Annotated in this window: 37 protein-coding genes (2 of these 37 cut by a window edge); 21 read left to right on the forward strand and 16 right to left on the reverse strand. The window is 71.4% G+C overall.

Features of this window, described 5'->3' with window-relative positions; translation table 11 throughout:
* Together AMYBE_RS43360 and AMYBE_RS0113760 are read left to right on the forward strand one after the other, a co-directional pair.
* Window positions 1-2,913: the final stretch of a non-ribosomal peptide synthetase gene (locus tag AMYBE_RS43360; protein WP_020659967.1), read on the forward strand. Its footprint begins 10,539 nt before the window's first position; the window shows 2,913 of its 13,452 coding nt (coding positions 10,540-13,452); its start codon lies off the left edge, out of view; the stop codon is at window positions 2,911-2,913.
* A complete protein-coding gene (locus tag AMYBE_RS0113760) occupies window positions 2,910-4,115 on the forward strand; it encodes a macrolide family glycosyltransferase (protein WP_020659968.1) in 1,206 nt (401 codons plus the stop codon). The genes AMYBE_RS43360 and AMYBE_RS0113760 overlap by 4 nt, the downstream gene beginning before the upstream one ends.
* On the opposite strand, the gene AMYBE_RS0113765 is transcribed toward AMYBE_RS0113760, so the two are convergent.
* From AMYBE_RS0113765 to AMYBE_RS41660, 6 genes are read right to left on the reverse strand one after another with little or no spacing between them, the layout of a single operon-like run.
* The gene (locus tag AMYBE_RS0113765) at window positions 4,101-5,834 is read right to left on the reverse strand and encodes an ABC transporter ATP-binding protein (protein ID WP_020659969.1); all 1,734 of its coding nucleotides are present in this window, start codon (window positions 5,832-5,834) and stop codon (window positions 4,101-4,103) included. The two genes, AMYBE_RS0113760 and AMYBE_RS0113765, sit on opposite strands and share 15 nt — an antisense overlap.
* Complete coding sequence (locus AMYBE_RS0113770) at window positions 5,831-7,507, reverse strand: ABC transporter transmembrane domain-containing protein (protein ID WP_020659970.1); 1,677 nt, start codon at window positions 7,505-7,507, stop codon at window positions 5,831-5,833. The genes AMYBE_RS0113765 and AMYBE_RS0113770 overlap by 4 nt, the downstream gene beginning before the upstream one ends.
* A complete protein-coding gene (locus AMYBE_RS0113775; protein ID WP_020659971.1) occupies window positions 7,500-9,467 on the reverse strand; it encodes a B12-binding domain-containing radical SAM protein in 1,968 nt (655 codons plus the stop codon). The genes AMYBE_RS0113770 and AMYBE_RS0113775 overlap by 8 nt, the downstream gene beginning before the upstream one ends.
* A complete protein-coding gene (locus tag AMYBE_RS41655; protein ID WP_034286978.1) occupies window positions 9,452-12,784 on the reverse strand; it encodes a non-ribosomal peptide synthetase in 3,333 nt (1,110 codons plus the stop codon). The genes AMYBE_RS0113775 and AMYBE_RS41655 overlap by 16 nt, the downstream gene beginning before the upstream one ends.
* Entirely contained in the window at window positions 12,781-15,084 is a 2,304-nt protein-coding gene (locus AMYBE_RS0113785; RefSeq protein ID WP_020659972.1) for a lantibiotic dehydratase, read from the reverse strand. The genes AMYBE_RS41655 and AMYBE_RS0113785 overlap by 4 nt, the downstream gene beginning before the upstream one ends.
* Entirely contained in the window at window positions 15,071-20,338 is a 5,268-nt protein-coding gene (locus tag AMYBE_RS41660; protein ID WP_020659973.1) for a type I polyketide synthase, read from the reverse strand. The genes AMYBE_RS0113785 and AMYBE_RS41660 overlap by 14 nt, the downstream gene beginning before the upstream one ends.
* A 312-nt stretch (window positions 20,339-20,650) precedes the next feature.
* On the opposite strand from AMYBE_RS41660, the gene AMYBE_RS41665 reads away from it, so the two are divergent.
* Genes AMYBE_RS41665 through AMYBE_RS0113810 form a run of 4 tightly spaced genes read left to right on the forward strand, consistent with a single transcriptional unit; the run spans window position 20,651 to window position 27,436 of the window.
* Window positions 20,651-21,655, forward strand: a complete 1,005-nt coding sequence (locus tag AMYBE_RS41665; protein WP_020659974.1) for a magnesium and cobalt transport protein CorA — start codon at window positions 20,651-20,653, stop codon at window positions 21,653-21,655.
* Complete coding sequence (locus tag AMYBE_RS0113800) at window positions 21,625-22,983, forward strand: DUF6002 family protein (RefSeq protein ID WP_020659975.1); 1,359 nt, start codon at window positions 21,625-21,627, stop codon at window positions 22,981-22,983. The genes AMYBE_RS41665 and AMYBE_RS0113800 overlap by 31 nt, the downstream gene beginning before the upstream one ends.
* Complete coding sequence (locus AMYBE_RS0113805; RefSeq protein ID WP_020659976.1) at window positions 22,980-25,811, forward strand: non-ribosomal peptide synthetase; 2,832 nt, start codon at window positions 22,980-22,982, stop codon at window positions 25,809-25,811. The genes AMYBE_RS0113800 and AMYBE_RS0113805 overlap by 4 nt, the downstream gene beginning before the upstream one ends.
* Complete coding sequence (locus AMYBE_RS0113810) at window positions 25,808-27,436, forward strand: beta-ketoacyl synthase N-terminal-like domain-containing protein (protein WP_020659977.1); 1,629 nt, start codon at window positions 25,808-25,810, stop codon at window positions 27,434-27,436. The genes AMYBE_RS0113805 and AMYBE_RS0113810 overlap by 4 nt, the downstream gene beginning before the upstream one ends.
* Before the next feature lie 2 nt (window positions 27,437-27,438).
* Here the strand turns inward: AMYBE_RS0113810 and AMYBE_RS41670 are convergent, their stop codons facing one another.
* The 3 genes from AMYBE_RS41670 to AMYBE_RS0113825 form a co-directional block, all read right to left on the reverse strand.
* Window positions 27,439-28,272, reverse strand: a complete 834-nt coding sequence (locus AMYBE_RS41670; RefSeq protein ID WP_154676197.1) for a helix-turn-helix domain-containing protein — start codon at window positions 28,270-28,272, stop codon at window positions 27,439-27,441.
* A gap of 325 nt (window positions 28,273-28,597) precedes the next feature.
* Complete coding sequence (locus AMYBE_RS0113820; protein ID WP_020659979.1) at window positions 28,598-28,828, reverse strand: MbtH family protein; 231 nt, start codon at window positions 28,826-28,828, stop codon at window positions 28,598-28,600.
* Between the two features lie 164 nt (window positions 28,829-28,992).
* On the reverse strand, window positions 28,993-29,907 hold the full coding sequence (locus AMYBE_RS0113825) for a LysR family transcriptional regulator (RefSeq protein WP_027927636.1): 915 nt from the start codon (window positions 29,905-29,907) through the stop codon (window positions 28,993-28,995).
* 117 nt (window positions 29,908-30,024) lie between these two features.
* Between AMYBE_RS0113825 and AMYBE_RS0113830 the strand changes: the two genes are divergently transcribed.
* The 3 genes from AMYBE_RS0113830 (at window position 30,025) to tcuA (ending at window position 34,170) form a co-directional block, all read left to right on the forward strand.
* On the forward strand, window positions 30,025-31,191 hold the full coding sequence (locus AMYBE_RS0113830) for a PrpF domain-containing protein (RefSeq protein ID WP_020659981.1): 1,167 nt from the start codon (window positions 30,025-30,027) through the stop codon (window positions 31,189-31,191).
* 61 nt (window positions 31,192-31,252) lie between these two features.
* The gene (locus AMYBE_RS0113835; protein WP_020659982.1) at window positions 31,253-32,680 is read left to right on the forward strand and encodes an MFS transporter; all 1,428 of its coding nucleotides are present in this window, start codon (window positions 31,253-31,255) and stop codon (window positions 32,678-32,680) included.
* Complete coding sequence (gene tcuA / locus AMYBE_RS0113840; protein WP_020659983.1) at window positions 32,677-34,170, forward strand: FAD-dependent tricarballylate dehydrogenase TcuA; 1,494 nt, start codon at window positions 32,677-32,679, stop codon at window positions 34,168-34,170. Before AMYBE_RS0113835 ends, tcuA begins: the two co-directional genes overlap by 4 nt.
* Before the next feature lie 87 nt (window positions 34,171-34,257).
* Here tcuA and AMYBE_RS0113845 read toward each other — a convergent pair whose 3' ends face one another.
* Both AMYBE_RS0113845 and AMYBE_RS0113850 read right to left on the reverse strand, forming a co-directional pair.
* Window positions 34,258-34,950 (reverse strand): glycoside hydrolase family 12 protein, encoded by a 693-nt coding sequence (locus tag AMYBE_RS0113845; protein ID WP_020659984.1) that lies wholly within the window; start codon window positions 34,948-34,950, stop codon window positions 34,258-34,260.
* Window positions 34,951-35,020: 70 nt separating this feature from the next.
* The gene (locus tag AMYBE_RS0113850; protein ID WP_020659985.1) at window positions 35,021-37,981 is read right to left on the reverse strand and encodes a glycoside hydrolase family 3 protein; all 2,961 of its coding nucleotides are present in this window, start codon (window positions 37,979-37,981) and stop codon (window positions 35,021-35,023) included.
* Between the two features lie 316 nt (window positions 37,982-38,297).
* Here AMYBE_RS0113850 and AMYBE_RS0113855 point away from each other — a divergent pair, with 316 nt between their 5' ends.
* Genes AMYBE_RS0113855 through AMYBE_RS0113875 form a run of 5 tightly spaced genes read left to right on the forward strand, consistent with a single transcriptional unit; the run spans window position 38,298 to window position 44,340 of the window.
* On the forward strand, window positions 38,298-39,305 hold the full coding sequence (locus tag AMYBE_RS0113855; RefSeq protein WP_020659986.1) for a LacI family DNA-binding transcriptional regulator: 1,008 nt from the start codon (window positions 38,298-38,300) through the stop codon (window positions 39,303-39,305).
* A gap of 37 nt (window positions 39,306-39,342) precedes the next feature.
* Entirely contained in the window at window positions 39,343-40,578 is a 1,236-nt protein-coding gene (locus tag AMYBE_RS0113860) for a sugar ABC transporter substrate-binding protein (protein ID WP_020659987.1), read from the forward strand.
* Window positions 40,575-41,513, forward strand: coding sequence for a carbohydrate ABC transporter permease (locus AMYBE_RS0113865; RefSeq protein WP_020659988.1), 939 nt, complete (start codon window positions 40,575-40,577; stop codon window positions 41,511-41,513). The genes AMYBE_RS0113860 and AMYBE_RS0113865 overlap by 4 nt, the downstream gene beginning before the upstream one ends.
* On the forward strand, window positions 41,510-42,319 hold the full coding sequence (locus tag AMYBE_RS0113870) for a carbohydrate ABC transporter permease (RefSeq protein ID WP_020659989.1): 810 nt from the start codon (window positions 41,510-41,512) through the stop codon (window positions 42,317-42,319). Before AMYBE_RS0113865 ends, AMYBE_RS0113870 begins: the two co-directional genes overlap by 4 nt.
* A gap of 20 nt (window positions 42,320-42,339) precedes the next feature.
* Window positions 42,340-44,340 (forward strand): glycoside hydrolase family 31 protein, encoded by a 2,001-nt coding sequence (locus AMYBE_RS0113875; protein ID WP_020659990.1) that lies wholly within the window; start codon window positions 42,340-42,342, stop codon window positions 44,338-44,340.
* 230 nt (window positions 44,341-44,570) lie between these two features.
* Here AMYBE_RS0113875 and AMYBE_RS0113880 read toward each other — a convergent pair whose 3' ends face one another.
* The gene (locus tag AMYBE_RS0113880) at window positions 44,571-45,059 is read right to left on the reverse strand and encodes an SCP2 sterol-binding domain-containing protein (RefSeq protein ID WP_020659991.1); all 489 of its coding nucleotides are present in this window, start codon (window positions 45,057-45,059) and stop codon (window positions 44,571-44,573) included.
* 247 nt (window positions 45,060-45,306) lie between these two features.
* Between AMYBE_RS0113880 and AMYBE_RS0113885 the strand changes: the two genes are divergently transcribed.
* The 4 genes from AMYBE_RS0113885 to AMYBE_RS0113900 all read left to right on the forward strand — a co-directional run bounded on the left by AMYBE_RS0113885 (window position 45,307) and on the right by AMYBE_RS0113900 (window position 49,616).
* Window positions 45,307-46,569, forward strand: a complete 1,263-nt coding sequence (locus AMYBE_RS0113885; RefSeq protein ID WP_020659992.1) for a cation:proton antiporter domain-containing protein — start codon at window positions 45,307-45,309, stop codon at window positions 46,567-46,569.
* Window positions 46,570-46,929: 360 nt separating this feature from the next.
* On the forward strand, window positions 46,930-48,054 hold the full coding sequence (locus tag AMYBE_RS0113890; protein ID WP_020659993.1) for a S1 family peptidase: 1,125 nt from the start codon (window positions 46,930-46,932) through the stop codon (window positions 48,052-48,054).
* Between the two features lie 251 nt (window positions 48,055-48,305).
* Window positions 48,306-48,845: a papain-like cysteine protease family protein gene (locus tag AMYBE_RS0113895; protein ID WP_020659994.1), complete on the forward strand. Its 540-nt coding sequence runs from the start codon at window positions 48,306-48,308 to the stop codon at window positions 48,843-48,845.
* A gap of 3 nt (window positions 48,846-48,848) precedes the next feature.
* A complete protein-coding gene (locus AMYBE_RS0113900) occupies window positions 48,849-49,616 on the forward strand; it encodes a hypothetical protein (RefSeq protein WP_020659995.1) in 768 nt (255 codons plus the stop codon).
* A 46-nt stretch (window positions 49,617-49,662) separates the two neighbouring features.
* Here AMYBE_RS0113900 and AMYBE_RS0113905 read toward each other — a convergent pair whose 3' ends face one another.
* The 3 genes from AMYBE_RS0113905 to AMYBE_RS0113915 form a co-directional block, all read right to left on the reverse strand.
* Window positions 49,663-51,234 carry a sensor histidine kinase gene (locus AMYBE_RS0113905; protein WP_020659996.1) on the reverse strand — a complete coding sequence of 524 codons (1,572 nt, stop codon included), beginning with the start codon at window positions 51,232-51,234 and terminating at the stop codon, window positions 49,663-49,665.
* Window positions 51,231-51,917, reverse strand: a complete 687-nt coding sequence (locus AMYBE_RS0113910) for a response regulator (RefSeq protein ID WP_020659997.1) — start codon at window positions 51,915-51,917, stop codon at window positions 51,231-51,233. Before AMYBE_RS0113910 ends, AMYBE_RS0113905 begins: the two co-directional genes overlap by 4 nt.
* A 257-nt stretch (window positions 51,918-52,174) precedes the next feature.
* Entirely contained in the window at window positions 52,175-53,161 is a 987-nt protein-coding gene (locus AMYBE_RS0113915) for an LLM class flavin-dependent oxidoreductase (protein ID WP_020659998.1), read from the reverse strand.
* Window positions 53,162-53,292: 131 nt separating this feature from the next.
* On the opposite strand from AMYBE_RS0113915, the gene AMYBE_RS0113920 reads away from it, so the two are divergent.
* The 3 genes from AMYBE_RS0113920 to AMYBE_RS43990 all read left to right on the forward strand — a co-directional run bounded on the left by AMYBE_RS0113920 (window position 53,293) and on the right by AMYBE_RS43990 (window position 57,395).
* A complete protein-coding gene (locus tag AMYBE_RS0113920) occupies window positions 53,293-55,242 on the forward strand; it encodes an acetoacetate--CoA ligase (RefSeq protein WP_154676199.1) in 1,950 nt (649 codons plus the stop codon).
* 23 nt (window positions 55,243-55,265) lie between these two features.
* Window positions 55,266-56,009 carry an LLM class flavin-dependent oxidoreductase gene (locus AMYBE_RS0113925; RefSeq protein WP_020660000.1) on the forward strand — a complete coding sequence of 248 codons (744 nt, stop codon included), beginning with the start codon at window positions 55,266-55,268 and terminating at the stop codon, window positions 56,007-56,009.
* A 141-nt stretch (window positions 56,010-56,150) separates the two neighbouring features.
* Window positions 56,151-57,395 carry an LppP/LprE family lipoprotein gene (locus AMYBE_RS43990; protein ID WP_154676200.1) on the forward strand — a complete coding sequence of 415 codons (1,245 nt, stop codon included), beginning with the start codon at window positions 56,151-56,153 and terminating at the stop codon, window positions 57,393-57,395.
* 19 nt (window positions 57,396-57,414) lie between these two features.
* On the opposite strand, the gene AMYBE_RS0113935 is transcribed toward AMYBE_RS43990, so the two are convergent.
* Window positions 57,415-57,671, reverse strand: partial view of an ABC transporter ATP-binding protein gene (locus AMYBE_RS0113935; protein WP_020660001.1) — the 3' portion only. Its footprint extends 718 nt past the window's final position; only the last 257 of its 975 coding nucleotides appear in the window; its start codon lies off the right edge, out of view — the gene reads right to left on this strand; it ends in the stop codon at window positions 57,415-57,417.

A 57,671-nucleotide genomic window follows, 5' to 3' on the forward strand; every position in this document is an offset into this window, starting at 1 on the left:
GCGGCGGCCAACCGGCTCGCACACTTGCTGATCGCCCGCGGCGCGGGCCCGGAGCGCACCGTCGCCGTCGCGGTGCCGCGCGGAGCCGACCACCCGCTGGCGATTCTGGCAGTGCTCAAGGCCGGAGCGGCGGTGCTGCCGGTGGACACCGGATACCCGGCCGAGCGGATCCGGTTCATGCTCGCCGACTCCCAGCCGGTACTGACCCTCGCGCACCAGGAACTGGACACTCCGCACCTCAACCTTGCCGAGCCTCCGACCGCCCAGGCCCTTGCCGCGCAGCCGGACACGCCGCCGAGCGTCGAGCCGCGGCCGCTGAACTCGGCGTTCGTGCTCTACACCTCGGGTTCGACCGGCACGCCGAAGGCCGTGTCCGTCCCGCACGCCGCGGTCGCGAGCATGGCTGCCGCGCAGATCGACGGGTTCGCCGTCGATGCCAGCTCCACCGTCTCCCAGTTGTCGTCGCCGAGCTTCGACGCGGCGATCTCCGAACTGTGCACCGCGTTGCTGTCCGGCGCGCATCTGCTGCTGCCGGCTCCGGACGTCATCCTGGAAGGCCCTTCGCTGGCCGAGTGGATCACCGAGCACGAGGTCACGCACGTGCAGCTCGCTCCCGCGGTGCTGGCGACCGTCCCGGCGGGGAGCCTGCCGCGAGTGCGCACCCTGGTGGTCGGGGGCGAAGCCTGCCCGGGCACGCTGATCGAGACGTGGGCGCGCGGCCGCGCGATGGTGAACACCTACGGCCCGGCCGAAGCCGCCGACACCGTCACACTGTGGCCCTGCTCCCCCGGTTCGGGCCACGCCGTCGCACCGATCGGCCGCCCCATTCCGGACACCGAAGTGTTCCTGCTGGACTCGCGACTGTCCCCGGTCGGCTCCGGAGAAGTCGGCGAGGTCTACGTCGCCGGGCCGGGTCTCACCCGGGGTTATCCGGGCCGGCCCGGGCTGACCGCGCAGCGGTTCACCGCCTGCCCGTTCGGCCCGCCCGGCGCGCGGATGTACCGCACCGGCGACCTGGGCCGCTGGGATTCCGGCGGCCTCCTGCACTACGAGGGACGCGTTGACGACCAGGTCAAGGTCAACGGGATCCGGATCGAACCGGGCGAGGTCGAGGCAGCCTTGACCGACCACCCGGACGTCGCGCAAGCGGTGGTCGCGCCGGCCAATGGGCGACTGATCGGCTACCTCGTGCCCGCGCTCGGCGCCGCGGTGGATCCGGCGGCCGTGCGGGCCGGGCTCGCGGCGCGGCTGCCGGTCCACCTCGTGCCGTCCGCGCTGCTGGTGATGGCGCAGATCCCCCGCACCGCCAACGGCAAAATCGACCGTGCGGCACTGCCAAGACCGACCGTCCCCCAGCAATCCGCTGCCTTGGCCGGCCGGGCTTCGCGCACGCCGCACGAGCGGATGCTCTGCGAGGTCTTCGCCGACACCCTCGACCGGCCGACCGTGGGCGTCGACGACGATTTTCTCGCCCTGGGCGGTCATTCGCTGCTCGCGATGAGGGCGGTCTCGCGGATCCGCGACCTGCTCGGGGTCGAGCTCACGGTGCGCGAGCTGTTCGATCATCCGACAGCGGCCGGGCTCGCCGCACGGGTGGAACAGGCCCGGCCCGCCGTGGCCGCACCGCTGGAGCGCCGGTCGCTTCCGGAACGGGTACCGTTGTCGCACAGTCAGTTCCGGTTCTGGGCTCGGGACCAGCTGCACGGCCCGGCGGCTGCCACGGTGCTACCGCTCGCCCTGCGGCTGCCGGAGCTGGACGAGCCCGCGATGACCGCCGCACTGGCCGACCTGGTGGCGCGGCACGAATCGTTGCGGACGGTCTACGAGGTGCACGAAGGCCAGCCGTATCAACGCATCTTGGCCCCTTCGCCGCCTTGCCTGCGGCGGCTGACCGCGACCGCGGCGGACCTGGATCGGGTGCTTTCGGACGCGGCGGCCGAACCGTTCGACCTCACGCGGGAGCCGCCGCTGCACGTCTCCTTGGTCACCGGCGCGGCACCGGTCCTGCTGCTGGTGCTTCCGCACGTCGCCGCGGACGGCTGGTCGCTGGACGTGCTGTCCCGCGACTTCCGGCAGGCGTATGCCGCTCGACGGGCCGGGGGGCCGCCGACATGGCCAGTGCTTCCGGTCCGTTATGCCGATTACGCGGTGTGGCAGGACGAACTGCCAGCCGACGATCAGCTCGCGCACTGGCGGTCGGTGCTCGCCGGACTGCCTCCGGAAATCCCGCTGCCCGCGGACCGGCCGCGACCGCCAGTCCGGACCGGTCGGGGCGGCACGGTGCTCGGCCGATTCGACGCCGGACTGCGCGAGGGCCTGACCGCCGTGGCCCGGGAGTGCGGGGCGAGCCTGTTCATGGTGTTGCACGCCGGTCTGGCGGCCCTCCTCACCGGCCTCAGCGGTGCCACCGACCTGCCGCTGGGCACCCCGATCGCCGGCCGGCCGCGCCCCGAGCTGGACGATCTCGTCGGGTGTTTCGCCGACTGCCTGGTGCTGCGCACGGACACCTCCGGCGACCCGTCGTTCCGGGACTTGGTGGCACGGGTGCGCGAGGTGGACCTGACCGCGTACGCCAACCAGGACGTGCCGTTCGACCGGCTCGTGGCGGAGCTGGCGGCGCGGACCCCGGACCGGCATCCGTTGTTCCAGGTCCAGCTGGCCCTCCAGGACCTGCCGGTCGGCGCGAACCGGGGTGACGAACTTCCGGTCGCGATCGGCACCGACTCCCACGACCACGACCTGTACCTGGAGTTCCAGCAGGCCCGGGCGAACGAACTGGACGCTTACCTGCACTACTCCAGCGACCTGTTCGACCGCGCCACCGCCGCCGGACTGCTCGACCAGCTTCGGGCGCTGCTCGCCGCCGCTGTCGACGCTCCCGACGCGCCGCTGTCCCGGCTGGGGTTGTCGTGACGCACCTCTGCATGGTGAATCTGCCGTCGCACGGCCATGTGCTGCCGAGCCTGGAGGTGATCCGGGAACTCGTCGGCCGCGGACACCGGGTGAGCTATGCCAATGATCCCGCGTTCGCCGACGTGATCACGGCGGCCGGCGCGGACTTCGTGCCGTACCGGTCCACGCTGCTGTCCTATCTGGACGGCCGGACGGACTGGCCGTCCGACGAGATCGCGCACCGGGACCTGTTCCTCGACGACGCGATCGCGATGATCCCGCAGCTGCGGACGGCATTCGGCCGGGACCGGCCGGACCTGGTCCTCTACGACCAGGGCGTGGGCGCGGTGCGGGTGCTGGCCGAGCACTGGCGGGTGCCGCACGTGATGTTCTCGCCGAACTCCGTCCCGGACCGCGGCGACGACGAACTCCTGCGCGAATTCGAACAACGACGGCGTTCTCCGCGCTTCTCCGTCCACTACGAACGGTGGGCGGAATGGCTGCGCGACAACGGAATCCCGTCCGGATACCTGGGCCGCCCGGCCCGAGAGCTGGCCCTGATCCCCCGGGTGCTGCAGCCGAACCCCGACCGGGTGGACGCCCGGCGGACCACCTTCGTCGGCCCCTGCTTCGGTTCCCGTTCGACGGCACCCGCGTGGCAGGCGCCTGCCGGGGCTGAGCGAGTGCTGCTCGTGTCGCTGGGATCCACGTTCACCAGTCAGCCGGGGTTCTACCGCGAATGCGTCACGGCGTTCGGCGATCTGCCGGGCTGGCACGTGGTGCTCCAGGTCGGCAAACACGTCGATCCGGCCGCGCTCGGCGAACTGCCCGGCACCGTCGAGGTACGGGACTGGGTGCCGCAGATGGCGGTGCTGGAGAAGGCCGCCGCGTTCGTCACCCACGGCGGGATGGGCGGCTGCGTGGAGGCGCTGTTCCACGGGGTGCCGATGATCGCCGTCCCGCAGGACCCGCACACCGACCAGCCGGACAACGCCGACGCGCTGGTCCGGCTCGGCGTCGGCCGCAGGATCGACCCGGGCGACGCGACTGCGGCCGTGCTGCGGCAGAACTTGCTGGAGCTGGTGGGAGCGCCGGAAGTGCCCGCTCGGCTGGCGCAGGTCCGCCGGGAGCTGATGGCGGAAGGCGGGACCGGGCGGGCTGCCGACCTGATCGAGGCGGAGCTGTCGGGGGTCCGCGGAGGTTCGGCTTCAGCTGCGCCATGACTGCCACAACGCGGCGTAAGTTCCCCGCGCGGCAAGGAGGTCGTAGTGGCTGCCGAGTTCGGTGAGCCTGCCGTGCTCCAGCACCGCGACGCGGTCGGCGTCGTAGGCGGTGTGCAGCCGGTGCGCGATAGCGATGACCGTCCGGCCGTGCAGGACCGCGGCGAGGGCGCGTTCGACCCGCCGTGCCGCGTTCGGGTCGAGCATCGCGGTGGTCTCGTCGAGGACCACCGTGTGCGGGTCGGCCAGCAGGACCCGGGCGAGCGCGATCTGCTGTGCCTGAGCGGGATCGAGCGAGCTGTCGCCGCGTGCCGGATCGCCCAGTTCGGTGTCGAGGCCGTCCGGCAAGGCCGGCGCCCAGGTGGCGCCGACCGCATCCAGCGCCCAGGCGAGCCGCTCGTCGGGGGCTGCGGGCGCCGCCATCGCCAGGTTGTCCCGGAGGGTGCCGACGAATATGTGGTGTTCCTGGGTGACCAGCAGCGCCCGGCCGGGGGCGAGCCGGTGCGCCTCGGCGCCTCCCACGGTGACGCTGCCCGCCCTCGGAGCGTCCATCCCGGCCAGCAAGCGGCCCAGAGTGGACTTGCCCGCGCCGGACGGGCCGACGATGGCCAGCCGTTCGCCGGGGTGCACCGTCAGGTCCAGGTCGTGGAGGACGTCGGCGGTGCCGTGGTAGGCGTAGCACAGGCCCTTGACCTCGATCCGGTTGTCGACCGGGACGGCGGCGGCCGGTTCGTCGCCGGCCGCGGCTTCGGCGACGCCCTTGATCCTGGCGAGGGACGCTCCGCTGCTTTGCAGTTGCTCCAACCAGAACAGCACGTGGTCCAGCGGGTCCACGAGCTGCCACAGGTACAGTCCGGCCGCGATCACCGCGCCGAGGCTGAGCAGCCCGGCCCGGTGCGCGCCGCCGCCCGCGACGAGGATCACCGCAACCGGGATCGAGTGGGCGAACACTGTTCCCGGGATGAAGACCGTTCGCAGCGACAGCGTCCGCATCCTCGCGGCGTACGAGGAATCGATCGCGCGTTCGGTAGCGTCGATCCGCTGCTGCTGCAGGCCGAACACCTCGACGGCGCGGGCGCCCTCGGCGGTCGCGGCCACGGCGTCCGCGAGCGCCGAGTTCGCCTCTCCCTCGGCGAGGTAGGCCGTGCGGGACCGGTTGAGGTACCAGCGCGTCACGCACCACATCAGCGGAAGACCCGCCAGCGCGCACAGGCCGAGCAGCGGATGCAACGCGAAAACGGCGCCGAGGATGAACACAGCCTGCACCACCGAGACGAACAAGTCCGGGATCGCGTCGCGCAGCGTGCCGCCGACTTGCGCGACGTCGCTGGAGCCTCGGGTGACCAGGTCGCCGACCCCGGCGCGTTCCACCACCGGCACCGGCAGGGCGAGCGTGTCGTCCACGAACCGCTCGCGCAGACTGGCCAGCGACCGCTCCCCGAACCGGAACGCCGCGTACCGCGCGAACCGGGTGACCAGCAGCTGTGCCACCGCGAAGGCCACCATCGCCACCGCCAAGAGGTCCACCGCGGACCCGGTGGCGCCCGCGCTCACCCGGTCGACGATCTCGCCGACCAGCCACGGGGCAGCCAGCCCGAGCACTGCCGCCGCGCAGTTCAGGACGACGATCACGGTCACGGCGCCCGGGTCGGCGCGCAGAAGCCGCAGGCTCTCGCGACGCACCGCGCGGCTGTCCGCCACCGGCAGCGACCCGCCGCTCATCCCATGCCTCCGCGGGCGACCAGCGCGCGGTACGCCGGCACGCGACCAACCAAGTCCGAATGCGAACCCGCCGCGACCACACGCCCGTCCGCCAGGAAGGCGACCCGATCCGCCTTCGTCAGCAAGAGCGGCGAAGTGCTCACCACCACCGTGCTCCGCCCCCTCCTCGCGGCCCGCAGCCGCTCGGCGATCAGCGACTCGGTATGCGCATCCACCGCCGCCGCGGGGTCGACCAGCAGCAAGACGTCCGCGTCCGCGAGAACTGCCCGGGCCAGCCGCAGCCGTTGCCGCTGGCCGCCGGACAGGCTCCAGCCCTTGGCGTCCACTGTGGAGGAAAGACCGTCCGGCAGCGCGGCCGCCACGTCTTCCGCCGCCGCGATCCGCAGCGCCGCGGTGATCGCGTCGTCGTCGCGGCTCGTGGCCAGGGTTTCGCGCAGCGGGCCAGCGAACAGATACCCGTCGACATCGCTCAGCACGACCCGGCGGCGGACCTCGGCCAGTGCGACCGCACCGAGGGGGACATCGCCCCACCGAACGTCCGCGTCGGTGAGCCGGGCGAGTCGTTCGAGGACCGTGACAGCTTCGGCCGTCGCCGAGGTCGCGAGCACCAGCAACTCCCCCGCGCGCACCTCGAGCCCGGAGGCGCGGTCGGCCATCGACGCCGGTCCCGGCGGTCCCGAACGCGCGTCGGGACGGTCGGTGACCTGGGGGCGCAGCAGCAGAATCCGCACCACTCGCCGCGCCGCCACCAGACCCAGGCTGAGGTCGCCCGCGCCCTCGATGAAGGAGGACACCGGCACCACGAGCACGGCGACGTAGCCGTAGACGGCGACCAGCTCGCCGACCGTGATCTCCCCGGCGGCCGCCATCCGGGCCGCGATCCAGGTCACCGCGCCGAGGAACAGCGCGGGCAGGCCGACGCCGAGCGCCTGGATCCAGCTGATCACCGCGCCGATCCGGTTGCCCTCGGTGCGCAGCGCTTGCGAAGCACGGCGGTAGCCGCCCGCGAACCGGTCCTTTCCGCCGATCCCGCACAGGACCCGCAGTCCTCCGGCGATGTCGGCGGCCCGGGTCGTCAGCGCGGCTTCCTGCCGCCGGTACTCGGTCTCCACGTGCTGGAGCCGTCTCAGCAGCGGTCCGGTGAGCACCACGAGCAGCGGCACCCCGAGCAAGACCACGAGCGCCAGCGTCGGCGACACCGAAAACAGCAGCACCGCGACCACCGCGAAGGCCACGACGCCGCCCAGACCGGGACCGGTCACCGTCAACGCCCAGCTGATCCGCATGACATCGGTCGCCGAGATGCTGACGACCTCGCCCGCCGAGACCTTCCGCGGCAGGGTCGCGCCGACGTCGACGGCCTGGCGAGTCAAGGCCCGCACGGTGCGGAAGGAGGCGTCCATCCGGACCTGCGTCATGGTGCGGTGCCGCACCGTCTCCAGCGCGGCGTTGATCGCGCCGACGCCCAGGATCGCCGCCGCCCAGCCCAGCAGCGCCGCCATGCTCCCGCCGCGCAGTCCTTCGTCGACGGCGCGCGACAGGAAGTACGGCGGCAGCATCAGACAGCCCATCCACGCCGCGCTGACCAGCCCGCCGCACAGCACCCGGGCCGGTTGGCGGCGCACCAGCCACCACAGGTAGCCGCCCGGCCCCCGGGTGTCCGGTTCAGGCACCGGCGTCGTCCCGAACTGTCACCAGCCCCTTCGCCACCAACGTGTCCACAGCGGAATGCAGTTCGCCGGCCCGCGCGTCGCCCTCGGCCAGCCTGCGCAGGACCGTCTCCTCGTTGTCCCCCAACGGGTGCACGCGGGCACGGTTGCGGTCGAGCGCGATCGTGATCGCCAGGTGAGACCGTTCGAAGCCCGCGTGCGCGGAGCCGGTGTCGTCGTCGAAGTGCACCGCGCCGGAGTTCGCCACCAGGACGCGGTGCAGGACGACGCCTTCAGCCAGCGACAGTTTCGCCTCGGCGGCGAGCGGCTCGGCGGGTTCCGCGCCGCCGTCGAAGAACTTCCGGAACACGTTGGGGCCGAACCGGGCGGTGTAGAGGATGTCCTCCGGCACGTCGATCAGCGCGACCTCCGGGTAGAGCCGCTGGATCCGCTCGGCCAGCCCGGTGGAGGCGCCGCTGTTCTCCTCGTAGTCGAGGTGGTACCAGCGCCGCGCCCGGTCGTCCTTGACGGTGATCCCGTACAGCTCGGGCTCGTCGGCGATCGGCGCGCCCTTGAGCAGCCGGAACGTGCCCGCGTCGGCGCGGCCGATCACGTGCCGGTGGTCGCGGACGAACCGGTAGGTGTCCTCCGCCTCGGCCGCGGTCTCCGACGGGAAGTCGCTGAACACCCCGGCCTCGACGGAGATTCCGGCGGTGTGGCACATCGCGAGGATGTCGGTCATCCGCTGCGGGGTGGTGCCCTTGTCCATCGCCTTGAGCACGCGTTCGTTCGCGCTTTCCAGTCCCATGTAGAGCCGCACGCACCCGGCTTCGCGCATGGTCGCGAACACTTCCGGGGTGAAGCCCTTCTCGAACCGCGCGACCCCGTGCCAGCTGATGTTCGCCTGCCGTTCCAGCAACGCCTCCGACAGCGACCGCAGGTGGGCGGGCAGCATCACGTCCGCCTCGAAGGAGAACACGTCCTCGCCGGTCGAGGCGACCACGGACGCCACGTCCTCGGCGATCAGCTTCGGCGAGCGCATCCGGTAAGGCGCGATCTTGATGAAGGCGTAGTTGCAGAACGCGCACCGGTTGAAGTAGCAGCCGCGCGTGGGCATCATGCAGATGACCCGCTTGGGCGCGAAGTAGTCGTTCAGCGGCAGCATGGTGAAGTCCGGGGCGGGCAGCCAGTCCAGGTTGAGCTGGTAGCCGGGGTCGAGCTGCTCGCGGACCGCGCCGCCGGCGTAGCGCACGATGTTGCGCACTGAGTCCGGATCACGTTCTCCGGCAAGGGCTTCCGCGAAGTGCAGCAGGGTCTCGTCCGCCTCGCCGACGAGGAACGAGTCGAGCCAGCGGCGGAACCGGGCGTCGGCGGTGAGCACTTCCCGCCCCCAGGTGATCACCGGCCCGCCCGCCGTGACGTGCACGCCCGGGTCCTGCCTGCGGATCTCCTCCGCGAGCAGGAACGCCGGGATCAGCTGCGAGAAGTACGGCACCGAAAGCCCGATCAGCCGCGGTTTCCGCGCCAGCAGCGACGGAACGGCGACGTCGCGGAAGTAGCCCGCGAGCGGCCCGGTCTCGGTGTCGACCGCATGCGCGACCTCCTCGTAGCTGTCGTAGGCCGCCTGCGAGTAGGAGTACTTGCCGAACCGCGAATCCGGTGCACCCGCGGTGATCAGGTCGCCGGCGAGGTGGAAGATCCGCTTGGCGTACAGCAGTTTCGCCGGATCGTAGAAGTCGGCCGGATCACGCAGGATCCGCCGGGACTCGGTGATGTTCGCGACGACTTCGGCGGCGCCGCCGTCCGCGGCCTTCGCGAGCGGTTCCGGCCTCAGCAGGTGGTCGAATGCCTCCAGGTTGAGATCTCGGAGTTCGACCTCGTCGTACCCGCCGCGCCGGAGCACGGCGCCGAGCAGCGGCAGCGCGCCGTGCGGCAGCGAAGGATCCGCCGCGGGCGGGAAGACGAGCGTTATCGGGAGGCCCATGACCGCCCTCCTCTGGTCTGGGCTCGGGTCCGGCGGGCGCGGGCTCGCCGGTCGGCCGCTTCGAGTGCGGTGTCCGCGGCCTGGCCGTCCAGGAACGCGGCGAACGCGCGCACGGTGGGATAGCGGAACAGGTCCACGAGCCGAGCACGGCTGCCCCATCGCCGTTCGATCCGTCCGTGCAGGACGATCAGGGCGAACGAAGTCCCGCCGAGGTCGAAGAAATTGTCGGAGATCCCGGCTGTGCGCCCGTCCAGGACTTCGGCCCACATCCGGACCAGTTCTCGTTCGGTGTCCGACCACGCGCCGTGATCCGCCTCCGGCAGCTGAGTCGCCGGGATCTCGCGGATTCCCCGGCTGAGCATCGGATCCAGCGGGGGCTTCTCGCCGGTGGCCGTCAACGCGGCGATCCATTCGAGGTACGCGGCGAGCAGCCGGTCGATCCGGTCGGATTCGTACAGCGCAGGGTCGTAGAGGAGTTCGACGCCGAACCCGTCCGCGTGGCGTTCCACGTAGACGGTCAGGTCGAACGCGGAGCCGGGCTGTCCGGCGGGCAGGGTCTCTGTGGCGACCCCCGGCAGGACGAGTTCTCCGGGCGCGAAGCCGTAAACATTGAACAGCACTTGCACGAGCGGTCCGCGAGTGGATTCCCGGGGCACCCGCAGTTCGGCGATGATGCGCTCCAGCGGTGCGGCCGGGTGCGCGAGGGCGGCCACGAACTCGGCGGCCGCGCCGCGAACCGTGTCCGCGAAGCTCCGCGCGTCGTCGGCGCGGCACCGCAGCGGAGCGATCTCGACGAAGAAGCCGACCAGATCGTGAAACGCCACGTGTCCCCGGTCGGCGACCGGGGTTCCCAGCACGAGGTCGTCGCGTCCGGTGACGCCGTGCAGCAGTTCGGCGAACGCCGCGAACAACACCACCGAGGACGTCGTGTCCAGGTTGGCCGCCAGCTCTTCGACCGCGGCGGAAACCTCCGGGTCGAGCCGACCCCGGACCAGCGCTCCCCGGTGTGCCTGCGCTGACGGACGGGAGTGGTCTCGGGGGAGGTCGAGGACGGTCGGCGCGTCCGAGAGATGTTCGCGCCACCAGGCCAGGTCCTCGGCCGAGCGACGCCGGTCGCGTTCGCTCCGCCAGGCCGGGTAGTCGGCGTAGCCGACCGGCAGCGGCGCCAGTTCGCCCGTGTAGGCCGCGGAAAGGTCGCGGCAGAACGGCTGGAGCGACCATCCGTCGAACACCGCGTGATGAAAGGTGATCGCGAGGACGTGGTCATCGGGTGCGAGGCGCAGCAGCTTCGCCCGCACCAGCGGCCCGCTCGCCAGGTCGAACGGCGCGGTCGCTTCCGCGTCCAGCTCCGGCTGGAGCTGATCGGCGGACAAGTCCACGACCGGCAGCGGCAGTGCGGACGGCGGGTCGGCCACCGCCCGGGGCAGGCCGCCGTCGGCCGGGAACCGCCACCGCAGCACCTCGTGCCGGGCGAGGACGGCGTTCAGCGCGGCCTGCAACCTCACCGGATCGACCGGTCCGCGCAGCCGGCGGGCCAGCGGCGTGTTGTACGCGGCTGAGCCGGGCGCCAGCCGGTCGAGGAACCACAGCCGGCGCTGTCCTGGCGAGAGTTCCGGCGGATGTCCCGTGGTCAGCTCGATCTCGTCGGTGCGCGCGGCTCGTTCGACGCGTTCGATCAGCCCGGCGAGGGTCCGGCCTCGGTAGATGTCGCCGACCCCGACGTCGCGGCCAACTTCGGCGCGCAGGGCCGCGGTCATCGTCATCGCGGTCAGGGAATGTCCGCCGGCGTCGAAGAAATCCTCTCCTACGCCGAGCATCCGCTGCCACACGCGGGCCACCGCCGCGGGCAGCGGCTCATCCGGGGCACCGACCGGCCCGGGGCCGGCGGCGGCCAGCTCGCGAAGCCGGCTCAGATCGACTTTGTGCGAGGCCAGCAGCGGAAATTCGGGCAGGCAGAACACCCGCGTCGGGACCATCGCGGCGGGCAGCCGGCCCGCACAGTACTCCCGCAGTGCCGACGGCTCCACCGTCTCCGGGACGCAGAACGCGACCACCGCGCCGCGAACCGTGTCCACGACGGCGTGCCGGACCCCCGGGTGCGCTCGCAGCGCGGTCTCGATCTCGCCGAGTTCCACCCGCTGGCCGCGGATCTTGACCTGGCGGTCCAGCCTGCCGAGGAACTCCAGGTCCCCGCTGCCGGTGCGGCGCACGAGATCGCCGGTGCGGTACGCCCGCCCGCCGCTGCCGAACGGATCGGCGATGAACCGTTGCGCGGTCAGCCCGGGCCGCCCGAGGTAGCCGCGAGCGAGCCCCGCGCCGCTGATGAGCAGCTCGCCGGGGGTGCCGGCGGGCACCAGGCGCAGCCTCTCGTCGACCACGTGCAACCCGTGCTCCCCCAGCGCGCCGCCGATCGGGATCGGCCGCGTCCACTCTCCACGGGCGTCGAAGGAAGACACCATGACCGTGGCCTCGGTCGGTCCGTAGCTGTTGAGGAACCGGCGGCCCGGCCCGGTCCACCGCGCGACCTGCTCCGGCCCCGGCGCCTCCGATCCCGTCCCGAGCACCGTCAACGCGGGCAGTCCGTGCGGTTCGACCAGTGGCAGCAGCGAAACCGGCAGATTGGCGTAGGAGACCTCGTGGGCACGCAGGAATTCGTGCAGCCGGACCGGGTCCAGGCGGTCGGCCTCGGAAATGAGCGCCACCTCCGCACCAAAGGCAAGAGCGACTCCGATCTCGTGCAGCGAGAGGTCGAAGCCGCACGAGGCAAAGGCGGAGACCCGGGCGTCGGGGTCCAGCCCGACCCATTCGGCGGCGGCGTCCAGGTGCGCGGCGAGACCGCCGTGTCCGAGCGCGACGCCTTTCGGTTCGCCCGTGGAGCCCGAGGTGTACATCAGACAAGCGAGATTGCCCGGGGCGATCTCGACCGGGCTCGCCTTCCCCGCACCTTCCTGGCGGAGGCGCGGAATACTGTGGTGCGCCAGGGCTTCCTCGCCGTGCGCGTCGACGAGGACCAGCTTCGGCCGGGCATCGGCGAGGATGGCGTCGCGGCGGTGGCGCGGGTGGGACAGTTCCAGCGGCAGGTACACCCCGCCCGCCAGCATGATCCCGAGGAGACCGACGATCAGGTCCGGCGTGCGGCGCTGGCACAGCCCGACCGGCGTCTCGAGCCCGACGCCGCGAGCGCGCAGGACCGCGGCGAGACCGGTGGCCGCCGTGGCGAGCTCGCCGTAGGTCAGCCGCCGGTCCCACTGGCGCACCGCCACCGCGTCCGGCCGCTGCCGGGCGTGGGCGAGCACCCGCTGTGGCAGGAGAGTCATTCTCCCGCTCCCGGGTCCCGCAGCTGAACGCGCAGCTCCGACAGATAGGTCCGCCCTTCGGCGTCCGGCAGCCAGGCGTGCTCCGGTCCGGGCAGCAACTCGGTGATCGTCAGTGTCGTGTCCTTTCCGGCGCGAGCGGCGGCCCGCAGAGCGGAGCAGAATCCCGCCGCGTAGACCGGGCTGGTGAAGTCCACGTAGAGCGGTTTGCCCTCGGTGGCGAACTTCGCGAAAACCCGTTCCGGCAAGCCGAGTTCCCGCCGCCAGCGCCGGGCGGCCAGGTACTGCTCGCGGTGGCCCGCGACCCCGGACAGCCCGGTCTCGCCGACGGTCGTCCGCCAGCTCTCCCGGCACACCACCAGGCGGTCCACGGTGATCCGGGGCGTGTGCGGCCGCGCGGTGGCCGAGCGGAACGCGTCGACCGCCCGCATCATCAGGAGTTCGGAGAACAAGTCGAGCACCGGACGGCGGAACCCGCCGGGGCCGTGCACGAGGAGTTCGCCGTCGTGCTCGGTGACGGTCAGCCCCGCGATCCGGACCAGCCGCTCGGGATCCGCGCCGGGCGCGGCGACGAAGCCGAGCTGGCGGTCGTCGGCGTTCTCCAGGCAGCGGGCGACCCGCGCGGTCACCCGCGGCCAGGTGGGCGGGAACAACGGCAGCATCCGGCCGGAACCGATGTCGGTGCGCAGGTCGGCGCGCAGCTGCTCGGGATCGGGGTGGACGCGGACGGTGACCCCGGAGTCGAACGTCGGCCACGAGACGTGCAGCTCGCCGAGGACGGCGAAGAAGTCCCCCCGGCGCAGCGCGGCCAGGTTTTCCGCGCACAGCTGGAGATCCGGGCTGTGCAACCGGGCTCCGGCCCAGCCGGGCCGGTCGGCCGGGAACAGCGTTTCAACGTCGAGGCGGGCGCTGTCGCAGTGCACCTCACGGACGTCCTCGGGCAGCGTGTCGAGCGCGAACAACGCCGCCCACTGCCGGGAAAACTCGGCCAGCACGGCCGCGACCGGCCCGTGGTCCGGACCGAAGAGCACGCCGCGCGCGAGATACCACAACTGTCCGAAGGGGACCTCGTGTCCGCCGCTGTCCTCGGCCAGATCGGCGTGCAGCCGCGTCAGTCCGCTTCGGACGGCGGCGGCGAGTTCCGCGGTAAGCCAGCGCGCGAGGTGGGCCATCCGGGTCAGGGCGGGCCCGAAGCCGTCCAGCAGCCCCGCGCCGAAACTGAGGTCCAGGTCCCGGATCGTGTCCTCATAGCACGGAGTCCGGCCCGCGTACATCTCGCCGGGCCGCTGCCTCGGCGCGCTGCCGGTCACCGCGGTGACGTCGTCGTCCAGTTCCGCGAGCGCGGTCAGCAACGCGCCCGCGTCGCCCGCCGCCTCGGCCACGCGCGCCCGCGCCCGGTCGAGCCGGTCGAGCCCGGCTAGGGCTTCCTGCCTGGTCCGTTCGTCGCCGATCGCCTGGATTCCTTGGTACAGCGAGGATTGAGCGGTGTAATTCAGCGGCAGGTCAATGCCCCACGAAACCAGCGACCGGTCGTGCAGGTCGGCGAGCATGCGCTCCAGGTCGGCCCGCTCCGCGAGCGTCCCGTCGAGCGCGGCCAGGACTTCCCGGGCGGGGCGGCCGTCGCAGTGCGCGAGCAGCTGCGCCTGCTGCGGCGTGAGAGTCCGCGCGGGCTCGGTGGGGTGCAGCAGCCGGGTTCCGTCGAGCGCGAGGTGGGGTGGCAGCCGGACCGGGAGCCAGGACCGGGTCTCGCGGTCCTGGGCAAGGTGGCGGGCGTACGCGTCGAGCACCCAGTACTCGAGGTGAGTCGCGCGGGCTCGGACCAGCCGGGGGCCGATCTCAGCGGTGACGACGTCCGGCCGGGACGTGATCTCGCTCCAGCTGACCGGTCCGAAGAAGCCGATCGTCTCGGTCTTGGCGCAGTAGCGCTGCCAGTAGCGGGCGAGCAGGTCCTCGTCCCGGCGGCGGCGCCGGTTCAGCCGCGCGGGTTCGGTCTCCGCCGCGACCGAATCGGCCACGTGCAGAGCTCTCGGGTTCTGCCATACGAGCGCCTCGCGGAACAACGGGTCGGCCGCGATCTTCGACAGCGCCCGGCTCCCCTGTGCGGCGGCTTCGGCGAACGCCTGCTCAGCCTTGTGCTGATCAGCGGCGCCGTCGAGGTGCGCGTCGACGACCGCTGCGGCTTCGGGGCAGGCGAAGGCCGCGAGCCCGTCGGCGGGAAAGCCGGTCGTGCGGAACAAAGCCGCGCGCCAGACCTGCCAGGCACCGCCGGGAACCTCGACGAGGTGCGCGTCAGCTGCTCCCACTGGCATCTCCCCGCATCCGGGCGACCACGCCCGCCATCGCCGCGACGGTGGGCGCCTCGAACAGCACCTGCATCGGCACCCGAACCCCGACCGCACTGCGCACCTGGGAGATCAGCTGGACCGCGGTCAGCGAATTCCCGCCGAGTTCCGCGAAGTCCTCGTCCACGCCGACCTCGGCGACCCCGAGCACGTCGGCCCACACGCGAGCGATGGCGGTCTCCAGGTCGTCCGCGGGCGCGGCGCCGGAGCCGGACGCCGTGATCGCCTCGGCGCGCTGTCGGATCCTGGCCAGCGGCACCGCGGAGACGATCGCGCGGGGACCGAGGTCCGCGCCGAGCAGCCGGTCGAGGAGATCGACGGCCTGCTCCGGCCGAAGGCCCTCAGCGGGCTCGCCAGCCTGCCCGGCGGCCCTGCTGCTGAGCGCGGCGGCAGCGGCGACATCGGTGCGGCGCATGACGAAGTCGGCGACCGTCAGCACCAGGTCCCCGTGTTCGTCCACAACGGACAGGTCGGCGGTGATGGCCTCGCCGTCTCTGGCGCCGTGGTAGCGCGCCCAGGTCCACAGCCGCGCCGGGAACGGCCGGTGCACCACCAGACGCCCATAGCTCAACGGCAGGTACCGGCCCTGCCCGTCGCTGGCCACCGACGTGACCTCGTCGAGCACCGCTGGGTGCAGCGGCAGCCCCTCCGCCTCCGCCTGCACCGTGCTGGGGAGTTCGAACCAGGCCAGCCGGCTCGTCCCGTCGGCGGCATCGGTCGTGTGCCGCAGGCTGCGCCATCTCTCGCCGAGCGCGAAACCGCCCGCCTGTGCGAGCCGTTCGCCGTCATAGTCCTGACGTGGTCCGCCGTGCCGGGCGCGAACGCCACGCAGGTCGACGGGTTCCGGCGCTTCGTCGCTGATCCACCGCGCCCGGGCCTCGGCGTGCACCCCGGTCTCGCTGGCGACCTCGACGCGGTAGTCCCCCGCGTCGGCGCGCACGGCGACCCGGATGCCTGCGCTCTGCTCGTCTGCCAGCACCAGCGGACGAACGAACACGAGATCGCTGAGTTCGACCCGGTGCCGGGACGAGGAGCGCGGCACGTGGTCCTCGAAGGCGGCCCGGATCAGCTCCACGTGGGCGGCTCCTGGCAGGAGGGCGCGCCCTTGATGCCGGTGCTCGGCAAGCACCCAATGCGTGGCCGGCGAAACGGTCCCGCGGTACCTGCCGTCGCCGTCGCGGCGGGTCAGGATCGGGTGGTCCCACCGCTCGCCGGGCTGGTCGAGCACGCGCTGCCATTCCCGCGGCACCTCGGTCTCGACGGCCATGCCGACTTCCAGCCACCGCCCCCAGTTGACCGACAGCCGCCGCGCCGGCCACCCGTCGACGGCACTCGCGCACGCGTCCAGGTAAGCGTTCGCCGCGCTGTAGTCGACCTGTCCCGGTGCCCCGGCCAACGCCGAGGTCGACGAGCACAGCACCAGGAAGTCCGGGGAGAGATCGCCGAACGCCGAACGCAGGAGACTGGTGCCGAGAAGCTTCGGGCCGAGCACGCGTTCGGCCTCGCCTCGATCCCACGCTTCGATCATCTGACCGCCGGCGACGCCTGCCGCGTGCACGATGCCGTCCAGGCGGCCGAACCGTCCGATGAGGACTTCTCGCACGCGGGCCAGATCGGCGGCGTCGCTCACGTCAGCGGCGACGACCTCGACTTCTGCACCGGCCGCCCGCATCCGGCGGACCGCCGCGACCGCCCGGCCGCTGCGCCCGGATTCGCCCAGCGCGTCCCACTCGCGCTCCGGCGGAACGCCGTGGCGGCTGGTGAGGACGAGCCGTGCCGCCACGCGCCGCGCGAGGTGCTCGGCCACGGTGATCCCGATTCCCCCGGTACCGCCGGTGATCAAGTACACGCCGTGCCGGCGAAATGTTGCCGAGTCCGCTTCGGGCAGTTCCGGCACCGGCTGCTGCTCGGGGATCCATCGACGTCCGCCGCGCAGAGCCACGATCGGGTCGCCCGCTGCGGCGCGCAGTTCGGCCAGGAGGGCTCCGGTGGAGGGGCGGTCCTCCGGCCCGAGGTCGAGGTGGCGGACGCGCAGGACGGGGAGTTCCGTCGGGGCGACCGCCGCGAACGCGGCGACGGTGGCGCTGGCCGGGCTGACGAGGTCGGCCCCGGTGACATCGCGCGCGCCGCGGGTGAGCACGTCCAGCCCGATCGCGCCGTTCTCCCCCGACTGGGCCGGCGCGGTCGCCGCGAGCGCCCGCACACACGCGATGAGGCTGAACAGCCCGCGATTCTGGGCGCGAAGAGGATCGTCCTCCTCGGCATCGAGCAGCCAGGCGTGGGCGATCCGCGTCGGCATTCCGCCGCGCGCGGCGAGGTCGGCGAACAGCCGTGCATAGTCGTCCTGCTCGGTGGCGCGGACGCAGTAGGAGCTGCCGGACCGGAATGCTTCTCCGGCCACGACTTCGACGACGTCGGCACCGCTGCGCCGGAGCTCCGTGACCAGGTCGGTGCCGCGTGCGCCGTCGCCGAAGACCAGCCAGCGGGACGGCTCGCCGATCGCCGCCAGCGGCCCGGTTTGCCGCCAGGTGGGCACGGACACCCAGCTGTGCTCGACCGGTCCCGGTTCGGCTTGCGGTGCGCCCGCCGGGTCGGGTTCGACGAAGTAGTGCGTGCGTTCGAACGGATAGGTGGGCAAGGGCACTCGGCGTCCGGGAGTGCCGATGCGGCCGGTGCGCACCGGGACGCCAACCGTCCACAGCCGACCGGCCGCGGCATACAACGTCTCCACGTCACCGCGAGAATCGCCCGGCGACGGCAGGCTCGCCACGGCGAGCGGACCCTTCGACCGTGCCGCGCCCTTCGGCCGGATCCGCGCCAGTCCGGCGAGCTGCCGTCCCGGGCCGCATTCGACCAACGCCCAGGAACCGGTGGCGAGCAGCCGCTGCACGCAGTCGCCGAAGCGGACGGTGTCGCGCAGCTGCCGGACCCAGTGTTCGGGGTCGGTGGCCTGCTCCGGAGTGATCCACTCCCCGGTCCGGGTGGAAAGGTAGGGACGGTCGGGACGGCGCAGCGACACCGCCGCGACCTCGGCGCGGAACTCCGGGAGAACCTCGTCCATCAACGGCGAGTGAAACGCGTGCGAGGTGCGCAGACCTCGGTTCTGGATGTGCTCCGCGGACAGTTCGGCAGCGAAGCCTTCGACGGCTTTCGAGACCCCGGCGACGACGCAGGCCCCGGAACCGTTGACCGCGGCGAGGGCCAGTTCGGCGGGCAGCCGCTCGCGAAGCCGGGCTTCGTCCAGCGAGACGGCCAGCATGGCTCCCGGTGGCGCCTGCTGCATCAGCCTGCCTCGCGCGCACACCAGCCGGACCGCCTCGCCCGCGGTGAACACCCCGGCTTCGGCGGCCGCCGCGTACTCGCCGACGGAATGGCCGATCATCGCCTCGGGCTCGACGCCCCAGGATCGCCACAACCGGCTCAAGGCGTAGCCGACGGCGAACAAGGCGGGCTGCGCGAACTGGGTCTCGTCCGGGTGCTCGGCCAGCAAGTGCCGCAGATCGGCCCCGAGTTCGGCTCGCGCGAGCTCAAGACATTCGTCCATCGCGGAGCGGAAGACCGGTTCGGCGCGGTGCAGCTCGGCACCCATCCCTGGGTACTGGCTGCCCTGCCCGGAGAACAGGAACGCGACCTTCGTCGCCGGATCGGCGACCACGGTGGAGGGACGTGCCAACAGCCGCGCGACGTCTTCGCGGGTCCGCGCGACCACCGCGGAGCGGTGCGGGTACTCGTCCCGTCCGGCCCGCAACGTGTGGGCGATGTCGGCGAGAGTCAGTTCCGGGGACTCGGCGACGTGCTCGGCCAGCCGCGTCGCCGCGGTCCGCAGGGCGCTCTCGGTCTTGGCGGACAACGGAATCAGCGCGACTTCCGCCGTCTCGGCGGCCGGCGGTGCGGGCGGCTGCTCGACCACCAGGTGCGCGTTCGTGCCGCCGAAACCGAACGAACTGACTCCTGCCCGGCGCGGACCGGCCGCCTCCCAGACCCGCGCAACCGTGTTGACGGTGAACGGCGAGTTCGTGAAATCGATGCCGGGGTGCGGCGCGGTGACGTTCAGCGAAGGCGGGAGCAGCCCGTTGGACACCATCAGCGCGACCTTGATCAAGCCCACGACGCCGGCTCCCTGGCTGAGGTGGCCGATGTTGGACTTGGCCGAACCGATCGCGCACCGCTGCCCGGCGCGCGGCTCGCGGCCGAACGCTTCGGTCAGCGCGGCGATCTCGATCGGGTCGCCGAGCCGGGTGCCGGTGCCGTGCGCCTCCACGTAGCCGATCTGCGCCGGCGTCACCCCGGCCACGCTCAGCGCCTGGGCGATCACCGCGGTCTGGCCCTTCGGACCGGGGGCGGTGAAGGACACCTTCTCCGAACCGTCGTTGTTGACCGCGTTGCCGAGGATCACCGCGCGGACATGGTCTCCGTCCTCGACTGCCTCGGACAGCCGCTTGAGGACGACGGTCCCGCCGCCGCTGCCCCAGACCGTCCCCGACGCCTGCTCGCTGAACGGCGCGCAGTGCCCGTCGCTCGAATCGACGCCGCCGACGCGGGGCAGGTAGCCGCGGTGGTGCGGCAGTTCGATGTTGGTCCCGCCCGCCACCGCCAGGTCGCATTCGCCGGAGCGCAGCGCTTCGCACGCGAGGTGCACCGCGACCAGGGAGGTCGAGCAGGCGGTCTGCACGGTCATGCTCGGCCCGCGCAGGTCGAGTTTGTACGAGGTGAAGGTCGCGAGGTAGTCCGGCGAATTGCCGACCATGGTCAGCCCGCGCCCGGCCGACTCCCAGATCCGCCGGTTGCCGCGGATGTTGCGCCAGAGGTAGTCGTCGACGCCGGTGCCGCCGTAGACCCCGACCTCGCCGCGGACCCGGCCCGGCGGATGCCCCGCGTCCTCCAGCGCGGTGTGGCACAGCTCGAGGAACAGCCGCTGCTGCGGATCGGCCAGTTCGGCCTCGCGCGGGGTCATCCCGAAGAACGCCGCGTCGAAGCCTGCCATGTCGTCGAGCACGGGGGCGGCCGGGACGAAGGCGGGGTCGTCGAGTTCCTCGACGGGCACGCCGACGGCGAGCTGCTCGGCGCGGGTGAACCGCCGTACCGACTCGACGCCGGCGGTCAGGTTCTTCCAGAACTGGCGGACATTCGCCGCGCCCGGCACCCGGCAGGCCATCCCGACGATCGCGACCGGCTCGACGGCCGGGCCGGGGTCAGCGGAGTCACCGATTGCCATACCGCCTCACTCATCGCACACGTCGGCCGACAACCTTCTCTGCGCCGCGGGAACGCTTCCCGCCCCGGAACGGCACCTCGTTCCCCAGTAGAACCAGGTCGTCCCCGCGCGTCCATGCTTTCGGGCCCAGGCGAAACGAAGGTGGCGGGCGGCGCGGCGCGGCTACCGTGATCTCCGTTCTCCGCGAAAGGACCAGGATTGACCGCGAGTCACGAAAATTCGGCCGGGGTGCCCCGCGTCGTCGTCGCCGGGAGCGGTTCCCTGGCCCGCGCCGTGTGTTTTTCGCTTGCCTTGGCGAGGACTCCGGCCGTCGTGCACGTTCTGGCGCGACGGCCCGCCGCGGCGCGGGAGGTCGCGGATGTCGCCGGAATGCGGGCGCGGCTGGACGGCTCGCCGGTGCGCTTCGCGGCGGCTGCCCTGTCCGACGTCCGGGAGGTGCTGGCGCGGACCCGGCCCCGGGTGGTGCTGAACTGCGCCTCGCACCAGTCGCCGTGGGAGCGGATGACGCGTCCGTCGGAGTGGACGAACCTGCTGCGACGCGGCGGATTCGGGCTGACGCTGCCCCTCCAGGCCGGGCCTGCGATCTCGCTCGCGCGGGCGGTGGCGGAGGTCAGTCCGGAGGCGCTGCTGGTCAACGGCTGTTTCCCGGACGCGGTCAACCCGCTGCTGAAAGCCTTGGGACTGCCGGTGTTCTGCGGCATCGGCAACGTGATGACGCTTTCCGCCGCCGTGCGCGCGACGTTGCCCGCCGACGACACCCGGACGCTGCGCGTGCTCGCCCACCACGTGCACCTGCACGCACCGGAAGACAGCGCCGACGAAGTGCTGGCATGGCTGGACGACGAACAGCTCACCGACGTGACGACCCGGCTGGCCAAGCTCCGCGCGGTAGACCGCCGGGAGCTGAACGCGGTCACCGGCCACGCTGCCGCGCTCCTGGTCGAAAACCTGCTGACCGGCGCGGACACCCGGACGAGCGTGCCGGGACCGCTCGGCCTGCCCGGCGGATACCCGGTGCGGATCCGCGACGGCTCGCTGACCCTCGACCTGCCCGTCCCCGAAGACGCCGCGGTGCACCGAAATCAGCGCGACGGGCAGCGCGACGGCGTCGTGGTCGACGGATCCGACGTCGTGTTCGGCGAGACGGCGCGGCACGCCCTGCTGCCGCATCTGCCCGACGTCGCGGCCGGATTCCCGGTCCAGACCACCGCCGCGGTCTGCGGCCGTCTCCTGGAGCTGCGAGACCGCCTGCGCTCCCCTGCCCCTTTCCCGAACGAGGAGGAGCGATGCCTGTCCCCCGTGCGTCCCGGAACCTGATCACCGCCTACTACGACCGGATCCGCGCGGAAATCGGCCGGCGGGCGCCCGCTCCGGCGACCGCACCCGGCCGGTTCGCCCCGGGCTCCGCGCTGCCGGGTCTCGACCGCGCGGCCCGGGAGTACTTTTCCGTCGCGACCGCCGCGTGGGGCCCGTTGGCGGAGGTCGACGGCCACTCGATCCGGTTGCTCGACCTGACCGGCAACCCCGGCACCCACACGACGAAAACCTTCGCCTCCCTGCTGATCGTGGCCCGGGCGGTCGAGCACATCCGCCGCACCGGCGAACCGATCGTGCTGTTCACGCCGACCTCCGCGAACAAGGGGGTGGCTCTGCGCGACGCGGTGGACCGCGCGATCGCGACCGGTCTCGTGCGGCCGGACCAGCTCCGGGCGATCGTGCTCGCGCCCGCCCGTTCCCGGTCGAAGTTCCGCTCCAGCGCGCTGTCCCGGGAGCCGGAACTGGCCCGCCGCAATCCGGTGCTGCTGCTGGACGGCGCGAGGCCGGAACAGGTCAAAGACCTCGCGCGCGAATTCGCGGCCCGCGAAGAAATCCGGCCCGGCGCCCCCCGCCTGTGGTTCACCCTCGACCTCGACAACTACCTGGTCGCCGACGCCGCACGGGCCTTCCTCGAACACGACGTGGATCCCGCCCGCGGCGGCCGCTGGCACGCGCACGCCGTGTCGAGCGCGTTCGGCCTGCTCGGCTACCACCAGGGCCGGGAACAACTGGAGGCCGCCGGGGAGGCGGATCCGGCCGCACACCCGGGCTTCCTGCTGGTCCAGCACCTCGGAGCGCCGGACATGGTGCTGAGCCTGCTCCACGGCGACCACGATCCCGCCAACGCGCCCCGGTACCGGCGCTCCGCCGAGTACTACGTCCAGGACACCGACCCGCACTTCCCACTGTCCGCACAGGACCCGGACGAGGTGCTGGAGCCGACGTTCTACACCCGCCGCCCGGCCACCTCCGCGACGATGGACCCGCTCGTGCGGCGATTCGGCGGGACCGGCATCGTCGTGTCCCGGCAGGAGTGCACCAGCCGGTACGCGATGATCCGCGACCTGCTGACCGCCGCTGGCCGGCCCATGCCCGCCGAACACTCCGACCTGCGGGAATGGTCGCTGGTGATGGCGATGACCGGGATACTGAACGCGATCGAGCGACGGCTGGTCCCCGCGGGCACCGAGATCGTCCTGCACGCGTCGGGGACGTACTCCGCGGCCGACTACCGGCCGATCGAGCCGTCGGCGCTGGTGCCGGTCACCGGATTGGCGCAGGTGAGTGCCGCCGTGGACGCGGCACTGGCTGTCCCGGCGGGGCGATGACCGTGATATCGGCGGAACCGGAACAGCGAGCCGGCGCCGCGACCGCGCGGGCGTTGCGGATCCGCGGCCCGCTCGACCGGGAGAAGCTGGCCGCCGCCCTGGAACGGATCGCCGCGCGCCTGCCGGACGACCCCTTCGCCGCGGCGGACGTTTTTCCGGACGCCTTCGCGAACCGTCCGCTCGACTTCTCCGCTCCGCCTCTGCGGGCGCGCTTGCTCTCCCTCGCCCAAGAGGAGCACCTTCTGCTGGTCGTCCTGCCCCGCTCCACCCACCTCCGGACCGGACAGTTCCTGGCACAGCTCATCGCCGAACTGGACGGCTCCCCGGCCCCCGGGTTCACCCCGGTCGCTGTCGCACCGACGAGGAGCCACCCGGCAGCCTCCCGCCTCGACCTGGCCCCGCCCGGGACGCCCGGCAACGCCGCGCGGGTGACCACCGAACTCGGGCCGCGCTTCGCCGGACAGCCCCCGGAGGTCTTCCTCGGCGCGATCGCCCTGCTGCTGCGCCGATACACCGGCACCGGCGCGATGACGCTCGGACTGCCGGCCGGCAACTCCGAACACCCGGTGCCGCTCCCCCTCGACCTCAGCGAGGACCAGCCGGTTTCGATCGTGCTCAGCGACGTCGCCAAGGCCCTCGCCGCCGCTCTCGACGGGCCCGCGACGACAAGCGGGTTCGAGGTCGCGATCACGATCGACGAGTTCCTCCTCGACGGACTCGACCAGCCGAGCCTGCGCGCTTTCGCCCTCGGCGAGGACGGCTCGCCCAGCACGGCCGGCGGGCTCAGCCTGCAACCGCTCGCCCTTCGCGCACCGCGGTGCGACCTGGAGATCATCTTGACCCTGCGGACGAACCGGCCGCGGATCTCCTGGCTCGGGCACCTGCCGGAGCCTCTTCTCGCCGACCTCGCCGCCGACCTGTCCACCCTGCTGACCGAGATCCTCGACCACGCGGAGCGATCCACGGCGAACCTGCTCCCGCGTGCCCGCGGCGACCGGGCGCCGACCCTGGACACCGCCGGAGCGCACCGCGCGCACCCCGGCCACGTCCCGTTCCCCGCCGACGCGCACTCGATCGCGCACCGGTTCGCCGACGTCTGCCGACGGTTTCCCGGCAACGCGGCGATCCGGACCGATACCGAGTGCCTCACCTACCAGGAACTCGCCGCCCGGGCAGCCGGGACCGCGGCCCTGCTGCGGTCCGGCGCCGGCCCGGTCGGGCTGCTGCTCCCGCACGGACCGGAACACATCGTCGCGATCGTCGCGGCCGTCCTCACCGGACGGCCCTACGTGCCGCTGGACCCGCACCATCCGCCCGACCGGCTGGCCGCCCTCCTGACCCACGCGGGCGCCACCGCGATCCTGACCGATCCGGCGCACCGGCCGCTCTGCGATCGCATCGGACCCGCACTGACCGTGCACCATCTGTCCACAGTGGAGAGAGAACTTCGGGCCGCGGACATCGGGGCAGCCGCCGATTCCGTCGCCTACGTGCTCTACACATCGGGGTCGACCGGCCGGCCGAAGGCGGTCGCGCAGCCGCACGCCAACGTCCTCTTCCAGGTCCGCAACCACGTCGACAACTTCCGGATCGGCCCCGCCGACCGGCTCGGCCTGCTCACGTCATTCGGCTTCGACATGGCCGTCACCGATCTGTTCTCCGCACTGCTCAGCGGCGCGGCGGTGGTGCCCCTCGACGTGGCCGCGCACGGTGTCGCCGCGCTCGGCGACGTCCTTGCCCGGCAGGAAGTGACGGTCTACCACTCGACTCCGACGATGTTCCGCTACCTGACCGACTCCCTCGGCGAGCATCGCCTGCCCGCTCTGCGCGCGATCCTCCTCGGCGGCGAGCAGGTGCGGCGCGACGACGTGGAACGGGCACGCCGCGTCGGCGCACCGGACTGCGTGTTCGTCAACGGCTACGGCGCGACCGAGATCAGCTTCGTGACCCAGCACCACCTCGGGCCGGAAGCGCGGGTGGACGGCGAAGTGATCCCGGTCGGCCGCCAGCTGCCGGGCGTCGAGGTCGTCCTCCTCGACCCGGCCGGCCGCCGCACCTGCCTGCGCGGCGAGATCACGGTGCTCAGCAAGCACGTCGCGCCCGGCTACTGGCGGGATCCGGCCGCCTCGGCCGGCAAGTTCGTCACCGTCGACGGGGTGCCCGCCTACCGCACCGGGGACCTCGCCCGCAGGCTGCCCGACGGAACCCTCCTGCACCTCGGGCGCGCCGACCGGCAGGTGAAGATCCGGGGCTACCGGGTCGAACTCGGCGAGATCGAGGCGGCTCTGTGCGCGCAGCCCGCGGTCGCGCAGGCCGTCGCTGTGGCCGGACAGAGCGAGATCATCGCATATGTGGCGGCGCGGGACGAGCAGCCGGATCCGGAGCTGCTGCTCGACGCACTGGCACGGAAGCTGCCGCACTACGCGGTGCCGCGCGAGATCGTCGTCCTCGACACGTTTCCGCTGACCAGCACCGGGAAGGTCGACGTCCGCGGGCTGCCCGCACCGTCGCCGACCCGCACCCGCCGCCCGGAAGGCGATCTGCCCCGGGCGATCACCCGCGCCTGGTCGGCCGTGCTCGGCCTGCCGGACCCGCCGGCGGACAAAGACTTCTTCGCGCTCGGCGGGCACTCCGCGCAGGTTCCCGTGCTGAAAAGGCTGCTGGAGAAGGAACTCGGCGTCGAGATCCCGCTCGGCCGGTTGTTCGACCATCCCACGATCACCGGGCTCGCGGACGTCTTGGCGAGTGGGCTCGACAGTGCTCTGGACCGCGTCGGCGACCGGATGTCCCGCCGCCGCGCGGCCCGGGCCGGACGGCGCACCCGGTGACCGAGGACATCGCGATCATCGGCATGGCGTGCCGGGTCCCGGGTGCGGCGGACCCGGCGACGTTGTGGCGCAACCTGTTCGCGGGCGTCGACCCGATCCGCCGCTACTCGGACGAAGAACTGCGTGCCGCCGGAGTCGAGGAGTCCTTGCTGCGCGACCCCGGTCTGGTGCGCTCGGCGGGCCATCTCGACGGGACCGCGCAGTTCGACGCGGAGTTCTTCGGCTATCGCGCGGACGAGGCGGCACGGCTTGATCCGCAGCAGCGGCTGCTGGTGGAGACCGCGTGGTCGGCCTTCGAGGACGCGGGCTACGACCCTGCTTCGTGCCCGGACACCGCGGTCTTCGCCAGCATCGGGCCGAGCTGGTACGAGCACTACCAGCTGGCCGGCGCCTGGCCCGGCGCGATCTCGGTGGGCACCGCGCCGGATCACGCCGCCGCGCGCGTGTCCTATGCGCTCGGCCTGTCGGGCCCGAGCCTGGCCGTGCAAAGCGCGTGCTCGTCGTCGCTGGTCGCGGTGTGCTTGGCCGCGCAGAACCTGGCCGACTTCCGCTGCGATCTGGCCCTGGCGGGCGGGGCGGCCGTGCCCTACCCGGCTCGGCTGGCGGCGGAGGACGGATTGGTCTCGTTGTCGGGCCGCTGCCGCACGTTCGACGCCGACGCGGACGGATCGGTGTTCGGCAGCGGTGCGGGCATTGTGCTGCTCAAGCGGCTCGCCGACGCCAGAGAAGACGGAGACGCCGTCCACGCGGTCATCCGCGGCTGGGCCGTGAACAACGACGGCGGCGAGCGCGCCGATTACCGCACCCCCAGCGGCGGCGGCCAGGCCGCCGTGGTGCTGGAGGCGTTGCGGGCAGCGGAGATCGACGCCGTCAGCTACGTGGAAGCACACGGCAGCGGCACGCTCCTCGGCGACGCGCTGGAGGTCGACGCCCTCGACCGCGCCTTCCGGCTCGCCGGGATTCCCGGGTGCCTGATCGGCTCGATCAAGCCCGCGATCGGCCACCTCGACGGCGCCTCCGGGGTGGTCGGCCTCATCAAGGCCGCCCTCGTCGCGCGGCACGGGACAGCCCCGCCGACCGCGCACTTGCGGCGCCCGAACCCGCACCTCCCCCTTTCCGCCGGCGGTTTCGCCGTCAACACCGAGCCCGTCGAACTGGCCGCGCCCCGCCGGATCGGAGTCAGCTCGTTCGGGCTCGGCGGGACGAACGCGCACGTGGTCCTCGAACAGCCGCCGCCGGTGCGCCGCCCGGCGACGGCGCCCGCGCAGCACGTGCTCGTGCTGTCCGCCCGCACCCCGCAGGCGCTGGCGGCGACCGCGGCCCGGCTCCGCGAGCGGCTGGCCCGCGAACCGGACCTGCCGCTGGCCGACGTCGCGTTCACCCTGGCCACCGGCCGCCGGGCCTGGCCTTGCCGGCAGTTCGAGATCGTGCCGGACCGGTTGTCGTCCGCCCAGGCTGACGAGTGCCCGGATCTGGCGCATCTCGGCAGGGTCTGGGCAGCGGGAGGCACGCCGGACTGGTCGACGATGTTCGCTCCCGGCGGCCGCCGCCGCGTGTGGTTGCCGACCTATCCGTTCGAACGCATTCGCCATTGGGCCAACGGCGTTCCGGTGCTGCCCGAATGAGGTCAGCGCGCGTCGCACAACGGCGCATCGCTCGCCCGCACCAACGACGCGCCCAGCTCCGTCGCGGTGTGCAGCACCTTCCGCCCCGCCCGCACAGTCATGATCAACCCGGCATTGCGCAACGCACTGGCATGCTCGGAAGCCGACGACAGGCTGACCCCGGCCTGCACCGCGAGCTCCGTGGTCCCGCGCGGCACCACGGCGGCCCGCAGAATCGCCGCCCGGCGAGCCCCGACCAGCGCCGACAGGCCGTCGCCGCTCGATCTGCCGGGCCCGCTTCGCGCCGACACGCCCGGAATCGGATACACCACGGTCACCGGCTCGCCCGCCCCGCCCGGGATCACCACTGTCTCCGGAGCGAGGCACGACGGCACGAAGTCCAGCCCGTGCGGCGCGGGCAGGTCCCGGTCGGCCGGGCTGCCGATCTCCACGACGTTCCCGAGCCGGCCGATCGCGGCGGAAACCGAGCCGATCGCGCTCGCCACGCCCTGGCGCAGCATGATGTGCCCGCGCTGGGCCAGGTCTGCCTGCGCGGTGGCCGCGATCTCCGCCCAGCGCGGCTCCACCAGGCTGCGGTAGCCCTCCTCGACGGCTTTCACCAGCGCCGCCCTCGCCTCTTCGCTCCCCGCGGCGAGGTCGTTCAGCCACGCGGCGGGCTGCTTCAGCCGGAACGTCGCCGCGAGGTCCGCACGCACCCGGTCCGCAGGAATGGCCGCGAGATCGTCGAGAGCGGAGCCGATCTCGGCGCGGCGCGAGACGAGGAAGTCCGGCACCTCGCCGCGCGCGGAGAACAGGTCGAACAGCGGCCGGATCGGCCGGTGCGGCCGCAACCGCACCGGGAAATGCCCCGCGGAACGCGCGTCTCTTCTCAGCCGGCACAGGGCGCCGAGCAGTTCGACAACCGGAAGGGGGCCTTCGAGAAAACGGACGGACTGAAATGACTCCAGGGTCAGATGAAGCCGGATCACCATACCACCGATCTGACGGAAACGCCGTTGAATCCCCTCCCGGCGAAGTCAATCAGATCCGCGTACATGAAGAATACAATCGCGGCCGCCCCGGCGAGCAGACCGCTCGGAGAATGCGAAAGAATTCCGCGTCGGCATGTTTTATTCCGCGGCCGGCGGGCCCTTTTCCGGCTTTCCCGGCCGCCGGGCGACGTCAGCGCGGGGGCGGCTCAGCGGAGTCCGACATCGCCACGACCAACGAGGCCGGCCGCAGGTCAGTCCAGCTTTCGTTGACATAGTCCAGGCACTCGGCCCGCGAGGCCGGTCCGTGAACGATCGTCCATCCGGCCGGGACGGCGGCGAACTCGGGCCACAGCGAGTGCTGATTCTCGGCATTGACCAGGACGAGATAAACGCCATTCTCGTCTTCGAACGGATTGGTCACAACGTTCTCCTATTCCGGCCAGCGGCTGTGCGGCACGGAGAGCAGGATAGCCCAGCATTGCCACGACGACGAGCAGTTTGCCGACAAAAGCCGGGCCGCTCCCGGATTCTTCGAAATGCCGGCCGGCGGTGAGACAGACCCTCGCCCCGGCAGCCGGACCTCGGCTACGACGGCACCCAGCTGCGTCCGGTCTCGATCAGCAGCTGCCGCATCGCCGATCCGGCTGCGGAAAGCCGCTCCCCTCGCCGATGGGCGAGCACGATCCGGCGGCTCGGCGGGCGCGGCGAAACCGAGGTCAGCACCCGGATGTCGCTGCGGAGGCTGTAGAGCGAGAGCCGGGGCACCAGCGCGATGCCCATGCCGACCGCGACCATCGCCTGTGCTTCCTGATAGCTGCGCGCTTCGAAGCTGACGATCGGCTCGAACCCCGCCGCGTCGCAGGCCGCGTGCAGCAGCGCCAGGACGTTGGGCGAAGTGCGGATGATCCACGGTTCGTGCCGGAGTTCTTCCATCCGCACCGACGATCGACTGGCCAGATGATGGCTGGCGGGCACCAGCAACACGTTGGGGTCGCGGAAGATCAGCTCGCTGGTCAGGCTTTTCCCGATTTCGCCGGCGGGCCGTTCGCGATCCCAGGTGATGGCCAGCTCGATCTCGCGCGATTCCAGCAGCTGTTCGAGCCCGGAGAGCTGGGCACTGTGGACGCGCAGGTCGACCCCGGGATGACGCTCGCGGAACGCGGAGATCGCCGCCGGCAGGAAGGACTCGGTCACCGTCGGGACAGTGCCGAGCCGCAACGTTCCGGTGTTGAGACCAGCCAGGTCGCGGAGTTCCTCGTGGGCCGCCGACACGATGCGCTCGATCTTTTCCGCATGGCGCACCACCGCACGCCCCGCTTCGGTGAGAGTCACGCCGCGCGGCCGGCGTTCGATGAGGGGCTGGCCCGCCTCATCCTCCAGCTGCCCGATCTGCTGGGAGACAGCGGAAACGGTGTAGCGCAGATGCTCCGCCGCCGCGGTCAGCGAGCCCGCGCGGGAAACCTCGACCAGTACGAGCATCCGCCGGATGTCCATCCTCATCCGCTCAGCCTACAGCTCAGCTTAAGCCGCCTTGAGCAGGTTTAGCTGGTTTGAACCGGCACGGTGGCTCACGCTTGCCCTGGAAGCGAGCAACCAAAGGAGTTCGAGGTGAATCCCATGGCAGCCACAGTGGATCTGGCGGGGGTGTGGGTGCGCGGCGGCACGAGCAAGTGCTGGATCTTCGCCGCCGACGCGGTGGCGGAGTTGCCGCTCGATCTCGACGCGGTGCTGGCGAACGCGCTCGGCTCGGGCGACCGCCGGCAGATCGACGGGGTCGGCGGAGCGACGTCGACGACGTCGAAGGTGGCGGTCGTCGCACGGTCGGCTACGCCAGGCGCCGAGATCGAGTATCTCTTCGGCCAGGTGGGGATCGCCGACCGGGTCGTCGAGTGGGGCAGCAACTGCGGAAACTGCGCCACGGCCGTCGGCCTCTACGCCGTGCAGGAAGGACTCGTCGCCGTCGACGGCGACGTGACGACCGTGCGGCTGCGCAACGTCAACACCGGCGCCACCCTGCACACCGCGGTCGCCACGCCCGGCGGCCGAGTGCCGCAAAGCGGAGAAACCCTCGTGCCGGGCGTCGAATCGGGCGGTGTGCCGGTGGCGCTGACCTTCGCCGGACCGTTCGATCCGGCCACGTCGTTCCCCACTCGCCGAGCCCGCCAGATCGTCAGCGCGGGCGGAGCGACCGCCGAGGTCAGCATCGTCAACGCGGGCGCACCCGCGATCCTGATCGACGCGAACAGCCTGGGGATGACCGCGACCGAAGACGCCGACGAGATCGCCGCGCGGCTGCCGGCATTGACCGCCTTCCGGGCGGCTGGTGCGGTCCTGCACGGGCTGGTCCGGCCCGGCCAACCCGCGCCCAACGCGGTCCCGAAGACGGGAGTCGTCGGCCCGGCGACGGACTACCGGACGTCCAACGGCACGCTTGTCCTAGCATCGGACTACGACATCGCGGTCCGGATGCTTTCCATGCACGCCGCGCACCCGGCGATCGGGCTGACCTCCGCCGTCGCGGTGGCGGTCGCCGCCGCTGCCCGAGGCAGCGTCGTGCACTCCCTGCTCGGCGGCGAACGCCCGACCCTGCGGATCGGGACGCTGGCCGGGGTGGTCGAGGTCGACTGGACCCGCTCTCGCTCCGGCGTGGTCGACGCGGTCTCGTTGCACCGAGCGGCGCGCCGGCTCGCCACGGCGGTCGTGCACGTCCCGACCACGACCGGCCCGCAACACGAACCCGCGGTCAGTACCGCATCCGCGAGCGCGCTCGCGGTGTCACGCTAGAGGACGCGCGCGCAGCTGCCGCCCGTTCGCTCCCCGCGCCACTTCTATCAAGGAGGATAGAGTGCTCACCCCCACCACGACGGCCGCCCGGCTGGACCGTCTCCCGATCACCAGACCGCACAAGTTCGCGCTGGCCACGCTGGCCTTCGTGTTTCTCTTCGAATTCGGCGACCTGAACACCTTCGCCTACGTCGCGCCCGCGCTGACCAAGCATCTCGGCTTCTCCGTCCAGGACATCGCGGTCGTCACCTCGGCCGCGTTCCTGGGCATGGCGGTCGGCGCCGCCTTCGGCGGCCGGCTCTCGGACCTGATCGGCCGCAAACGCGCGCTGCTCTTCTCCACCTCGCTGTTCTCGGTGTTCTCGCTGGTCAACGCGGCTGGGTTCAACGTGCCGAGCTTCGTCGTCTTCCGCTTCCTGACCGGGGTCGGCCTGTCCGCGATGGTGGTCGCCGCGACGACCTACATTTCCGAGGTCATGCCTGCCGCCCGGCGCGGCCGGATGCAGTCCGCGGTCATGGCCGTCGGCCTGGCTGGCATCCCGTTCATGTCGTTCTCCGCGCGGGGCATCGTGCCGCTGGGCGAGGGCACCTGGCGACTGGTCTTCGTGCTCGGCTCCGCGGCTTTGCTGGCTCTCCCCGCGCTTGCGGTACTGCCCGAAAGCCCGCGCTGGCTCGTGCACAAGGATCGGCTGCCCGCTGCCGAGTCCGTCCTCGCCCGGCTGGAACGGCATGCCGGACCGCTGCCTCCGCTCCCCGAGATCTCCGCCGCGCCGCCGGCGACCGCTCCGACCAGCAGCTACCGACAGCTGTTCACGAGTCCGTACGGCCGCACCACGATCTTCCTCGCCGTCGTGTGGATCTTCCAGACCCTCGGCTTCTACGGCTTCGTCGCCTGGGTGCCCACCCTGCTGACCCAGCACGGCTTCAGCGTCGCCAAGTCTCTCGGGTTCTCCGCCCTCACGACGATCGGCGCCGTCCCCGGAGCACTGCTCGCCTGGCCGGTCACCGATCGCTTCGGGCGCAAGGTCCCGCTCGTGGTGGTGGCTCTCGCCACCGCGGCGAGCGGACTGGCCTACGGCCTGACCTTCAACCCGGTCGCCATCGTCGTTTTCGGGTTCTGCGTCAACCTCCTGATCCAGACCTTCGCCACCCTCCTCTATGCCTACAGCCCCGAGCTTTTCCCGACCGGGCTGCGCAACGCCGGGCACGGGCTGGTGTACGGAACCGGGCGGCTGGCGAACATCTTCGGCCCGATGCTCGTCGCCTCGCTCTTCGCCGGACTCGGCTACCAAGCGGTGTTCGTGTACATCGCGGCCTGCTGGCTGATCGTCGCGCTGGCGATCGCGTTCTTCGGTCCCCGCACCGGCGAACGGCCGCTAGAGGCTCTCTCGGCGCGGACCGGCGCTCCGCCCGCTGCCGCCCGCCGCGTCGAGTCGCCGCGGAAAAGCCCAGTGCACACCACCGACACCGCCGAAGGGACAGTTCGTTGAACGCGTCTGCAGAGACCGCGAACCAGGGAAAGGCCGCCGACGTGATCGTCGTGGGCGGCGGCAACGCGGCCTTCACCGCCGCCCACGCCGCCGCCGTGCGGGGCCGCCGGGTGCTGCTTCTCGAAAAGGCTCCGCGCGAGCAGTTCGGCGGAAACAGCTACTACACGGCGGGAGCCACCCGGATCGCGCACAGCGGCCTCGCGGATCTCGTGGACTTCATCGAACCGGACGAACGCCATTCCGCCACCGAGGTGCCGCCCTACTCGACCGCCGACTACGCCGGCGACCTGGCGAAGGTCACGAATGGCCGCAACGACCCGGATCTCACCGAGACACTGGTCGCCGAGGCCGCGCCGGGGCTTCGCTGGCTGCACTCGCTCGGCCTCAAATACCGGTTGATGTACGAACGGCAGTCCTACCAGCGCGCCGACGGCACCTACCTGTTCTGGGGCGGGCTGCACGTCGGCAACGTCGGCGGCGGCGAAGGACTCATGCACGACCACCTCCGGGTCGCCCAGCGGCTGGGCACCGAAATCCGCTACGGACAGGACGTTTTCGATCTGCGCACCGAGAACGGAGCGGTCGCGGGAGTGAAAGTACGCCGGCCCGACGGCACCGTTGAGGAGCTCCGGTCGGATTCCGTCATCCTCGCCGCGGGCGGCTTCGAAGCCGATCGCGAACTGCGACGCACGCACCTCGGACCGGGCTGGGAGAACGCCAAAGTCCGGGGCACTCCGTACAACACCGGTCAGATGCTCACCGCGGCTCTCGAACTCGGCGCGGCCAAGGGCGGAGACTGGCGGTCCTGTCACTCCACCCAGTGGGACGCGTTCACCCCCGGCAACGAATCCAACCGCGAGCTGACCAACCGGCTGACCCGGCAAAGCTATCCGCTCGGCATCCTCGTCAACCGCGACGGAGAGCGATTCCTCGACGAGGGAGCGGACTTCCGCAACTACACCTACGCCAAGTACGGCAAGGAAATCCTCGAGCAGCCCGGCTCCGTCGCCTACCAGGTCTTCGATGCCGCCCTCCGGCCGATGCTGCGTCCGGAGGAGTACGACATGCCGGGAGTCTCGGTGGCGACCGCGCACAGTCTCGAAGAACTGGCCGAGCGGATCGGCGTCGATCCCGAACGGCTGGCCAAGACGATCAACGACTACAACAGCTCGATCGACCTCTCGATCCCGTTCGACCCCAACGTCAAAGACGGCCGCCGCGCCGACACGACACCGCCGAAAAGCAATTGGGCGGCTCCTCTCACCGCCGGGCCCTTCTACGCCTATGCCGTCACCTGCGGCATCACCTTCACTTTCGGCGGGCTGAAAGGCGACCCGCACGGGCGCGTCCTCGACGACCGAGACAGTCCGATTCCCGGTCTCTACGCCTGCGGCGAAATGCTCGGCGGTCTCTTCTCCGGCAACTATCCCGGCGGCTCGGGTCTTGCGGCGGGGGTCGTCTTCGGCCGCCGCGCGGGCTCGCTCGCCTGAAGCGCGCGACCGAGCCAACCTGGCATTCGCCGGGATGGAAGGAGGGCGCCGCCGCCGGCCGCCAACGCGGTGGCGGCGCCCCCCGGTTCAGGAGGCGGAGACCGAGTAGCTGCTGGCGGTGAAGTTCGATCCGCCGGGCGACGAGGTGATCTCGAAGCCGAACTGCACTTCGCCGAGCGTCACGTCGCCGTACCAGCCCTGCGCCTTGATCCAGTTGAGCACGGCCAGCACGTCCACCCAGCCGGAGTCGGTGTTGGACGTGCGCACGAACGAGAACACCGCGTTGCTGCCGTTCGATCCCCGGTAGACGTCCCAGGTGTGGCCGCCCACGCTCGCGGTCGTCTGCCGGGTGCCGAGCGGCCCCACCGCGCCCTGCTTGTTCATCCAGAGCATGATCTCGTAGGCGTTGTTGTTCGCCCAGATGTCGTAGGCGGTCTCGTAGGCGCCGCTGCCGGGACGGCTGACGGTGAAGGTGCTGGTGACGCTGCCCAGTGAACTCAGCGTCCGGCCGACGTTCCTCGCCGAGTGCGGGTAGGACTTGATTCCGCCGGTGGCGGGGTGATCGGCCCAGACGCCGAAGTTCGTCCCGGAGTTGGCCCAGATCGTCTGGGGTCCGGCTCCGCTGCCCCAGACGTCGTTGCGAACGGTGTAGCCGCCGTTGGACCAGGTCGCCCACTTGTCCGACGAAGACCAGGTCGCGGCTTCGGCTGTTCCTGCTGTCGTGGCCACTGCCGCGGTGGCCAGTACCGCTGCCAGAAGAGAACGCACTGCCTTGTGCATCGATTCTCCTTCCGTTGCCGGGCTGCTCCGCCCGGTCGCCGGGGCCCGCGGGTCGGGCCCCGGCGTGCCCTCAGGACCCCAGTGCGAACGACGACACGGTGACCGGGCCGTCGAAAGTCAGGTAGACGTCGTGCCGTCCGGCGGCCGGTGCGAGCGCGGCGGTCACCGTGGTGAAGGCGTATTTGTCTCCGGTGCTGTTCACGACTGCGGTGCCGAGCACCCGGCCGCGAACCGGATCGTCCAGCCGGACGGTGATCCGCGCCGTCCCACTGTCCGCTTTAGACACCTTCGCGGCGAAGGCAGTCATGCCGGGCCGCAGCAGCGCGTCGCGGTAGGAGACCCAGCCTCCGGCTGTCGCGGCGACGGAGGTGCCGTCCGTCTTCGCCGTGTCGGTCAGCGTCACGCCCTGGTAGCCGTCGAAGTTCTCGGCGAGCGTGGTCTGCGCGAGATCGCGCGGCGGGATCCGTTCGCCGGCCACGTGCACCGGCACCGACCCGGCGAGATCGGTCGCGGAGCGGCCGACCGCGAGGTCGTAAACTCCGGCTTCGACGACCGAGCGGTTCCGGGTGACATCCCAGAACGCAAGGTCGGCGGTCTTCACCGAGAGCCGGACCGTCTTCGTCTGTCCCGGCGCCAGCTCGACGCGCTCGAACGCCCGCAGCTGCTTCAGCGGCTGCGCGGCGCGCGAGTCCCGGGCGCTCGAATACAGCTGCACAACGTCGGTACCCGCCCGGGCGCCGGTGTTGGTGACGTCCACGTCGACGGCGACCGTGCCGGGCGCCGCCTGCGCCGGACGGGGCTTCCCGTAGCGGAAACTCGTGTAGCTCAGGCCGTACCCGAAGGGATACAGCGGTTTGCCGGCGTAGTACTGGTAGGTCATGCCGGTCTTCGCGATGTCGTAGTCGAGGATGGACGGCAGGCCGGCGTCGGAGGCGTACCAGGTCTGGGTCAGCCGCCCGCTCGGATCGTGGTCGCCGAAGAGCACGTCCGCGACGGCATGTCCGGTCTCTTGCCCGGCGTGGGTGGTCCACAGGATTCCCGGCGCGGACTGGGTGTCCCAGCCGGTCGTCGGATAGCTGTTCTCGACGACGACGATGGTGTGCTTGTTCGCCTTCTGCACGGCTTCCACCAGCGCCTGCTGCGCCGGGGCCAGCTCCGTGCTGGTCCGGTCGTCGGCCTCCCGGCCGTTGATGAACGGCATGCTGCCGACCACCACCACCGCGGTGTCCGCGCCCTTGGCCGCGGCGACCGCGCTGTCCACCCCGCGGGAGAGGACGTCGCGGCCGAACTTGGTGGCCCCCGCGGCGTCCGGCGAGCCGATCGTCAGCACCCCGTCCGCGCCGACCACCGCGAACCGGTTCTTGCCGAACCACGACTCGTTCACCTCGTTGCCCGCGTATTCGAGGACGTAGCTGCCGTCGGGCTGCGGGTCGAGCTTGAGCTGCTGCTGGACGAACCAGCCGTTCGGCTGAGCGGCATTGTTGACCAGCGCGCCGCCGGAGTAGCCGAGGTACTTGCCGTTCGCGACAGTGCGCAGCGTGTTCTTGCCCGCACCCCAGTCGAAGACGTCGAAGGACTGGGCAGGACCGGCCGTGGCGGCCCCCTCGGCGAGCTTGCCGCCCGCCGGATCGGTCGATGCGGTCAGGTACTTCCCGGTGGCGAGGTTCTTCAGCGCGATGCGGTCCACGCCTTCGCTCGACGCGACCGCGCCGACGCGTTCCTTGACGGCCTGCAGCGGCGTCACCTTGTACGGCATCGTGCCGCTGTACCAGTCCTCGTACAGCGTGTCCGACAGCGGTCCGACGACGGCGATCTTGCCCTGCGTGGTGAGCGGAAGCGCGTTTTTCTCGTTGCACAGCAACACAATCTGCTCGTCGGCGGCCTTGCGCGCCAGCGCGCGGTGCTCCGGCGAGTCGATCATCGCCGGGGTGATGTTCGCGTACGGGTTGCGGCCCGGCGGGTCGAACTCGCCGAGACGGAATCGCAGCGACAGCAGGTGCCGGTCCGCTCGCTCGACGTCGGCCACCGTCAGCAGCCCCTTCGCCAGCGCCTCCTTCACCGCGGCGACGGTGATCGAGCCGTTGGTGTCGTTGTCCGTGAAGCTGTCCAGCCCGGCTTTGAGCGCCGCCGCGTCCGCCTCGGCCTGAGTCCCGTAGTACTTCTCGGAATTCGCCAGGTTGGTCGGCGCGCCCGCGTCGGACACGACCGCGAGGTCCTGTGGCGCCCACTGGCGCAGCACGCCGTTCAGGTCCGAGCTGACCGTGTTGGGCCGGCCGTTGACCAGGTTGTAGGAGGGCATCACCGCGTTCGCCGCACCCGCGACCAGCGCCGGCTTGAACGCCTGCTGGTCGTAGTCGTGCAGGATCTTCGGCGGCACGGACGAATTGCTCGTGGTCCGGTCGGCTTCGTTGTTGTAGGCCAGGTAGTGCTTCAGCGTCGGGGCGGCCTGCAGGTACCGCGGGTCGTCGCCCTGGATGCCGCGGCCGTAGGCCACCGACATCTGCCCGGTCAGGTACGGGTCCTCGGAGTAGCCCTCTTCGTTGCGGCCCCAGCGCGGGTCGCGCAGCAGGTTCACCACCGGCGCCCACAGGTTCAGCCCCCACAGCGTCGGGTTCTGCGCGTGGTAGCCGCGGGCTTCCTGCCCGACCGCCGCGCCGACCTGCTTGATCAGCGCCGGATCCCACGTCGAAGCCAGGCCCAGCGCCTGCGGGAACACGGTGCCCTTCGCGGACACCACCGCACCGTTGTTGTCGTAGTCGGTCGACCAGGCGACGCCGTGCAGGGCCTCGGTGCCGGTCTTGAACACGCCGATGCCCAGCCGCGGGATAGCCGGTTCGTACTGGTGCAGCAGCGAGATCTTCTCGTCCAGGGTCAGCCTCGCGACCAGGTCGTCGATCCGGGTGTTCAGCGGCAGCGACGGATCGCGAAACGGCAGCGAGGCGGCGACCGCCGGCAGCGGCGTCGCGACCAGCAGCGCCGTGGCCGCCAGGAGCACGCCGCGGCGGAGCCGGCGCGCGAAGTAGGCACACATCGGTGGGGGCCTCCGGGAAAGTTTGTCGAATCGGTTCGACTCAGGGATTCCGAGGGATTACGAGACAAATCCGGATGCCGACGACTATCGCAGGATCACCGCGAAGGGGTCAAGGCTCACCTGACGAACTTTCGTATCCCGTTGTTGAGCTGCGGCAACGCCGCGTTCACGGCATTCGACAAATTCGACGGACGAGGTCGATCACCGAATCGAATTCGACGGTCGAGTTCGTCGAGAATGCTGCTTGCGCACGCCGCATTCATCGCCTACTTTCATCCACTGTCGATGCGCTTCGACGAACCGGCGAGGAGGCTCAGTGGTCACGATCAACGACGTCGCCGCCGCGGCCGGCGTCGCGCCGAGCACGGTGTCTTATGTGATCAGCGGCAAACGCGCGATCTCGCCGAAGACCCGCCGCCTGGTCGAGGACACCATCCGCAAGCTCGGGTACCACCCGCACGCCGGCGCCCGGGCGCTGGCCAGCAGCAAGACCAACGTCCTGGCGCTGGTCGTGCCGCTGCGCACCGACACGAACGTCGCGGTCGTGATGGAGTTCGTCGCGTCGGCGGTCACCGCCGCCCGGGCCTACGACCACGACCTGCTGCTGCTGACCACCGACGAAGGCCCCGCGGCGCTGCGCCGGGTGGTCTCCTCGGCCATCGCCGACGCGGTCATGGTGATGGACGTCGAGGCCGCCGACCCTCGGGTGCCGATGCTGCTCACGCTCGACCGGCCGGTGGTGCTGATCGGCGTGCCGGACCATCCGGACGGCCTCAGCTGCGTCGATCTCGACTTCGCCGCGGCGGGCGAGGCGAGCGTCGCGCACCTCGCCGGCCTCGGGCATCGGCGGATCGTCCTGGTCGGGCCAGGGCCCGAGGTCTACCAGCGGGGCACCAGCTATGCGACCCGGTTCATCCGGGGTTTCACCGCCGAGGCGGAGCGCAGGGACGTCCAGGCGGCGACGACGGCTTGGCCGGCCGCCTACCAGCACGGCGGCGGCCTCGACGACCTGCTCGCGCGGCACCCGGACGTGACCGGGCTCGTCGTGCACAACGAAGCGGCTCTGCCCGGCCTGCTGTCCGATCTGCGCTACCGCGGGGTGCGGGTGCCCGAAGACATCTCGGTCGTCGCGGTCTGCCCGGACAGCATGGCCGTGCACTACCCGATTCCGCTGACCAGCATCGCCATCCCGGCCCGCGAGGTCGGCACGCTCGCCGTCGAGACGGTGATGCGCCAGCTCGCCGGCCATCGCACCGCCGAAACCCGGCTGCTCGCCCCGAAACTGGCCGTCCGCGCCAGCACCGCTCCGCCGGCCCACCGCTGAACACCGTCCCCACCGCCCGTTCAAAGGAGAACCCGCCATGAACCATGCCCGTCGCCGCCTGCTCGCACTGGCCGGGGTGGCCGCCGCCGGACTGGCGGCCGCCTGCTCCCCCAGCCCGCCCGCCGCGTCCTCGCCGGACGCGCCGGCCGCGTCGTCGATCACCGAACTGGACTACTACGCCGACGAACAGGGCTCCGCGGCGTGGCAGAAGGTCCTCGACGGCTGCGCGGCGCAGACCGGGATCAAGATCGACCGGCAGAAGGTGCCGACCGCGCAGTTGCTGCCGAAGGTCCTGCAGGGCGCGAGCTCGAAGACGCTGCCGAACCTGATGTTCACCGACAACCCGACGTTGCAGCAGATCGCGTCCACCGGCGCGCTCACGCCGCTCACCGACTACGGGATCTCCACCGACGGCTACGCCCCGGGCATCGTCAAGGCCGGGACCTACCAGGACAAGGTCTACGGACTGGCGCCGGGCGTCAACGGCCTCGCGCTGATCTACAACAAGGACCTGCTGCAGGCCGCGGGCGTCGAACCGCCGAAGACCTGGGACGAGCTGAAGGCCGCCGCGGCGAAGCTGACCAAGGACGGCAAGTACGGGCTCGCCTTCTCCGCCATCGCCTCGGAGGAGGGCACTTGGCAGTACCTGCCGTCCTTCTGGAGCAACCGCGCCGAACTGTCCCAATTGGACAGTCCGCAGGCGGTCCAGGCCCTGCAGTTCGTGACCGACCTGGTGAAGAGCGGCTCGGCGTCGAAGTCGGTGCTGACGTGGAACCAGAACGACGTCGCCGACCAGTTCGTCGGCGGCAACGCGGCGATGATGATCAACGGCTCCTGGAACCTGGCCCGGCTCGACGAGCAGAAGTCCCTCCACTACGGCGTCGTGCCGATCCCGGTGCCGCAGGCGGGCGCCCAGCCGGTGGTCGCGCTCGGCGGCGAGGTCGGCGCGATCCCCGCGACCGGGTCGGCCGGACAGCGGGCGGCCGGCAAGGTGTTGTCCTGCATCCTCTCCGAGCCGGTGATGCTGGAGTGGAGCAAGGCGCACGCCTACGTCCCGTCCAAGACCGCGGTGGCGCAGAAGTTCGCGGCCGCGCAGCCGGAGATGCAGGCGTTCGCGAACGAGGTCGGCACGGCCCGGTCGCGCACCGCCGAACTCGGCGACAAGTACCCGAAGGTCTCCCAGGCGATCGCCGACGCCCTCCAGGCCGCGCTCACCGGCAAAAGCTCACCGGCCGACGCGCTGAAGACCGCTCAGCAGGCGAGCGGATCGTGACGATCAGCGCCACCCGGCCGCTCGCCGCTCGGCGGGCGGCCGGCCGGTCCCGGCCCCGCGATCGGTTCGTCGCCTGGGGGTTCCTGCTGCCCGCCGTGGCGTACGTAGTCGTGTTCTTCGGCTACCCGCTCGCGGCGAACCTCGTGATGAGCACGCAGGACTACACCGTCAAGTCGTTCTACACCGGCGAAGCGCCGTTCGTCGGCTTCGCCAACTACGCCGCGGTCTTCCGGAATCCGCTGTTCCCGGCGTCCGCGCTGAACACCGTGCTCTTCACGGCCGGGTCACTGGTGTTCCAGTTCGGCATCGGCCTCGCGCTCGCGGTGTTCTTCAACAGCCGCTTCCCGGGCAGCACCGTGCTGCGGTCGCTGCTCCTGCTGCCCTGGCTGCTGCCGCTGGTGGTCAGCGGCGCAGCCTGGCGGTGGATGCTCGACACCGACCACGGCGTCCTCAACGCCGCGCTCGGCCTGGTCGGCGCAGACCGCGTGCCGTGGCTGTCGAGCACCGGCTGGGCGCTGCCCGCGGTGATCCTGACCAACATCTGGATCGGCATTCCGTTCAACCTGGTCATCCTGCACGGCGGCCTGCGGGCGATCCCCGCGTCGCTCTACGAAGCCGCCGCGCTCGACGGCACGAACGCATGGCAGCGCTTCCGCTACGTCACCTGGCCGCAGCTGCGCCCGGTCACCGGCATCGTGCTCATGCTCGGCCTCGTCTATACGATCAAGGTGTTCGACGTGATCATGGTCGTCACCGGCGGCGGTCCGGCCAACGCCACGCAGACCTTGACCACCTGGTCCTATCAGCTGTCCTTCCACGACTTCGCGTTCGGGCAGGGCGCGGCCGTCGGCAACATCCTCATCCTGGTCGCCACCGTGTTCGGGCTGCTCTACTTGCGCTCGGCCAGGGCCACGCTCTCGGAGACGGCGTCATGACCGCCCGGCTGAAAACCGCCGCCGGAATCGTGATCGTCGTGGTTCTGCTGTTCCCGCTGTACTGGATGGTCAACGCCTCGCTGCAGCCCAGCGGCGCACTGCTCAAACCGCACCCGGACTGGGTGCCGCTCGGCGGCACTCTCGACGGCTACCGCAACGCACTCGGCTCCCAGGGCGGGCATCTCGTCTCCAGCGTGATCATCGCTCTCGGCACGGTGCTCGTCTCGCTCGCGGTCGCGCTGCCCGCGTCCTACGCGCTGGCGCAGCTGAAGACCCGCGGCGGCCCGGTGTTCGTGTTCGTGCTGCTGATCGTGCAGATGATCCCGGGCATCGTGATGGCGAACTCGCTGTACACGGTGTTCAGCAACCTCGGCCTGATCGACAACTACCTCGGGCTGATCCTCGCCGACTCCACCGCGACCATCCCGTTCTGCGTGCTGCTGCTGCGGGCCTTCATGATCTCCGTGCCGAAGGAGCTCACCGAAGCGTCCCGAGTGGACGGAGCCGGGTACTGGCGGACGTTCTTCTCGATCATCCTGCCGGTCAGCCGCAACGCGGTGCTCACCGCGGCGCTGTTCGCCTTCCTGTTCGCCTGGGCGGACTTCCTGTTCGCCGTCACGCTCACCACCGGCCAGGGGTTCGAGCCGATCACCGTCGGCATCTACCGGTTCGTGGGCAACCAGTCCGCCGACTGGAACTCCGTCATGGCCACCGCCGTTCTCGCCTCCGTTCCCGCCGCCGTCCTGCTCGTCATCGCCCAGCGGTACGTCACCGCCGGGCTGACCAGCGGCGCTGTCAAGGACTGACCCCCCTCTTAGGAGCCCCCATGATCACCGTGACCGGCGACGGCCACGCGCTCGAAGTCACCATCCGCCACGAGGTGCTCCGCATCGAGCCCTGGGGCGCGGACAGCCTGCGCGTGCGCGCCGGGCGGCACGCGATCCGCGACCACCTCCCGGGGGCGCTGCTGCCGCCGAAGCCGGCCCCGGCCGAGGTCACCGCGACCGACCGCAGCGGCGTTGTCGTCAACGGCGATCTCACCGGCATCGTCGAGGTGGTCGACACCGACACCGGCATCGACGCCGCCGTCCGGTTCGTGCGCACCACCACCGGCGAGGAGCTGCTGGCCGAGCAGCGCGCGCACTTCTGGTGGCCGGGCGCGCGGCTGTTCCTGCCGTCGGGCAATGGCTACGGCCGGCTCGAACAGCGTTTCGCCGCCTACGACGACGAGCGGATCTACGGCCTTGGCCAGCGCACGCACGGCCGCCTCGACCACAAGGGACTGGTGCTCGACCTGGTGCAGCGCAACGCCGAGGTGTCGGTTCCGTTCCTGCTTTCCTCGCGCGGGTACGGGTTTCTGTGGAACAACCCGGCTGTCGGCCGGGTCGAGTTCGCCGGCAACGGCACCCGCTGGGTGGCCGACGACGCCCGGCAGATCGATTACTGGATCACCGCGAGCCCGGACCCCCGCACGATCCTGTCCCGGTACGCCGACGCGACCGGCCACCCCCCGATGCTCCCGGAATGGGCGGCCGGCTTCTGGCAGTCCAAACTGCGCTACCGCAGCCAGGACGAGCTGATGGAGGTCGCCCGCGAGTACCAGCGGCGCGGACTTCCGCTGTCGGTGATCGTCGCCGACTTCTTCCACTGGACCCATCTCGGCGACTGGCGGTTCGACCCGGCCGAATGGCCCGACCCGGCCGGGATGATCCGCGAACTGGACACCCTCGGCGTCAAGCTGATGGTCTCGGTGTGGCCGACGGTCAGCCCGTTGTCGGAGAACTACCAGCACCTGCACGAAAACGGCCTGCTGGTCGGCACCGACCAGGGGGTGCCGTTCCACGCGCCGTGGAAGGACAAAGGCTTCGGCGCCGAAATGCCGGTCGCCTACTACGACCCGACCAACCCCGAAGCCCGGCGGTTCGTCTGGGAGAAGATCAAGGCGAACTACTACGACCTCGGCGTGCGGGCCTGGTGGCTCGACGGCGACGAACCGGAACTGCAACCCGGCCACCCGCACAACCTGAGCTTGCACGCCGGGCCCGGCAGTGAAGTCGCCACGCTCTATCCGCAGGCGCATGCCCGGACCTTCCACGACGGGATCACCGCCGAAGGCGACGACGAGATCGTGCTGCTCAGCCGCTCGGCCTGGGCGGGCAGCCAGCGCTACGGCGCGGCGGTCTGGTCCGGCGACATCGCCCCGACCTGGGAATCCCTGCGCGCCCAGGTCCGGGCCGGGCTCAGCGTCGCCGTCGCCGGGATTCCGTGGTGGACCACCGACATCGGCGGTTTCCACGGCGGAGACCCGGATTCGCCGGAGTACCGCGAACTCGTCGTCCGCTGGTTCCAGTACGGCGTGTTCTGCCCGCTGTTCCGCCTGCACGGCTTCCGCGATCCGCGCACCGCTTTCGGACCGGAAATGACCGGCGGCCCCAACGAGGCGTGGTCCTTCGGCGACGAAGCCCTCGAACTGATCGAAAAGTCGTTGCGGCTGCGGGAAACTCTCCGGCCCTACCTGATGGAGCAGATGCGGGTCGCGCACGAACTGGGGGTGCCGCCGATGCGGCCGCTCTTCGTCGACTTCCCGGACGACCCGGCCGCGTGGACCGCCGACGACCAGTTCCTCCTCGGCCCGGACCTGCTGGTCGCCCCCGTGCTGAGAGCGGGCGAGACCGCACGCGCGGTGTACTTGCCGACGGGTGCGTCGTGGACCGACGCGGTCACCGGCGAAACCTTCGCCGGCGGCACGACCGTCGAGGCCCCGGCTCCGCTCGACCGGATCCCGGTGTTCGTGCGGGAGGGAGCCGCCAACCCGTTCCGGCCCTGAGCCGCGTGACGCACCTTGTCCCGGCTGAGTCCACGCCGGTATCCCACGCTGTCGCCACGATGACGAGTGTGCACGAACAGCACGCCCGGCGCGGTTCCGCGTCCCGAGTCGAACCTTGGACGCGGAACGCGCCGGGCACAGCAGTCCGGGACGGCAGGCTCGCTCAGCTTCGGACAGTTTCGGGCGTCGCGTGCCGGAGCGCTGCGGCGACCTGGGTTCCCGGACTGTGGTCAGTCGCTCGAGTGGGCGGAGTTGTCCAGCCAGTGCTGTGCGAGGCCGGCGTCGCCCTCGACGGTGATGTCGGCGGCGTCGCGGTCGGCGAGCGGGCGCCGTCGGGTCAAGACCAGCAAGAGGGTCCCCGCCGGGCCGGTGATGGTGACGTCGGCCTGCCGGGTGCTGGGCTGCCAGGTCGCTCCGTCCGGGCGGCGTTCGACGAACCACGTGCCGGTGCCTTCGGCGGTGTCGGTGGCCAGCCATTGCAGGGTCTGCCCGGTGCCCCGCAGCGCCTGAGCGGATTCCGGCCGCTGCATCTCCCAGGTGGGCGAGGCGAGCATCGCGAAGTGATTGGTGATGAGCGCCGACGCGATATCGGCGTCGATGGCGAGCGGTCGGTTCGCCGCGACGGCAGCGTCGGCACCGGCTGCCACGGCCGAGTCGGCCAGCCGCCGGGTGTGGTCGACGATCGCTCGCCGGGTGCGTTCCGCATTCACTTCAGTCATCGCATCGTCTTAGTGTCCGGTGACGGTTCACTCGGCACCGCTCTCTGGAGGTGCCTTCGAGTACACGTCGAATGAACGTAGCGAGGATCGACACCCCCGCGGCACGATGTTCCGATTTTCCCGCGCGTTCGGCTCGAACTCGGCTGACGTTCACCGCAGCGGCCCGGCCCCGCCGCCCGCTCGCCGGACGGGCCGCCGGACCTGGGCCGGTCGATCCTTTTAGGACCCGTTACGGGAGAATGCACTCATGAACCTGCTGCTGCTCGCCGCCGCACTCGCCATGATCGTCCGGGCGCTGGCGGCGGCTCGGCTCGACCGGTGGAACCTGGGTGCGCCGGTCGTGATGGTGGTGGCCGGTGTCGTGGTCGGCCTGCTCAACGAGCAGTCCATCGCGGCCGTGCTGAACACCGAAGCGGTGCAGCACGCCGCCGAGATCATCCTCGCGGTCCTGCTGTTCGTCGACGCCACCGAGGTGCGCGGCGGACGCCTGTGGGGCGGCTACCCCGGACTCGTGGCCAGGGCGCTGCTCATCGCGATGCCGGTCAGCCTCGCGCTGGCAGCACTGCTGGGCTGGCTGCTGTTCCCCGGCCTGCCGTGGGCCGTGCTGCTGCTGATCGCCTGCGTCACGGTGCCGACCGATTTCGCCCCGGCGGAGCGGGTAGTGCGCGACCGAGCGCTGTCGATGCGGGTCCGCAGCGTGCTGAACGTGGAAAGCGGCTACAACGACGGCATCGTCTCGCCGCTGTTCCTCTTCGCGCTCATCCTCGCCGGCGACACCACTCAGCAGCGGACCCCGCTCGACGCCCTGGCCACCGCGTTGCCCTTCGCTCTCAAAGCCCTGGTCGCCGGCGTGGTGATCGGCAGCCTCGTCGCCTGGCTGCTGGACCGCGCCCACCAGGCCGGATGGGTGACCGGCCAGTCCGGACGCATCGCGGTGCTGCTGACTCCGCTGCTCACCTACACCGCGACCGTTGCCGTCGACGGCAACGGGTTCGTCGCCTCGTTCGTGTGCGGCATCGCCTTCCGCTACGTCCACCGGCTGCGCAAGGCCCGCCGGGTCCGCGACGGCCGGGCCGACCGCGCGGAAATCCGGGCCGACGCCTTCGGCAACGACCTGCACCTGCTGGAAGACTTCACCGCCCTGCTCACCACGACCATGTGGTTCGTCGTCGGCATCGCGGCCATCCTCGCGTTCTATCTGACCATTTCCTGGCAGGTCGTACTCTTCTGCGTCGCGGCGCTCACCGTGCTGCGCGTGCTGCCGGTGCTGCTCTCCATGGCCGGATCCACGCTCTCCGGACGCGAACGTCTGCTCATCGGCGCGCTCGGACCACGCGGCACCACCTCGATCGTGTTCGGGCTCCTGGCCTTCAACAAGCTGCCGGAGGGACCCGAGGCAGACACCATCCTCGTCATCACCGTGGTCTGCGTCCTCGGCAGCGTCGTATTGCACGGCATCGGAGCCAAACCGCTCACCCTCCTGCTGACCCGGACGAACACCCGTCGCTGACGCTCCCCGCAGCACCGGCCAGCGTTGGCGGTCGACAGTGGCGGACAGTTCTTTTTCGGAGGGTCAAGCACAGCAAACCGTCCAGATAGGACCACCGGGGCCCCACGGCTTCGCGACCTGGTTCTCGTGCTTCGTCCGGTCAGGCCCGACCAAGCACGGTCCGTTCCAGGGCGCGAAGCCGCTCTCCGCCGGACCGCGATCAGCCGCGAGTTGCCCGGAAGGCCGCTTCGGCGTGGACGGACGGAGTAGCCGCGACGACAGGTTTCGGACAAAACCCGAGGCGACGCTGGACCGGTTTCGACCGGTCTCCCCACACTCAGCCGACAGTGGGTTTCTTTCCCTCGTCTTTGAGGAGTTCCGATGCGTCGAAGAATCGCCCTCAGCATCACCGGTGCGGCCGTCCTCGCGGCGAGCCTCGCCGCCGTCGTGGCGCCCGCCGCCGCCCAGGCGGCACCCGGGCAGCTCGCGGCCATGCAACGAGACCTGGGCCTCAGCGCCGGACAGGCGCAGACCCGGCTCCGGCAAGAGCTGGCCGCGGCACGCCAGATGCCGGCCGCGCAGGAGGCCGCCGGCCCGGCGTTCGGCGGCGCCTGGTTCGACGCGCGCCTCGGCAAGTTGGTGGTCGGCGTGACAGACCCGGCGGCAGCCGACGCGGTGCACCGGACCGGCGCGGAAACCGTTCCAGCACGCATCACCGCCGTGGCTTTGGACGCAGCGAAGAAGGCTGTCGACGCCACCGCCAGAACGAAACGCGCCCCGGCGGAAGTCAGCGGCTGGCACGCGGACCCGCGCACCGGCAGCGTGGTCGTTACTCTCCAGCCCGGCGCGCACGGCGCGGACGTCGACGCCTTCCTCGCGCGAGCCCGTCAAGCCGGCCCGGTGACGGTAGCGACCGCGCCCAAGCCGCAGACTCTCTCGGCAGGCACTGTCGGCGGGGATCCCTACTACATCAACGGAAACACGCGCTGCTCCATCGGCTTCTCCGTGCACGGCGGCTTCGTCAGCGCCGGGCACTGCGGCGGCACGGGCAGCTCCGTCGTCGGCTGGGACAACTCGCCGATGGGCACCTTCGCCGGATCCTCGTTCCCCGGCAACGACTACTCCTACATCACCATCGGCAACGGCTGGTGGACCGCCCCGGTCGTGCTCGGCTGGGGCACGGTCAGCGACGTGATCGTCCGCGGCTCGGCGGTCGCGCCCGCGGGCTCGTCGATCTGCCGCTCCGGCTCCACCTCGCATTGGCACTGCGGCACCGTGCTGGGCCTGAACGAAACCATCAACTACGCCCAGGGCGCGGTCTACGAAGCGACGCACACCAACGTGTGCGCCGAACCCGGCGACTCCGGCGGTTCCTTCATCACCGGAGACCAGGCCCAGGGAGTCACCTCGGGCGGCTTCGGCAACTGCAGCTCCGGCGGCGAGACCTGGTTCCAGCCGGTGAACGAGATCCTGCAGACCTACGGCCTGTCCCTCGTCACCGGCTGACCCCGGCGCACCGGCGTGCGCGGTCTGTCCGTGAAGGGCTCCTTGAGGGAATCCAAGTCCGGGAAGGGGCCCTTCACGGACCGGCCAGCGGACAGCCGGAATCCGAATTCCCGTCTTTAGTCGGTAGTCCGCGCCGGCGAGGAACGCGAATCATTCCGATGATCAGTTCTCTCTCGCCGGCCCGCGCGACCGGGCCCTCCGATCAGGAGGAATCTGTGAAAGTGCCTTATTCGGCATCTCGCGGAATCGCCGTGGCCGCCGCCGTCGCAGCGGCGGCGCTCGCGGTTCCCGCCGCCGCCGACGCCGCCACCGCGAACATCTCGATGCAAGCCCAGCAGAAGGACAACTGGTGCTGGGACGCCAGCGGCAACACGATCGCCGCCTACTGGGGATATTCCTTGACGCAGACCAGGTTCTGCCAGATCGCGCACAACGAATCCGGCAACGACTGCGCGAACGACCAGGGTTACCTCAGCGACGAGCAGACCGTGTTCCGCTCGCTGGGCTTCCGCAATGCCGGCACCTACGATTCCACCGGCTACCGGCTTTCCTTCGCCGGAATCAAGAGCCAGATCGACGCCGGACAGCCGATCGGCACCCGGATCGGGTGGACTTCCGGCGGCGGCCACATGCACGTCGTCTACGGTTACGACGACTCCAACGGCAACGCCATCGTCGATTACGGCGACCCGTGGCCCTCGAACAACCGCTACAACTCGATGAACTACAGCGCCTACCAGTCGAACAGCCAGTTCACCTGGACGCACACCGTCTACGGAATGGAGGGCTGACCCGTGCTGCGAACCATTTTGCGCTCGGCAGTCCTCACCGGCGCGGCCGGGTTGGCGGCGCTCGCCGCCACGCCCGCTTTCGCCGCACCGGCGGTTCCGTCCGGTCCGTCGGCGGCGGACACCGCGGCGATCTCGAACGTCGTCGCCAGCCCGGGCACCGCCGCCCGGCTCGCGAGCACCAAGTTCCCCGGCGCCGCGCCGGCCGGCGCGCGGGCGATGCGCGCGGCCGCCGATGCCAGCACCCAGATTCCGGTCTACGAGCCGACTGCCGCGTTCGTCCGCGGCACCTCGGCGGTGCCCGGTGCGCTCGCCTACGTCGCAGTGCCCGCGCACCTCGCGGACGGCCGCGACGCGACGGTCTGGGCTCAGCCGGGCAATTCCGGCTGGCAGGTCATCAACGTCGCGTCCGGCAACGACGAGCAGGCGCACGCGGCGGCCGCGCGCGGCGGCTACTTGCTGCACGAACCGCAGGTCAACGCATGGTATTCGGTGTCCGGCGACACCGTCACGGTGCTCGACGGTTCGATCACCGGCGTGCCTGCCGGGACCAAGATCAGCGTGCCGGACTACCAGGCCGAGCTGCATCAGCGCTATGCCGACAAGCTGCCCGGATCCCAGTACGACAAGACTGGTGCGGGCGGCGGCTACGCCGTGGCGAGGACCGACGCCGGTTCGGACGGAATCCCGGCCGGCGCGGTCGCCGTCGGCTGCGCGGCGGCGGTGCTGGGCGGTGCGTTGCTGATGCGCCGTCGGCTGCGCCCCGAGAAGTAGGGCGGCGGCACGTTCCTGCCCGCGCGGGCCACTGGCGACGCGACCCTCACCGCGGCAACGAAACCTCGACCGACGTCCCCTCCCCCACCCCGCTGCGGACCGTCAGCTCCCCGCCCATCGCCTCCGCCAGGCCCTTCGCCAGCGGCAGGCCCAGCCCGACGCCCTGGTCGCTCTCGACGCCGAGCCGGTCGAACGGCGTGAACAGCCGTTCCAGGTGCTCCGGGGCGATGCCGCGGCCGCTGTCCGCGACGGCCACCACCACCCGGCCGGTCTCCGCGCGGGTGGCGACCTCGACGGTTCCGCCGGGCTGGTTGTAGCGGACCGCGTTCGAGACCAGGTTCAGCAGGATCTGCTTGAGCCGCCGCTCGTCGCAGCGGGCCCGGGCCGGTTCGCCAGAACTGGCGAGGCGGACGTTTTCCGCGTCTGCCAACGGTTCCATCAGTTGCAGCACGCTGGTCACCACGTCCGCGACGTCGACCTCGACCGGGTGCAGCGGCAGCGACCGGGCCTCGATCCGGGCGACGTCCAGGACTTCGTCGACCATCGCCAGGATGTGGCCGGCGGCGGTCGTGATGTGTTCCAGCGCCGCCTTGCGCCGGTCCGGCGGCAGGTCCAGCGAGCCCAGCAGCTCGGTGAAGCCGGTGACGGCCTGCAACGGAGTGCGCAACTCGTGGCCCAGCGCCGCGACGAAGTCGGTCTTCGCGCGGCTGGCGCGCTCCGCCGCCTGCTGGGCGACCTCGGCCTCGTGGCGGCGACGGCGTTCCCGTTCCGCCGCTCGCCGTTCCGTCACGTCCAGGACGTTGGCGATCAGTCGCACCGGCGCGCCGTCCGGGCCGGCCACCGGCGACACCGAGACGACCACGTCCAGGGTGCGGCCGTCGGGATGGGACAGGGACGCGTCCGGTCCGGTCGGGGTGAGCAGCTCGTCGAGGCGGATGCCGACCAGCTCGTGCTCGGTGCGGCCGAGCAAGTCGCGCAACGCCTCGTTGGTGCGGGTCACCGCGCCGTCGGGCTCGGTGATCGCCATCCCGATCACGTTGTCGTCGAACGCGCGGCGGAAGCGCTCCTCGCTGTCGGCGAGGGCGCCGAACAGCGAATCGTGGTCGATGGCCACCGAGGCCAGGTGGGTCAGCCGATGCACCAGGCCGCGTTCGCGGGCGGTCGGCTGGTGAGTGCGTTCGTGGTAGACGGCGAAGGTGCCGACGACTCCGGCCCGGCCCCGGATCGGCGTCGACCAGCAGGACCGGAGCCGGTGCGCGCCGGCCAGGTCCCGGTAGCGCACCCAGCGCGGGTCGGTGGTGACGTCCTCCGCGACGACCGGCACGCCGAGATACGCCGCGGTGCCGCACGATCCGGCGTCGCTGCCGATCGGCAGCCCGTCGATCCGGGACGAATAGGCCGTCGGCAGAGACGGGGCCGCCCCGTGGCGCAAGGTCGCGGTGTCCCGGTCCAGCAGCAGGATCGAGCAGTGGCAGCCAGGCACGAGCCGTTCCAGCGCGACGGCGACCTCGGTCAGCACGTCGGCCAGCCGGGCGCCGCCGGCGATCCGTTCGAGGACATCGGACTGGGCCCGCAGCAGGGCTTCGGCGTCGGTGGTCGCCTCGTGCGTGCGAGTCATGGCTCGAACCGGTAACCGACGCCGCGGACGGTCCGCACCGGACGCGGGCCGAGCTTCTGGCGCAAGCGATGGACATGCTCGGTAACGGTCGCCTCGCTCTGCCACTCGGCGGCGCTGGCCCAGACCCGGTCGAGCAGCTGGGCGCGCGTGAACACCTGCCGCGGGTGCCCGGCCAGGAACGCGAGCAGGTCGAACTCCTTGGCGGTCATGGCGGTTTCGCGGCCGTCGACGAAGACTTCCCGCGCCGCGTGGTCGATCCGCAGCCCGGCCGCCGCGACCGGCTCGGCGGGCGCCGACCGGCGCAGCACCGAGCGCACCCGGGCGACTAGCTCTCCGGGCGAGAAGGGCTTCACGAGATAGTCGTCCGCGCCCAGGTCGAGGCCGATGATCCGGTCGGTCTCGCCGCTGCGGCCGGAAAGCACGATGACCGGCAGGTCCGGGTCCCGTTCGCGGCCGCGCAGCCGGCGGAGCACGTCGAGACCGCCGATCCCGGGCAGCGCGAGGTCGAGGACCACGAGGTCGAGCGGCTCGCGTTCGATCGCCTCCAGCGCCCGGCGGCCGTCCGCCGCCTCGGCGACCCGGAAGCCCTCGGCCTCCAGCTGCCAGGCCACGACCGTGCGCACCCGGGGGTCGTCGTCGACGACGAGCACCAGCCGTCCCGGCTTCGTCGCGCTGACCGTCATCGCTGGCCCCTTCGCCGGACTCGGCCGCCGCATCGCGGCCGCCTCCCATGGTGCCGCACCGGAGCGGCGCAGGCCAGGCAAGCGGTCTTGCCCGGACGACCGCGGTGTCGTCCGGGCAAGAGAGAGGGAGGCTCGTGTCGCTTAATTCGGTCCGCGCTGCCCGAGGAGCTCCCGTGAGGGGCCCCTTCCGGGAATCAGATTCCCTCAAAAGGCCCCGCACGGACCGGGCCGCCGCGTCAGCGCGAGAGAGCGGGAGGCTAGGCGGCGTTCACCTTCGGCATGATCTCCTCGGTCAGCCGCTTGATGTCGTCGATGGTCTTGGCGGTCGGCACGTCCCGGAACGGCGGCCACAGGAACGGCATGGTCAGGCCGGCTTCCTTGTACCGCTTGAGGATGTCCTCGATCTGCTGCGCGCTGCCGGCCAGCAGGTTGGTGGCCTTGCCGGCCGGAGTCTGGTCCATCGGCTCGTCGGTGATGACGAACCAGATCATGCTGCACATGTCGAAGCCCTCGGGGAAGCCCCGGCCGAGCTCGCCCAGCTCGCGCTCCATCTCCCCCTTCCAGCGCTTGATGTCCTCCGGGCTGTCCTGAATGCCGATCCAGCCCTGCAGCCCGTACTTCGCGATGCGCTTGGCCGAGCGCTTCGGGTCCTTGAGCCCGGAGAAGTAGATCGGCAGCGGGTCCTGGACCGGCTTGTGGCCGAAGCCGGACAGCGGGAAGTCCGCGAATTCGCCGTGGTACTCGAACAGCTCGTTGGACCAGATGCCCTGCATGATCTCGATCGTCTCGCGGACGTGCCCGTGCCGGCGCGGAAACAGGTCCGAGACGCTGGCCGCGGCGAACTCCTCGGGCATCCAGCCGGAGCCGACCCCGACGTTCAGCCGTCCGCCGGACAAGTGGTCCTGGGTGGCGAGCTCGGCCGCCAGCACGCCGGGAGACCGGTACGGCGTGTCGATGATGCTCATGCCGATCCGGACCTTCTGGGTCTTCGCGGCGAGCCACGGGATCAGCGTCATGCCCTGGAACCACTTGCCGCGCGAGACGACCGGCAGTGCCTTGGGCAGGTCGGCCATCATGCCGAACGGGTACTCCAGCTCCCCGCGGTCGGACGCCTCCGGCACACAGATCCGGTCGAGCGTCCAGACCGAGTCGAAGTCCCGTTCTTCGGCGAGCGCGGTGAGGTCTTCCAGCTCTTTGAGCGTCACCTCGTCGCGGAAGTTGGGCAGGTAGAGAGCGAGCTTCATGCGTCCGGCCTCCTCGGGACATCGTCGTCGGAGGCGATCCTGACCCGGCTGTCTCAACCCGGGCACACGCGATTATCAAATCCCGAACAACAGCTCCGCGAATGCCGCCCGGCCGCGGCTATCTTCCGGCCATGGACGTGCTCTGGCGCCCGACGGCGGACCGCATCGCGAACTCCCCGCTCCGCGCGTACCTGGACTGGCTGGAGCAGCGCGAGGGGAAGCCGTTCCCCGACCATGACGCGTTGTGGACCTGGTCGGTCGCCGACCTGGACCGGTTCTGGACGTCCATCGCCGACTACTTCGAAGTCGAGTTCAGCGCGCCCTGGACGCGAGTGCGAACCGCTGATCCCATGCCAGGCACCCAGTGGTTCCCCGGAGCCCGGCTGAACTGGGCGCAGCACGCGCTGCGCCGGGGCGCCGACGACGCCACCGCGTTGATCTGCGTCCGGGAAGGCGACCTCGCCGAACGCGAGTTCACCTTCGGCGAGCTGCGCCGGTCAGTGGCCGCCGCGGCCGGGTGGCTGCGCCGGGCCGGCGTCCGGCCCGGGGACCGGGTCGCCGCTTACCTGCCCAACACCGAGCACGCGGTGATCGCCTGCCTGGCGACCGCCGCGGTCGGCGCGGTGTGGGCCTGCTGCTCTCCCGATTTCGGCGCCGACGGCACCATCGGCCGGCTCGCGCAGCTGACGCCGGCAGTGCTCATCGCGGCGGACGGATATCATTGGAATGGCAAGGAGATCGACCGCGGCGAGGTCGTCGCGAGGCTGCGCGAGAACCTTCCGGGACTGCGTCATTTCGTGCATGTGCCCTCGCTGCCGGACCGGCCCTGCCCGGCCGGCGCGACACCGTGGGACGAGCTGCTGGCGCGGCCCGAACCGCTGTCGTTCGAACCAGTCGAATTCTCCGATCCGCTGTGGGTGCTGTTCACCTCGGGCACCACCGGCTCGCCCAAGGGCCTGGTGCACGGCCACGGCGGGATCACCCTGGAGGGGCTCAAGTGGTCCGGGCTGTACTGCGGGCTGCGCGCCGGCGAACGGATGTTCGCCTACACCTCGACCGGCTGGGCGCTGTGGAACATGCAGCTCGGCGCACTCGGCCAGGGCGCGGCGATCACTCTTTACGAGGGAAGCCCCAACTGCCCGGCGGGCGCGGTCTGGGAGGTCGCCGCCCGCATCCGCGCGGACGTCATGCTGCTGGGCGCCGCGGTGGTCATGGCGTCCGCGGACACCGGCGTCTCGCCCCGGACCCGGCACGACCTGAGCAGGCTGCGGCATGTGATGGTCAGCGGCTCGGCGCTGCCCGCGGACGGCTACCGCTGGGTGGCCGAACACGTCAGCCCGGAGCTGCGGATCGACTCGACCAGCGGCGGCACCGACATCTCCGGCGCGTTCGTCGGCGGCAACGAGTACGCCCCGGTCCAGGCGGGCCGGATCGGCGGCCGCCTCGCCGGCGTCGACTGCGCGGCCTGGGACGAGTCCGGCCAGCCGGTCCTCGACGCGGTCGGCGATCTCGTGATCACCCAGCCGATGCCGTCGATGCCGGTGCGGCTGTGGAACGACCCGGACGGCGTCCGCTACGCCGAGTCCTACTTCGACACTTGGCCCGGCGTGTGGCGGCACGGCGACTGGGTGACGATGCACTCCGACGGCAGCGTGTCGGTCCACGGCCGGTCGGACGCGACACTCAACCGGCAGGGCGTGCGGCTGGGCAGCGGCGACTTCTACGACGTATTGGACGGCATGGCGGAGATAGCCGAGTCTCTGGTGGTCGGGATCGACCTGCCGGACAACGGATACTGGCTCGGGTTGTTCGTCGTACCGGCCCCCGGGCACGAGGTCGACGACGCGCTGAAGCGGAAAATCGTCACCACGCTGCGGACCCGCCTGACCCCGCGGCACGTCCCGGACGAGATCCTCGCGGCCCCCGCCGTGCCGCACACCCTCAGCGGCAAGCGGCTCGAAGTGCCGGTCAAGAACCTGTTGGCGGGCAAGGACTTGACCAAGGCCGCGAACCTGTCCTCGGTCGACGACCCGGACGCCCTGCGCTGGTACGCCCAGTTCGCCGCGAAGCGATTCCGCTGACCCCGCCGGAGAAAGGACCTCGGATGCGGCTCGGCGCGACCCTCGCCCGGCTCAGTCCCGGACCGCCCATCGCGATCGCCGAGTGGGCGAGACGGCTGGCCGGAGAAGGCTTCCAGAGCCTGTGGACCCCGCAGGTGATCGGACGCGGTTTCCTGGTGCCGGACCCGTTCGTGGCACTGGCCGCCGCCGCGACCGCGGTCGAGCACCTCGAAGTCGGCACCGCCACCTTGCAGGTGCCGCTGCACCATCCCGCCGACCTCGCGCACCGGATCCTTTCGCTCAAATCGGTGTGCGGCGATCGTTTGACGCTCGGGGTCAGCCCCGGCTCGACCGATCTGGACTACGCAGCGTTCGACCGGGACTACGCTGCGCGCTTCCGGACCTTCTCGGAGAACCTTCCGCGCTTGCGCCGCCTGCTCGACCGCGGGCGGGACGAGCAAGCCGATCTCGCCCCGCCCGGGGAAGCGGGCTGCCCGCCGCTGCTCCTCGGCTCATGGGGCGCCAACGTCGAACGGGCCGCGCGCGAGTTCGACGGCTGGCTCGCGTCGGCCTACCGCCGCAGCGCTGACCAGATCGTCGATGCGCACCAGCGGTACCGGGCCGCCGGCGGCCGCCGGGCGATCGTGTGCGCGATCCCGCTGGCCGCCGACCTCGGAAGGACCGCCGAAACGCTGCACCGCTACGCCGCGGCGGGTTTCGACGACGCCGTGGTGCTGATCGGGCCGGAAGGCCCTGATCCGGCGCGCGTGCGGGCGCTGCTTCCGTGACCGGATCCCGCGGCCCTGGCGCCGCGGGAGACCGATCGTTGTCCTCCTGGTTCTTCCGTCGATTCCTGGCGAACCTCGATCCACGGGTAACGGCCAAGGGCGGTCCCTCGTCTGTGTGAGTACACCCGAGGAGTTCCCGCCATGACCGATTCCAGTCCAGGCAACCCCGCACAGTGGCCGAACCAGCCTCCAGCCGGGCCGTACCGCCCCTGCCCGTACTGTGCGCAACCGGTCCTGGCGGACGCCGCGCAGTGCCCGTGGTGCGGAAGCCAGTTGAGCCAGCTGGCCCCTTCTCCCCCGTCCGCCCGGCGATTCGCCGTGGCGGCCGGACTGGCCCTCGGCGGCGTGCTCGTCGGGGTCTCGCCGGTTGTGCCGTGGATCAAGGTCGTTCTTCTCGGCGACGCGAGCATGTTCGACGCCGCGAGCCTGCCGGGCAATTCGCTGCCGTTCGTGCTGCTCCCCGTCGCACTGGTGGTTTGCGGGTGCGCCGCGCTGATCTCGGCATTCGTACTGCGCGAGGGCACCGCCGCCCGCGCGACCGCCTTCGTCCTGTTCGCCGTGGCGGGGGTGGTCGGCGGGCTGGTCCTCACCAGACTGCTGTTCGCCGTCTCCGGCTCATCCGGCTACGTCCGGGTCGGAGTGGGACCGTGGTTCTGCCTCGCCGGCGCGGTGGTCCTCCTCGCCGGGGCGGTGGTGCCGCCGCCGCGGCCGGCTTCCCCGCCCGCGCCTTCCGCCGCCCGAACCGTCTTCTCCTCCGTCGCCTGCGGGATCGTTCTCGTGCTGGCCGCGCTCGGACTGACTGCCGCCGTCGGGGTCGACCGCTCCAGTCTCGCCACCGCCGAGAGCCCGGCGACCAGTCCGAGCCCGTCGAGCACCTCCGCACCGGAACCGGTCCTGCCGGCACCGGAGACCAGCACCGGTCCAGCCAGCAGCGAGCCGGCCACGAGCACCGGGCCCGCCGCCAGCGAGCCGCAGACGACGCAGGCACCCGCGCCCGCGACCAACGACCTCGCCGGCGCGGAAGCCGCCGTCGAGGCGAAGGGATACCGCCCCTACCCGGGCACCGCATGGGAGCGGACCGGCGGTCTGCAAGTCATCCTCGGCACCGTCGCCGAATCCGGGGACGGCTACGCCAACCGAGCCTTCTTCTTCCTCGACGGGCGCTACCTCGGCACCGACACGTCAGCCGACAGCGCCGGCATCCAGCAGCTGTGGTCCACCGACGACACCGTCGCCCTGTCGTACGAGGTCTACAACGCACCGGACCCGATGTGCTGCCCCACCGCCGACGCCGCGACCGTCCGCTACCACTGGACCGGCAGCCGCTTGGTTCCGCTCGACGCGATTCCGCCGGCCGACCCCGCCGCGAACCACAGCCGCCGTTGAGGCACCGCACGCGGGCGCCTCAGGAGGCCGCGTTCTCCGGGAAATGGCACGCGACCCGGTGTCCGTCCGAACGCTCGATCAGCGGCGGCTCGTCGACCCGGCAGATCTCCTGCGCCTTCCAGCAGCGCGGGTGGAACCGGCAGGCGCGCGGCGGATCGATCGGGTCCGGCGGCTCGCCTTTCGGCTTGACCCGGGCAGACCTCCGCCGGCGCGCCGGATCCGGCGCCGGGACCGCCGAAAGCAGCGTGACCGTGTACGGGTGCATCGGTCTGCCGT

The organism is Amycolatopsis benzoatilytica AK 16/65, from assembly GCF_000383915.1.
In the GTDB taxonomy this organism is placed as follows: domain Bacteria; phylum Actinomycetota; class Actinomycetes; order Mycobacteriales; family Pseudonocardiaceae; genus Amycolatopsis; species Amycolatopsis benzoatilytica.

Excerpts from the sequence above, each read along its gene's own strand:
- AMYBE_RS0113765 (WP_020659969.1), bottom strand. The coding sequence starts at position 5,834 with ATGAGCGGCGGGTCGCTGCCGGTGGCGGACAGCCGCGCGGTGCGTCGC.
- AMYBE_RS0113775 (WP_020659971.1), bottom strand. The coding sequence starts at position 9,467 with ATGGGCCTCCCGATAACGCTCGTCTTCCCGCCCGCGGCGGATCCTTCG.
- AMYBE_RS41655 (WP_034286978.1), bottom strand. The coding sequence starts at position 12,784 with ATGACTCTCCTGCCACAGCGGGTGCTCGCCCACGCCCGGCAGCGGCCG.
- AMYBE_RS41660 (WP_020659973.1), bottom strand. The coding sequence starts at position 20,338 with ATGGCAATCGGTGACTCCGCTGACCCCGGCCCGGCCGTCGAGCCGGTC.
- AMYBE_RS0113800 (WP_020659975.1), top strand. The coding sequence starts at position 21,625 with ATGCCTGTCCCCCGTGCGTCCCGGAACCTGATCACCGCCTACTACGAC.
- AMYBE_RS0113805 (WP_020659976.1), top strand. The coding sequence starts at position 22,980 with ATGACCGTGATATCGGCGGAACCGGAACAGCGAGCCGGCGCCGCGACC.
- AMYBE_RS0113825 (WP_027927636.1), bottom strand. The coding sequence starts at position 29,907 with ATGAGGATGGACATCCGGCGGATGCTCGTACTGGTCGAGGTTTCCCGC.
- AMYBE_RS0113830 (WP_020659981.1), top strand. The coding sequence starts at position 30,025 with ATGGCAGCCACAGTGGATCTGGCGGGGGTGTGGGTGCGCGGCGGCACG.
- AMYBE_RS0113845 (WP_020659984.1), bottom strand. The coding sequence starts at position 34,950 with ATGCACAAGGCAGTGCGTTCTCTTCTGGCAGCGGTACTGGCCACCGCG.
- AMYBE_RS0113850 (WP_020659985.1), bottom strand. The coding sequence starts at position 37,981 with ATGTGTGCCTACTTCGCGCGCCGGCTCCGCCGCGGCGTGCTCCTGGCG.
- AMYBE_RS0113860 (WP_020659987.1), top strand. The coding sequence starts at position 39,343 with ATGAACCATGCCCGTCGCCGCCTGCTCGCACTGGCCGGGGTGGCCGCC.
- AMYBE_RS0113870 (WP_020659989.1), top strand. The coding sequence starts at position 41,510 with ATGACCGCCCGGCTGAAAACCGCCGCCGGAATCGTGATCGTCGTGGTT.
- AMYBE_RS0113875 (WP_020659990.1), top strand. The coding sequence starts at position 42,340 with ATGATCACCGTGACCGGCGACGGCCACGCGCTCGAAGTCACCATCCGC.
- AMYBE_RS0113880 (WP_020659991.1), bottom strand. The coding sequence starts at position 45,059 with ATGACTGAAGTGAATGCGGAACGCACCCGGCGAGCGATCGTCGACCAC.
- AMYBE_RS0113885 (WP_020659992.1), top strand. The coding sequence starts at position 45,307 with ATGAACCTGCTGCTGCTCGCCGCCGCACTCGCCATGATCGTCCGGGCG.
- AMYBE_RS0113890 (WP_020659993.1), top strand. The coding sequence starts at position 46,930 with ATGCGTCGAAGAATCGCCCTCAGCATCACCGGTGCGGCCGTCCTCGCG.
- AMYBE_RS0113905 (WP_020659996.1), bottom strand. The coding sequence starts at position 51,234 with ATGACTCGCACGCACGAGGCGACCACCGACGCCGAAGCCCTGCTGCGG.
- AMYBE_RS0113910 (WP_020659997.1), bottom strand. The coding sequence starts at position 51,917 with ATGACGGTCAGCGCGACGAAGCCGGGACGGCTGGTGCTCGTCGTCGAC.
- AMYBE_RS0113915 (WP_020659998.1), bottom strand. The coding sequence starts at position 53,161 with ATGAAGCTCGCTCTCTACCTGCCCAACTTCCGCGACGAGGTGACGCTC.
- AMYBE_RS0113920 (WP_154676199.1), top strand. The coding sequence starts at position 53,293 with ATGGACGTGCTCTGGCGCCCGACGGCGGACCGCATCGCGAACTCCCCG.
- AMYBE_RS0113925 (WP_020660000.1), top strand. The coding sequence starts at position 55,266 with ATGCGGCTCGGCGCGACCCTCGCCCGGCTCAGTCCCGGACCGCCCATC.
- AMYBE_RS43990 (WP_154676200.1), top strand. The coding sequence starts at position 56,151 with ATGACCGATTCCAGTCCAGGCAACCCCGCACAGTGGCCGAACCAGCCT.